The 53,368-nt window shown below is 69.5% G+C and carries 59 protein-coding genes, 2 pseudogenes and 1 riboswitch (1 of these 62 cut by a window edge); of the genes and pseudogenes, 33 read left to right on the top strand and 28 right to left on the bottom strand.

Going from position 1 to position 53,368, the window contains the following annotated elements; all coding sequences use genetic code 11:
• Positions 1–198, bottom strand: the start of a protein-coding gene (locus tag VPH43_RS19290) for a LysR family transcriptional regulator (protein ID WP_328579375.1). 726 nt of this gene lie to the left of the window's left edge; only the first 198 of its 924 coding nucleotides appear in the window; it begins with the start codon at positions 196–198; its stop codon lies off the left edge, out of view.
• A 100-nt stretch (positions 199–298) separates the two neighbouring features.
• Here VPH43_RS19290 and VPH43_RS19285 point away from each other — a divergent pair, with 100 nt between their 5' ends.
• Positions 299–1,315 carry a zinc-binding alcohol dehydrogenase family protein gene (locus tag VPH43_RS19285; RefSeq protein WP_328579374.1) on the top strand — a complete coding sequence of 339 codons (1,017 nt, stop codon included), beginning with the start codon at positions 299–301 and terminating at the stop codon, positions 1,313–1,315.
• 91 nt (positions 1,316–1,406) lie between these two features.
• Positions 1,407–2,489, top strand: coding sequence for a hypothetical protein (locus tag VPH43_RS19280; RefSeq protein WP_328579373.1), 1,083 nt, complete (start codon positions 1,407–1,409; stop codon positions 2,487–2,489).
• A gap of 71 nt (positions 2,490–2,560) precedes the next feature.
• On the opposite strand, the gene VPH43_RS19275 is transcribed toward VPH43_RS19280, so the two are convergent.
• Positions 2,561–3,199 (bottom strand): NepR family anti-sigma factor, encoded by a 639-nt coding sequence (locus VPH43_RS19275; RefSeq protein WP_328579372.1) that lies wholly within the window; start codon positions 3,197–3,199, stop codon positions 2,561–2,563.
• An 11-nt stretch (positions 3,200–3,210) separates the two neighbouring features.
• Positions 3,211–3,705 carry an RNA polymerase sigma factor gene (locus VPH43_RS19270; protein WP_328579371.1) on the bottom strand — a complete coding sequence of 165 codons (495 nt, stop codon included), beginning with the start codon at positions 3,703–3,705 and terminating at the stop codon, positions 3,211–3,213.
• A gap of 104 nt (positions 3,706–3,809) precedes the next feature.
• Here VPH43_RS19270 and VPH43_RS19265 point away from each other — a divergent pair, with 104 nt between their 5' ends.
• Entirely contained in the window at positions 3,810–5,117 is a 1,308-nt protein-coding gene (locus VPH43_RS19265; protein ID WP_328579370.1) for a S8 family serine peptidase, read from the top strand.
• Positions 5,118–5,247: 130 nt separating this feature from the next.
• The gene (locus VPH43_RS19260; protein ID WP_328579369.1) at positions 5,248–5,979 is read left to right on the top strand and encodes a hypothetical protein; all 732 of its coding nucleotides are present in this window, start codon (positions 5,248–5,250) and stop codon (positions 5,977–5,979) included.
• A gap of 73 nt (positions 5,980–6,052) precedes the next feature.
• Here the strand turns inward: VPH43_RS19260 and aceB are convergent, their stop codons facing one another.
• Positions 6,053–7,633, bottom strand: a complete 1,581-nt coding sequence (aceB, locus tag VPH43_RS19255; RefSeq protein WP_328579368.1) for a malate synthase A — start codon at positions 7,631–7,633, stop codon at positions 6,053–6,055.
• Positions 7,634–7,800: 167 nt separating this feature from the next.
• Between aceB and VPH43_RS19250 the strand changes: the two genes are divergently transcribed.
• From VPH43_RS19250 to VPH43_RS19240, 3 genes are read left to right on the top strand one after another with little or no spacing between them, the layout of a single operon-like run.
• A complete protein-coding gene (locus tag VPH43_RS19250; protein WP_328579367.1) occupies positions 7,801–8,721 on the top strand; it encodes a LysR family transcriptional regulator in 921 nt (306 codons plus the stop codon).
• Between the two features lie 21 nt (positions 8,722–8,742).
• Positions 8,743–9,210 (top strand): DUF2214 family protein, encoded by a 468-nt coding sequence (locus VPH43_RS19245; protein WP_328579366.1) that lies wholly within the window; start codon positions 8,743–8,745, stop codon positions 9,208–9,210.
• A gap of 12 nt (positions 9,211–9,222) precedes the next feature.
• Positions 9,223–9,780 carry a DUF3617 domain-containing protein gene (locus VPH43_RS19240; protein WP_328579365.1) on the top strand — a complete coding sequence of 186 codons (558 nt, stop codon included), beginning with the start codon at positions 9,223–9,225 and terminating at the stop codon, positions 9,778–9,780.
• A 61-nt stretch (positions 9,781–9,841) separates the two neighbouring features.
• Here VPH43_RS19240 and VPH43_RS19235 read toward each other — a convergent pair whose 3' ends face one another.
• Entirely contained in the window at positions 9,842–10,177 is a 336-nt protein-coding gene (locus VPH43_RS19235; RefSeq protein WP_328579364.1) for a PsiF family protein, read from the bottom strand.
• 114 nt (positions 10,178–10,291) lie between these two features.
• Complete coding sequence (locus VPH43_RS19230; protein ID WP_328579363.1) at positions 10,292–11,665, bottom strand: serine/threonine-protein kinase; 1,374 nt, start codon at positions 11,663–11,665, stop codon at positions 10,292–10,294.
• 157 nt (positions 11,666–11,822) lie between these two features.
• Between VPH43_RS19230 and argS the strand changes: the two genes are divergently transcribed.
• From argS to VPH43_RS19190, 8 genes are all read left to right on the top strand, one after another.
• Entirely contained in the window at positions 11,823–13,553 is a 1,731-nt protein-coding gene (argS, locus tag VPH43_RS19225) for an arginine--tRNA ligase (RefSeq protein WP_328579362.1), read from the top strand.
• Positions 13,550–14,245 carry an SPOR domain-containing protein gene (locus VPH43_RS19220; protein ID WP_328579361.1) on the top strand — a complete coding sequence of 232 codons (696 nt, stop codon included), beginning with the start codon at positions 13,550–13,552 and terminating at the stop codon, positions 14,243–14,245. Before argS ends, VPH43_RS19220 begins: the two co-directional genes overlap by 4 nt.
• Positions 14,246–14,268: 23 nt before the next feature.
• Positions 14,269–14,907: a thiol:disulfide interchange protein DsbA/DsbL gene (locus VPH43_RS19215; protein ID WP_328579360.1), complete on the top strand. Its 639-nt coding sequence runs from the start codon at positions 14,269–14,271 to the stop codon at positions 14,905–14,907.
• A gap of 128 nt (positions 14,908–15,035) precedes the next feature.
• A complete protein-coding gene (gene lptA, locus VPH43_RS19210; RefSeq protein WP_328579359.1) occupies positions 15,036–15,665 on the top strand; it encodes a lipopolysaccharide transport periplasmic protein LptA in 630 nt (209 codons plus the stop codon).
• Between the two features lie 90 nt (positions 15,666–15,755).
• Positions 15,756–16,547 carry an LPS export ABC transporter ATP-binding protein gene (lptB, locus tag VPH43_RS19205; RefSeq protein WP_328579358.1) on the top strand — a complete coding sequence of 264 codons (792 nt, stop codon included), beginning with the start codon at positions 15,756–15,758 and terminating at the stop codon, positions 16,545–16,547.
• Between the two features lie 28 nt (positions 16,548–16,575).
• Complete coding sequence (locus VPH43_RS19200) at positions 16,576–18,105, top strand: RNA polymerase factor sigma-54 (RefSeq protein ID WP_328579357.1); 1,530 nt, start codon at positions 16,576–16,578, stop codon at positions 18,103–18,105.
• 31 nt (positions 18,106–18,136) lie between these two features.
• A complete protein-coding gene (locus VPH43_RS19195) occupies positions 18,137–19,402 on the top strand; it encodes a THUMP domain-containing class I SAM-dependent RNA methyltransferase (protein ID WP_328579356.1) in 1,266 nt (421 codons plus the stop codon).
• Entirely contained in the window at positions 19,386–21,215 is a 1,830-nt protein-coding gene (locus VPH43_RS19190) for an ATP-binding response regulator (RefSeq protein WP_328579355.1), read from the top strand. The genes VPH43_RS19195 and VPH43_RS19190 overlap by 17 nt, the downstream gene beginning before the upstream one ends.
• On the opposite strand, the gene VPH43_RS19185 is transcribed toward VPH43_RS19190, so the two are convergent.
• Positions 21,179–21,898, bottom strand: coding sequence for a response regulator transcription factor (locus VPH43_RS19185; protein WP_328579354.1), 720 nt, complete (start codon positions 21,896–21,898; stop codon positions 21,179–21,181). The two genes, VPH43_RS19190 and VPH43_RS19185, sit on opposite strands and share 37 nt — an antisense overlap.
• A gap of 169 nt (positions 21,899–22,067) precedes the next feature.
• Here VPH43_RS19185 and VPH43_RS19180 point away from each other — a divergent pair, with 169 nt between their 5' ends.
• On the top strand, positions 22,068–23,105 hold the full coding sequence (locus VPH43_RS19180) for a hypothetical protein (RefSeq protein ID WP_328579353.1): 1,038 nt from the start codon (positions 22,068–22,070) through the stop codon (positions 23,103–23,105).
• On the opposite strand, the gene VPH43_RS19175 is transcribed toward VPH43_RS19180, so the two are convergent.
• The 9 genes from VPH43_RS19175 to VPH43_RS19135 all read right to left on the bottom strand — a co-directional run bounded on the left by VPH43_RS19175 (position 23,102) and on the right by VPH43_RS19135 (position 31,470).
• Positions 23,102–24,289: an MFS transporter gene (locus VPH43_RS19175; RefSeq protein ID WP_328579352.1), complete on the bottom strand. Its 1,188-nt coding sequence runs from the start codon at positions 24,287–24,289 to the stop codon at positions 23,102–23,104. The genes VPH43_RS19180 and VPH43_RS19175 overlap by 4 nt on opposite strands.
• Positions 24,286–25,017: a 16S rRNA (uracil(1498)-N(3))-methyltransferase gene (locus VPH43_RS19170; protein ID WP_328579351.1), complete on the bottom strand. Its 732-nt coding sequence runs from the start codon at positions 25,015–25,017 to the stop codon at positions 24,286–24,288. The genes VPH43_RS19175 and VPH43_RS19170 overlap by 4 nt, the downstream gene beginning before the upstream one ends.
• Before the next feature lie 70 nt (positions 25,018–25,087).
• Complete coding sequence (locus tag VPH43_RS19165) at positions 25,088–25,579, bottom strand: hypothetical protein (protein ID WP_328579350.1); 492 nt, start codon at positions 25,577–25,579, stop codon at positions 25,088–25,090.
• Between the two features lie 174 nt (positions 25,580–25,753).
• The gene (locus tag VPH43_RS19160; protein WP_328579349.1) at positions 25,754–27,436 is read right to left on the bottom strand and encodes a long-chain-fatty-acid--CoA ligase; all 1,683 of its coding nucleotides are present in this window, start codon (positions 27,434–27,436) and stop codon (positions 25,754–25,756) included.
• A 112-nt stretch (positions 27,437–27,548) separates the two neighbouring features.
• A complete protein-coding gene (locus VPH43_RS19155; RefSeq protein WP_328579348.1) occupies positions 27,549–28,976 on the bottom strand; it encodes an NAD(P)(+) transhydrogenase (Re/Si-specific) subunit beta in 1,428 nt (475 codons plus the stop codon).
• Positions 28,973–29,293: an NAD(P) transhydrogenase subunit alpha gene (locus VPH43_RS19150; RefSeq protein ID WP_328579347.1), complete on the bottom strand. Its 321-nt coding sequence runs from the start codon at positions 29,291–29,293 to the stop codon at positions 28,973–28,975. Before VPH43_RS19150 ends, VPH43_RS19155 begins: the two co-directional genes overlap by 4 nt.
• A 3-nt stretch (positions 29,294–29,296) precedes the next feature.
• Positions 29,297–29,983, bottom strand: coding sequence for a hypothetical protein (locus VPH43_RS19145; protein WP_328579346.1), 687 nt, complete (start codon positions 29,981–29,983; stop codon positions 29,297–29,299).
• 3 nt (positions 29,984–29,986) lie between these two features.
• Complete coding sequence (panD, locus tag VPH43_RS19140; RefSeq protein WP_328579583.1) at positions 29,987–30,349, bottom strand: aspartate 1-decarboxylase; 363 nt, start codon at positions 30,347–30,349, stop codon at positions 29,987–29,989.
• Positions 30,350–30,354: 5 nt separating this feature from the next.
• A complete protein-coding gene (locus tag VPH43_RS19135) occupies positions 30,355–31,470 on the bottom strand; it encodes a Re/Si-specific NAD(P)(+) transhydrogenase subunit alpha (RefSeq protein WP_328579345.1) in 1,116 nt (371 codons plus the stop codon).
• Between the two features lie 123 nt (positions 31,471–31,593).
• Here VPH43_RS19135 and VPH43_RS19130 point away from each other — a divergent pair, with 123 nt between their 5' ends.
• Positions 31,594–32,088 carry an NUDIX hydrolase gene (locus VPH43_RS19130; RefSeq protein WP_328579344.1) on the top strand — a complete coding sequence of 165 codons (495 nt, stop codon included), beginning with the start codon at positions 31,594–31,596 and terminating at the stop codon, positions 32,086–32,088.
• Here VPH43_RS19130 and VPH43_RS19125 read toward each other — a convergent pair.
• Positions 32,037–32,702 (bottom strand): riboflavin synthase subunit alpha, encoded by a 666-nt coding sequence (locus tag VPH43_RS19125; protein ID WP_328579343.1) that lies wholly within the window; start codon positions 32,700–32,702, stop codon positions 32,037–32,039. The genes VPH43_RS19130 and VPH43_RS19125 overlap by 52 nt on opposite strands.
• Positions 32,703–32,714: 12 nt before the next feature.
• Positions 32,715–33,362 carry a 3,4-dihydroxy-2-butanone-4-phosphate synthase gene (ribB, locus tag VPH43_RS19120; RefSeq protein WP_328579342.1) on the bottom strand — a complete coding sequence of 216 codons (648 nt, stop codon included), beginning with the start codon at positions 33,360–33,362 and terminating at the stop codon, positions 32,715–32,717.
• Positions 33,363–33,468: 106 nt separating this feature from the next.
• Positions 33,469–33,626, bottom strand: a riboswitch (FMN riboswitch).
• 68 nt (positions 33,627–33,694) lie between these two features.
• Here ribB and VPH43_RS19115 point away from each other — a divergent pair.
• Both VPH43_RS19115 and VPH43_RS19110 read left to right on the top strand, forming a co-directional pair.
• Positions 33,695–34,111 carry a MerR family DNA-binding transcriptional regulator gene (locus tag VPH43_RS19115; RefSeq protein ID WP_328579341.1) on the top strand — a complete coding sequence of 139 codons (417 nt, stop codon included), beginning with the start codon at positions 33,695–33,697 and terminating at the stop codon, positions 34,109–34,111.
• Positions 34,112–34,125: 14 nt separating this feature from the next.
• Positions 34,126–34,578 (top strand): PaaI family thioesterase, encoded by a 453-nt coding sequence (locus tag VPH43_RS19110; RefSeq protein ID WP_328579340.1) that lies wholly within the window; start codon positions 34,126–34,128, stop codon positions 34,576–34,578.
• On the opposite strand, the gene VPH43_RS19105 is transcribed toward VPH43_RS19110, so the two are convergent.
• Positions 34,572–35,474, bottom strand: a complete 903-nt coding sequence (locus VPH43_RS19105; RefSeq protein ID WP_328579339.1) for a D-alanyl-D-alanine carboxypeptidase family protein — start codon at positions 35,472–35,474, stop codon at positions 34,572–34,574. The two genes, VPH43_RS19110 and VPH43_RS19105, sit on opposite strands and share 7 nt — an antisense overlap.
• A 268-nt stretch (positions 35,475–35,742) precedes the next feature.
• Here VPH43_RS19105 and VPH43_RS19100 point away from each other — a divergent pair, with 268 nt between their 5' ends.
• From VPH43_RS19100 to VPH43_RS24665, 7 genes and pseudogenes are all read left to right on the top strand, one after another.
• Positions 35,743–35,955, top strand: a complete 213-nt coding sequence (locus tag VPH43_RS19100) for a hypothetical protein (protein ID WP_328579338.1) — start codon at positions 35,743–35,745, stop codon at positions 35,953–35,955.
• 2 nt (positions 35,956–35,957) lie between these two features.
• On the top strand, positions 35,958–36,176 hold the full coding sequence (locus VPH43_RS19095; protein WP_328579337.1) for a hypothetical protein: 219 nt from the start codon (positions 35,958–35,960) through the stop codon (positions 36,174–36,176).
• Positions 36,177–36,297: 121 nt separating this feature from the next.
• Positions 36,298–38,232 (top strand): beta-propeller domain-containing protein, encoded by a 1,935-nt coding sequence (locus VPH43_RS19090; protein WP_328579336.1) that lies wholly within the window; start codon positions 36,298–36,300, stop codon positions 38,230–38,232.
• 140 nt (positions 38,233–38,372) lie between these two features.
• Positions 38,373–39,305, top strand: a complete 933-nt coding sequence (locus VPH43_RS19085; protein ID WP_328579335.1) for a 4-hydroxyproline epimerase — start codon at positions 38,373–38,375, stop codon at positions 39,303–39,305.
• A 34-nt stretch (positions 39,306–39,339) separates the two neighbouring features.
• On the top strand, positions 39,340–40,245 hold the full coding sequence (locus VPH43_RS19080; protein WP_328579334.1) for a dihydrodipicolinate synthase family protein: 906 nt from the start codon (positions 39,340–39,342) through the stop codon (positions 40,243–40,245).
• Between the two features lie 173 nt (positions 40,246–40,418).
• Positions 40,419–41,804: an aminopeptidase P family protein gene (locus VPH43_RS19075; protein ID WP_328579333.1), complete on the top strand. Its 1,386-nt coding sequence runs from the start codon at positions 40,419–40,421 to the stop codon at positions 41,802–41,804.
• Positions 41,804–42,031: pseudogene (locus VPH43_RS24665) on the top strand (cyclic nucleotide-binding domain-containing protein); the annotation flags it as partial. The gene VPH43_RS19075 and the pseudogene VPH43_RS24665, both read left to right, overlap by 1 nt.
• On the opposite strand, the gene VPH43_RS19070 reads toward VPH43_RS24665, so the two are convergent.
• Positions 42,016–42,273 carry a hypothetical protein gene (locus VPH43_RS19070; RefSeq protein ID WP_328579332.1) on the bottom strand — a complete coding sequence of 86 codons (258 nt, stop codon included), beginning with the start codon at positions 42,271–42,273 and terminating at the stop codon, positions 42,016–42,018. The pseudogene VPH43_RS24665 and the gene VPH43_RS19070 overlap by 16 nt on opposite strands.
• A gap of 86 nt (positions 42,274–42,359) precedes the next feature.
• Between VPH43_RS19070 and VPH43_RS19065 the strand changes: the two genes are divergently transcribed.
• A complete protein-coding gene (locus VPH43_RS19065) occupies positions 42,360–42,635 on the top strand; it encodes a hypothetical protein (protein ID WP_328579331.1) in 276 nt (91 codons plus the stop codon).
• A 26-nt stretch (positions 42,636–42,661) separates the two neighbouring features.
• A complete protein-coding gene (gene mnmA, locus VPH43_RS19060) occupies positions 42,662–43,834 on the top strand; it encodes a tRNA 2-thiouridine(34) synthase MnmA (RefSeq protein ID WP_328579330.1) in 1,173 nt (390 codons plus the stop codon).
• On the opposite strand, the gene VPH43_RS19055 is transcribed toward mnmA, so the two are convergent.
• From VPH43_RS19055 to VPH43_RS19045, 3 genes are read right to left on the bottom strand one after another with little or no spacing between them, the layout of a single operon-like run.
• Positions 43,777–44,148 (bottom strand): hypothetical protein, encoded by a 372-nt coding sequence (locus VPH43_RS19055; RefSeq protein ID WP_328579329.1) that lies wholly within the window; start codon positions 44,146–44,148, stop codon positions 43,777–43,779. The genes mnmA and VPH43_RS19055 overlap by 58 nt on opposite strands.
• Positions 44,149–44,153: 5 nt before the next feature.
• Positions 44,154–44,567, bottom strand: a complete 414-nt coding sequence (locus tag VPH43_RS19050; protein WP_328579328.1) for a PaaI family thioesterase — start codon at positions 44,565–44,567, stop codon at positions 44,154–44,156.
• Between the two features lie 10 nt (positions 44,568–44,577).
• Positions 44,578–45,153 carry a TetR/AcrR family transcriptional regulator gene (locus VPH43_RS19045; protein WP_328579327.1) on the bottom strand — a complete coding sequence of 192 codons (576 nt, stop codon included), beginning with the start codon at positions 45,151–45,153 and terminating at the stop codon, positions 44,578–44,580.
• A 94-nt stretch (positions 45,154–45,247) separates the two neighbouring features.
• Between VPH43_RS19045 and VPH43_RS19040 the strand changes: the two genes are divergently transcribed.
• From VPH43_RS19040 to VPH43_RS19030, 3 genes are all read left to right on the top strand, one after another.
• Positions 45,248–46,054 (top strand): DUF72 domain-containing protein, encoded by an 807-nt coding sequence (locus VPH43_RS19040; protein WP_328579326.1) that lies wholly within the window; start codon positions 45,248–45,250, stop codon positions 46,052–46,054.
• A 269-nt stretch (positions 46,055–46,323) separates the two neighbouring features.
• On the top strand, positions 46,324–47,502 hold the full coding sequence (gene glf / locus VPH43_RS19035; RefSeq protein ID WP_328579582.1) for a UDP-galactopyranose mutase: 1,179 nt from the start codon (positions 46,324–46,326) through the stop codon (positions 47,500–47,502).
• Positions 47,499–49,655, top strand: a complete 2,157-nt coding sequence (locus VPH43_RS19030) for a family 1 glycosylhydrolase (protein ID WP_328579325.1) — start codon at positions 47,499–47,501, stop codon at positions 49,653–49,655. The genes glf and VPH43_RS19030 overlap by 4 nt, the downstream gene beginning before the upstream one ends.
• A 24-nt stretch (positions 49,656–49,679) precedes the next feature.
• Here VPH43_RS19030 and VPH43_RS19025 read toward each other — a convergent pair whose 3' ends face one another.
• Positions 49,680–50,234, bottom strand: coding sequence for a DUF4142 domain-containing protein (locus VPH43_RS19025; RefSeq protein ID WP_328579324.1), 555 nt, complete (start codon positions 50,232–50,234; stop codon positions 49,680–49,682).
• A gap of 197 nt (positions 50,235–50,431) precedes the next feature.
• On the opposite strand from VPH43_RS19025, the gene VPH43_RS19020 reads away from it, so the two are divergent.
• The gene (locus VPH43_RS19020) at positions 50,432–51,076 is read left to right on the top strand and encodes a peroxiredoxin (protein ID WP_328579323.1); all 645 of its coding nucleotides are present in this window, start codon (positions 50,432–50,434) and stop codon (positions 51,074–51,076) included.
• 52 nt (positions 51,077–51,128) lie between these two features.
• Here VPH43_RS19020 and VPH43_RS19015 read toward each other — a convergent pair whose 3' ends face one another.
• Positions 51,129–51,491 carry a thioredoxin family protein gene (locus tag VPH43_RS19015; protein ID WP_328579322.1) on the bottom strand — a complete coding sequence of 121 codons (363 nt, stop codon included), beginning with the start codon at positions 51,489–51,491 and terminating at the stop codon, positions 51,129–51,131.
• Positions 51,492–51,578: 87 nt separating this feature from the next.
• Between VPH43_RS19015 and VPH43_RS19010 the strand changes: the two genes are divergently transcribed.
• On the top strand, positions 51,579–52,340 hold the full coding sequence (locus VPH43_RS19010; protein WP_328579321.1) for a response regulator transcription factor: 762 nt from the start codon (positions 51,579–51,581) through the stop codon (positions 52,338–52,340).
• Here the strand turns inward: VPH43_RS19010 and VPH43_RS19005 are convergent.
• The 3 genes and pseudogenes from VPH43_RS19005 to VPH43_RS18995 form a co-directional block, all read right to left on the bottom strand.
• The gene (locus VPH43_RS19005) at positions 52,330–52,752 is read right to left on the bottom strand and encodes an ExbD/TolR family protein (RefSeq protein ID WP_328579320.1); all 423 of its coding nucleotides are present in this window, start codon (positions 52,750–52,752) and stop codon (positions 52,330–52,332) included. The genes VPH43_RS19010 and VPH43_RS19005 overlap by 11 nt on opposite strands.
• 13 nt (positions 52,753–52,765) lie before the next feature.
• Positions 52,766–53,197, bottom strand: coding sequence for an ExbD/TolR family protein (locus tag VPH43_RS19000; protein WP_328579319.1), 432 nt, complete (start codon positions 53,195–53,197; stop codon positions 52,766–52,768).
• A gap of 11 nt (positions 53,198–53,208) precedes the next feature.
• A pseudogene (locus VPH43_RS18995) lies at positions 53,209–53,368 on the bottom strand (MotA/TolQ/ExbB proton channel family protein); the annotation flags it as partial.

Raw genomic sequence — 53,368 nt, 5'->3', positions numbered from 1 at the left:
GAGAAAGGCCTCGCCCTCGGCCGTGAGCCGCAGGCTGCGGGTGGAGCGCACGAACAGCGGCGCCTGCAGCTCGGCCTCCAGCCGCTTCAGCGCGGCGCTGGCGGCTGCGGGGGTGAGGCCCAGCTGGCGTGCGGCGGCCGACAGGCTGCCGGCGGCGGCGATGCGCACAAACAACTGCAGGTCTTGGAGCGCTTTCATTTTCAACAGTCTATTGAAAGAGAGTCGCGCGACAGCCGCTTTTTCAAACGGCGCATAGCACGATGACGCATCCCTTATTCGCACCGAGAGGACCTTCACCATGAAAGCCGTCGCCTACCAGCAAGCCCAGCCCACCCAGCACGCCGAGGCGCTGCTGGACATCGACCTGCCCGATCCGGTCGCCACCGGCCACGACCTGCTGGTCGAAGTGAAGGCGGTGTCGGTCAACCCGGTGGACACCAAGGTCCGGCGCAGCACCAACCCGCCGCCCGGCCAGTGGAAGGTGCTGGGCTGGGACGCGGCCGGCGTGGTGCGCGCCGTGGGCGACCAGGTCACCGGCTTCCAGCCGGGCGACCGCGTCTGGTACGCCGGCGCGATCGACCGGCCCGGCAGCAACAGCGAGCTGCAGCGGGTGGACGCCCGCATCGCCGCGCCCATGCCGGCCAGCCTGGGCTTTGCCGAAGCGGCCGCCTTGCCGCTGACCGCGATCACCGCCTGGGAACTGCTGTTCGACCGGCTCGGCGTGGCGCCCGGCAAGGCGGGCAGCGGCGGTGCGCTGCTGGTGGTGGGCGCGGCCGGGGGCGTGGGCTCCATCCTCGTGCAGCTGGCGCGCCGGTTGACCACGCTCACCGTCATCGGCACTGCGGCGCGGCCGGAAAGCCAGGCATGGGTGCGCTCGCTGGGTGCGCACCACGTGATCGACCACCGCCAGCCGATCGCGGCGGAGCTCACCCGGCTGGGCCTGGCGCCGGTGCAGTACGTGGCCTCGCTCACCCACACCGCACAGCACTGGCCGCAGCTGATCGAGGCGCTGGCGCCGCAGGGCCGGCTGGCGCTGATCGACGATCCCGAAACCCCGCTGGACGTGACCGCGCTCAAGCGCAAAAGCCTGTCGCTGCACTGGGAAATGATGTTCACCCGCTCGCTGTTCCAGACACCCGACATGGCCGCGCAAGGCCGGCTGCTCGGCGAACTGGCGCGCCTGGTGGACGACGGCCTGGTCAGGAGCACGCTGGCCCAGCATGGCGGCCGCATCAACGCCGCCAACCTCAGGCAGGCACACGCGCTGATCGAGAGCGGGCAGTCGCGCGGCAAGGTGGTGCTGGAAGGGTTCTGAACCCGGCCGCCGCTTTACGTTGCTTGACACTTCAGCAGGCGGGCAGCCACACGCGGTGGGCAGAGTCGGCGGATCACAACGATCCGAGGGAATGCCGATGCTGCCCAAGCACCGCCCCGCAGGCTGGACCACCCTGGCCGCTGCCGCGCTCACCGGCCTGCTGCTCAGCGCAGGCGCCCTGGCCGCCGCTGAAAGCAGCGCCCCCGGTGCCGCGGCGCCAGCCGCTGTGCCCAGCCCATCCCCCAGCGCCAACCGCTGGTGGGCGGCCTTTGAAGAGCCCGAGCTGGACCGGCTGGTGCAGCGCACAGCGGCCACCAGCCCGGCTGCCGCCCGCAGCACCCCGGCAGTGCACAACCCACAGGCCACCCTGCCCCCAAGCGCCCAGGTGGTGCTCGCTTTCATCGGCATGCGCGCCTATGGCGCGCGGGCCGCGCTGGCGGCTGACCTGGCCGACACACTGGCGCAGGAGCGCAGTGCCTTGGCCGCCTCCGCCCCCACCCGGGACACCGGCGCGCTGCTGGAGGAGATCACGCGCCGCCAGCAGGCCACCGCCGCGATCGGGCAGCACTACCTGGCCCAGCGCGAACGGTATGCCGAGCTGCTGGCCCAGCTGACCGAAGCGCCCGGGGGGCAGGCCCATGCCAGCTTGCGCCTGGCGCTTACCGAACCCCGGCTGCCCCAGTTCCATGCCCGGGTGCCGGCGCGCCTGCCGATGGCGCTGCTGCTGGGGCGCGCGGACGTGCGCCTGGCGCAGCTGGAGGCCGCGCAGTGGCAACGACTGTCGGGCGACGGTGCGGGGGCGCGCGAAGCGGCGCAGCTGCTGAGCGGCTGGATCACCCCGATGGCGCCGGCCTGGCCGGCCGGGCAGCCCACGGCCGAGCAGCCACCCAGCCCGCTGGCCGCCACGCTGACCAGCGCCGCGGAGGATGTGGCGCAGCGCTTGCAGCTGCTGCAGGCGGCGGAGCGCCGCTGCGCTGCGTTGGCCGCCACCGTGCACGCCGGCGAGCTGGAGCTTCAGGCCGCGCGCGAACGCAGCGCCGCCGGCACCGCGGGCGACATCGCGGTGGCCGAACGCACCGCCCGCCTGCTGGCCGAGGTGGACGCGCTGGTGGCCGTGCGCACCGAGCTGGCGGTGGCCTGGGTGGGGCTGCAGCTCAGCCTGGGTGGCGCCTGAGGCAAGGGCGCAGACCGCGCGCAGCGCGGATGCGCGGCGCGCCAGGGGCTTGTGCGGCGCCGTGCAAGGGTTCAGCGCACTGGCGCCCAGCGCCGCTGCATCGCCTGCTGTTCGCCGGCCGCGTCCAGCGGCGTGGCCACACGCTGATCAATCGCCTGCAGCACGGCGGGCGGCATGGCGCTGCCGGCCTGGCGGAAGGTGCCGCCTGCCGCTTCCGCCCTGGCCAGCACCTGCAGCTCCCACTGGGCGCCGCGCCGGCACGCCAGCCCGGCCATGGCGTCGGCGGGCAGGCTGAAGCTGCGGCAGTAACCCCCATCCTTGGCGAGGAAGCTCACGCCCAGTTGCACCGGTGCACCGGCCGCCTGCTGCGCCGTCCGCGTGTCCAGCGACTCGGCGAGCTGCGCGGTGGCGACCCAGCGCCCGCCTTCGGCGGCGACCATTGCGGGCTGGGCCGCGGCCGGCAGCAGCCGCTGGCCGACGAACACACCCAGCGCCACGCTGGCCGCCATGCCCATCCATGTCGGCCAGCCGCCCAAGCGGCGAGGCGCGCGCTGCTCACGGGCGGCCGCCAGGTCCACCACCTTGGGCGTGGCCGGGCGCTGCAGCGCGGCCAGCAACCGGTCGGGCACGGGCTCGTCCAGCACCGGGTCATAAGCGGCACGCAGGCGGCGGGTGAGCTCGTCGTCGGCCGGGGTGGGATGGTCGTTCATGGCTTCGTCCTTCACAACGCACCGCCCAGCTGGGCCTGCAGCGCCTCGCGCGCCCGCGCAATGCGGCTGGTGAGCGTGCCGATCGGAATGTCCAGCACTTCGGCCGCCTCCTTGTAGGGCAGGCCTTCCACCAGCACCAGCGCCACGGCGACACGCTGGTCCTCGTTCAGCCGGGCCATGGCCTGCTGGACCGCCAGCGCGTCGGCATGCGCGTCCATCGCGTTCACGCCCACGTGTTCGCCGGCCTCTTCAGGCAGCAGCAGGTCGTCGCGCCGGGTGCGCGCCCTGATTTCATCGATCCAAGCGTTCTTCATGATGCGAAACAGCCAGCTGTCGAGTCGGGTGCCCGCCTGCCACTGGTCGGCGCGGTTGAGCGCGCGTTCGATGGCCACCTGCACCAGGTCGTCGGCATCGTCACGATGGCGCGTGAGGGCGCGCCCGAAGCGGCGCAGGCGCGGCAGCAGGCTCACCAGTTCGTCGCGCAGGCGGTCGGCCTCGGGCGTCATCGTGTCGTTGTCTTGAAGGAAAGAACGCTGGAGCGAGGGATTTTCTTCCATGGCTGCAACGTTCTTTGTCTGACGCGTTCGATGCGCACGCTAACCTGACCGCCATGCCCTCTGCCTTCTCCTTGCTCCTGCGCTGTGGCGCTGCCCTGGCCGCCGGCCTGCTGCTGGTCATGCCGGCCCGGGCCCAACTGCGCGGGCTGCCCGTACCCAACCTGCCGCAGCTGCCGACTGCGGTGCAGGCGCCGGTGCAACGGGTGCTGCCGGCACTCGCACCCACCAACCTGCTGGACCTGCGCCGCAACCTGGTGGACGAGCTGCTGCAGCGCGAGCCGCGGCGGCTGGAGCGCGACCCGCAGGGCCACCCGATCGTGCGCGGCGAGGTGGTGCTGAGTTCACCCTCGGTGGCGCTGCTGGAAGCGGCCCAGGCGGCGGGCTTCCAGGTGGCGCGCGAGGAGCGGCTGGCGGCGCTGGACACCTTCGTGGTGGTGCTGCGGGCGCCTGCGGGCGTGGGTACCGCGGCCGCGCTGGCCATGCTGCGTGCGCTGGATCCGCAGGCGGCGGAGGACTTCAATCACCTGTACCTGCCGGCTGGCAGCGTGGCGGGCGGCTCTGCACCGACGAGCCCGTCGGCCATATCTTCCAGCGGCCCCGCGGCCGGCCCACGCGTCGGGCTGGTCGATGGCGGTGTGGACACCCGCCACGTCGCACTGCGCGACGCCCGCATCGTGAGCGCCGGCTGCGAGCGCGCTGCACCGGCTGATGCACATGGCACCGCGGTGGCCTCGCTGCTGGTGGGCCATGCCCGTGGCTTCGGCGGCGCCGTACCCGGGGCCACCTTGTATGCCGCCGATATCTACTGCGGCTCGCCCGCCAACGGCAGCCTGCAGTCGGTGTTGCGTGCGCTCGCCTGGCTGGCGCAGGAGCAGGTGCCGGTCATCAACCTCAGCCTGGTCGGCCCGCCGAACCGGCTGCTGGAACAGGCGGTGCGCACCCTGCAGGCGCGTGGCCATGTGCTGGTGGCCGCCGTAGGCAATGACGGCCCGGCGGCGCCGCCGCTGTACCCCGCTGCGTATGCCGGCGTGTTGGGCGTGACTGGCGTGGACGCACACCAGCGTGTGCTGCCCGAAGCGGCGCAAGGGCCGCAGGTGGCGCTGGCCGCACCGGGTTCCGAGATGGCCGTGGCGGGCGCGGACCGGCCCTTCGGCACCGCCCGCGGCACCTCGTTCGCCGCGCCGCTGGTGGCCGGCCTGCTGGCGCGCCGGCTGCGCACGCTGGACCCGGCCGCCGCGGAACGGGCGGTTGCCGCACTCAGCGCCGAGGCGCTGGACCTGGGCGCGCCGGGCCGCGACAGCGTGTATGGCCAGGGCCTGGTGGCCCAGGACCTGCGCATCGATCCCGCACGGCTGCGTTAGCGGCGACGGGGCAGCCGACCGTGTTGCACTTCGTTGCAACCACCCGGGAAGAAGCCCGCAGCGGCCGTCGTTGTACCTGTTGAGAGCGCTGCGGAGAGGCTGCAGCGACCACCCGACAGGAGATCACACCATGCATCGCACTTCTTCCCGCACCACCCTTCGCCTGGCCGCCCTGGCCGCTGCACTCACCCTCGCCGGCACCGCGCATGCGGGCCTGCTCGGTGGCGGTGCCGGCGGTGGCGGCGTGTTGACAGGCGGTCTGGGTGTCGGCGGCCCGGGCGCTGCCGGCGGCCTGCAAGGCGGCATCGGCGGCTCGGTGAACGGCACGCTGCAACGCCCCGCCGTGATCGACCGTGCAAAGGAGCGCACCCAGGAAGTCGCCAACCAGGCGGGCGACAAGGCGCGTGACACCGCCGCATCGGCCCAAGGCATGGGCCAGGGCGCCGCACAAGCCGCAGCGGCCGGCGCCGGGCGTGCCAACGGCCAAGCGGCGGGCAGCGCCGAAGGTGCGTTGCAGGGCGGCGCGAGCGGCACGTTGGGCAACGCCTCCACCGCCGTCAACGGCGCAGGCCATGCGGCAGGAAGCACGGCGGTGCAACGCCCGGCCCTGCCCGCCACGCCCGCCGTGCCGGCTGCCACCAGCAACGGCAGCAGCGGCAAGGGCGTGAGCGCGGCCGCCACCGGTGGGGCCACCGGCGCGTTGCAAGGCAGCGCCCAGAAGGACGGCAGCACCAGCCAGGCCAACGCCGGCGGCAGCGCCAATGCCAATGGCAACGCCGCTGCACAAGCCGGCCGCCACAACGTGCAGGGCTCGGCCTCGGTGGGCGGCTCGGCACAAGGCGACGCCTCGGTCAGCCGCTGAACCCTCTTCGCATGGAAAAGGGGCCCGCGTGAGGGCCCCTTCTTGCTTTGGCGCGCAGCGTCGCGCGGCGGGATCAGATCTCCTCGTACAGCGGCAAGGTGAGGAACTCCGCAAATTCGTCCTGCGTGCTCATCTGCTCGAAGATCTGGGCAGCGCGATCGAACTTGCCCTCGAAGCCGCCGGCCTTGATCTTGGCCAGCTCTTCCGGCACGAAGCCGCGCACCATCTCGGCGGTGACCTTGCGGCCATCTTCCAGCACGCCCTTGGGCGAGCGGATCCATTGCCACACCTGGCTGCGGCTGATCTCGGCGGTGGCCGCGTCCTCCATCAGGTTGTGGATGGGCACGCAGCCGTTGCCACCCAGCCAGGCGCCCAGGTAGTGGATGCCCACGTTGATGTTCATGCGCAGGCCGGCTTCGGTGATCGGCTGCTCGGGCTGGAAATTCAACAGGTCGGCGGCCTTCACGTTCACGTCGGGGCGCTGCTTCTCGAACTGGTTGGGCTTGTCGCCCAGCACCGCCATGAATTCCTTCATCGCCGGCTCCACCAGGCCCGGGTGCGCCACCCAGCCGCCGTCGTAGCCGTCGGTGGCGTCGCGCTTCTTGTCGTTGATGATGCCCTGCATCGCCACCGCGTTCTTTTCCGGATCGTTCTTGATCGGGATCAGCGCGCTCATGCCGCCAATGGCCGGCGCGCCGCGTTTGTGGCAGGTCTTGAGCAGCAGCAGCGCATAGGCGCGCATGAAGGGCGCGGTCATGGTGACCTTGGCGCGGTCGGCCAGGCAGAAGTCCTCGTCGTTCTTGAACTTCTTGATGCAGCTGAAGATGTAGTCCCAGCGGCCGGCGTTCAGGCCCGCGCTGTGCTCGCGCAGCTCGTACAGGATCTCGTCCATCTCGAAGGCGGCGAGGATGGTCTCGATCAGCACCGTGGCCTTGATGGTGCCCTGCGGCAGGCCGAGCTCTGCTTGGGCCATCACGAAGATGTCGTTCCACAGGCGCGCCTCCAGATGGCTTTCCATCTTGGGCAGGTAGAAGAAGGGGCCGGCGCCGCGCGCGATCTGCTCACGCGCGTTGTGGAAGAAGAACAGGCCGAAGTCGAAGATGCCGCCGCTCACGCGCTGGCCGTCGATCAGCACATGCTTTTCTTCCAGGTGCCAGCCGCGCGGGCGCACTTGCAGGGTGGCGATCCGGTCGTTGAGCTGGTAGGTCTTGCCCTTCTGCTCCAGCTTGAGCTCGCGACGGATGGCCTTGGCCAGGTTGATCTGGCCCTGGATCTGGTTGGACCACGAGGGCGCATTGCTGTCCTCGAAGTCGGTCATGTAGCTGTCGGCGCCCGAGTTGAAGGCGTTGATCACCATCTTGGCTTCGACCGGGCCGGTGATCTCCACGCGGCGGCAGTGCAGCGCCGGCGGAATCGGCGCCACCTTCCAGTCGCCGGCGCGCACGTGGGCGGTTTCGGGCAGGAAGTCGGGGCGCTCGCCGGCGTCCAGCCGTTTCGCCCGCTCCACGCGCAAGGCCAGCAGCTCCTGGCGGCGCGGGTTGAAGGCACGGTGGAGCTTGGCGACGAAGGCCAGCGCCTCGGGCGTGAGCACGGTCTCGAAGCCGGGCTGGATGGGCGCGTTGATCTGCATGCCTTGGGGCAGCTGGATGGTCATGGCAATCTCCTCAGGATGGAAAGTCGAGCACGTCGGCCGGAGCAGCAGGCGTGGCAGGCTGCAGCCACTGTATTGCGAACCTGGGTGCATATTGCGCGCGCCAGAAGCGATTGATCTTTGCCTCCAGGCAGTGGAATCGGCCGGCCGGCGATCTAATATCCGGCGCCATGGACCGGTTGAAGCAGATCGAATCCTTTGTCGCGGTGGCCACCAAGGGCAGCCTCACGGCGGCCGCCCACGCCGAAGGGGTGGCGCCGGCGGTGATCGGCCGGCGCATCGATGGCCTGGAGGAGCGCCTGGGCGTGAAGCTGCTGGTGCGCACCACCCGGCGCATCACCCTCACCCATGAAGGCAGCGCCTTCCTGGAAGACTGCCAGCGCCTGCTGACCGACCTGGCCAATGCCGAAGCCAGCGTTACCGCCGGCGGCGTGAAGGCCAGCGGCGCCCTGCGCATCACCGCGCCGGCCGGCTTCGGCCGCCGCCACGTGGCGCCGCTAGTGCCGCGCTTCCTGCAGCAGCACCCGGACGTGCACCTGTCGCTCAACCTGAGCGACCGGGTGGTGGACATCGTCAACGAGGGCTACGACTGCGCGGTGCGCGTGGGCGACCTGCCCGATTCCAGCCTGATCAGCGTGCGCCTGGCCGACAACCGGCGCCTGTGCGTCGCGGCGCCCGGCTACCTGCAGCGCGCCGGCGTGCCGCAGCATCCGTCGGAGCTGGCGCGCCATGAATGCCTGACCCTGAGCTCCGATGCCAGCCAGACGCGCGGCTGGGCCTTCACGGTGGACGGCGAACTGATGCACCTGCGCCCCAGCGGCCGCATCGACTGCAGCGACGGCCAGGTGCTGCACGACTGGTGCCTGGCCGGGCTGGGCATCGCCTGGCGCAGCACCTGGGAAGTGGAGCACGAGGTGGCCAGCGGCGCGCTGGTGAGTGTGCTGGACGACTTTGCCGCGCCGCCCAATGGCATCTTTGCGCTGTTTCCGCATGCCAAGCACCTGCCGCTGCGGGTGCGCTTGTGGATCGACTTCCTCAAGCACAGCTACGGGGATCCGGACTACTGGAAAGCGGCTGGGCAAGGCGCCTGAGTTTCAGCAGAATCGCTCGCCATGCTCAACCCTGCCCTCAGCGAAGCCCTGCTCGCCTACTTGCACATCACCGCCATCCTCGGCGTGGTGGTCTTCCTCACCAGCGAAGCGGCCCTGTGCCGGCCCGAGTGGATGAACGCCGCGGTGGTGCGGCGCCTGGCGCGGGTGGACTTCCTCTACATGATCTTCGCGATCGTGCTGCTGGCCACCGGCCTGGCCCGCACCTGGTGGGGCATGAAAGGCACGGCCTGGTACTGGCACCAGCCGCTGCTGCACCTGAAGCTCACCTTGTTCATCGCGATCGGCCTGATGTCGATCAAACCCACGATCCTGTTCACCCGCTGGCGCAAGCAGCTGGACGCCAACGGCAGCCTGCCGGCGGAAGCTGAAATCCGCCAGGCCCGGCGCTGGGTGATGATCGAGGCCCACCTGCTGGTGCTGGTGCCGCTGGCTGCAACCCTGCTGGCGCGTGGCGTCGGCACCCGATGAAGGAGTTGGTCCATGACCTTCCGCCTGATCGTGCTGACCGCCGCCCTGGCCAGCGCCACGTTGGCCTCCCACGCCGCCGACCCCGCCAAGCGCAAGCCCGGTTTGTGGGAGGTGCAGAGCAAGACCCAGGGCGGAGGCATGCCGGCGGGCGGCATGCCCGACATGAACGAAGCGATGAAGCAGATGTCGCCGCAGCAGCGCGCCATGGTGGAGCAGATGATGAAGGACCGCGGCGTGGGCACCGGCGCCAAGCCGAACAGCTTCCGCTACTGCCTGAGCAAGGAGAAGGCGGAAAAGGACTTCGTGCCCCAGACCGACCCGGACACCGACTGCACCCACAAGATGGACAGCACCTCGGCCACTGAAGCGAAGTTCAGCTTCAGCTGCAAGCGCAAGGACGGCAGCTCGGTGCAAGGCGAAGGCCGCGCCTACAACCTGACCCCCGAGAGTTATGCCATGGACATGCGCATGAAGATGCAGCACGACGGCAAGCCGATGGAGATGCAGATGGAGCAGAAGGGCAAGTGGCTGGGTGCCGACTGCAAGGGCTTGAAGCCGCTGGGCGGCTGAAGGCGCGCCACACCAAAGGAAAAGGGCCCGCGCGGGCCCTTTTTGTTTTGCCGTGAGCGGCTTACTTGCTGAGGCATTCCTTCATGAAGGCCTTGCGCTCGTCGCCGGTCTTGCCCTTGGCGTCGGCATTGCAGGTCTTCATCTTGTTCTGCTGCTCGGTCTTGGCGGTGCCGGAGGCGGCCGTGTCGGCGCTCTTGGCGGACAGGCATTCCTTCATGAAGGCCTGGCGCTCGGCGCTGGGCTTGCCGGTGGCCTTGAAGTCGGCGCTGCAGGTTTTCATCTTGTTGTTCTGGGCGCTCTTGCCTTTTTCGGGGGCGGAGGCCGCCGCATCGGCGGCTTGGGCGGAAACGGCAAAGCCGGCCAGGGCCAGCGACACAACAGCGATCAGGTGTTTCATGGTTCCTCTTCCTTCCAGGGTTGTTCCGCGGTCAGTGCGCGGTGAGGGCACAACGCGGCCCGCAGGCGCCGAGCCGACAGGTGGAACCCCCAAACCCGTGGGAGAGACGCGCGCTTACAAAATCCGCCGGGGATGCGCCAGCGCCTCGTGCGCTGCGTGCAGCCGACGCACCAGCACCCGGATGAAGGCCGCGTCGAAGAGGTGGCGGGTGCTGGGGCTCACCTGCGCCAGGGTGTCGGGCGTGAAGCAGATGGTGGTGCAGGGCAGCGACACCAGCACGTCGGTGCTGTGCCGGCGCAATTCAGGGCTGGGCGCCAGGTAGGCCATCTCGCCCACCGAGGTGCCGGCGCCCAGCTGGGCCACTTTGGTGCCGTCGCGGAAGACCTCCACCTCGCCCTGGGCAATGATGTGGAAGCTGTTCCCCTCCTGCCCGCGCTTGAACAGCGCATGGCCGAACTTGAAGCGCTGCCACTTGGCCCGGTGCACCACCTCCCACAGCTCCACGTCGCCGAAGCCGGAAAAGAAGTCCAGCGTGCGGAGCAGGTTGAAGCGCTCGGAGTCCAGCACGCCCTGGATGCGGCCACGCGGCACCTCCCGGTTGGCCACCAGGGAGGACAACGCCTGGGCAAATTCGTCCCAGGACGTGTGGCGTTCGGCCGGGTCCTTGGCCAGGGCACGGCGGATCACCTCGTCCAGCCGCGGCGGCACACCGTCACGCAGGTTCACCAGCGGCGGCGGCTCGGCGTTGTAGATCTGGTTCATCAGCGCGGTCTGCGACTGCGCGTCGAAGGGCGGGCGCCCGGCCACCAGGTGGTAGATCACCGCGGCCAGCGAATAGATGTCGGCGCGCGCGTCCAGCGTGCTGCCGTCCAGCTGCTCGGGCGACATGTAGGCCAGCGAGCCCACGCGGAAGATCTGGGTGCGGTCGGACGTGAGGTTGAGCACGCTGCCGAAGTCGGTGACCTTGACGTCGATCACCTGGTCGTTTTCCACCACCGCCAGGATGTTGGCCGGCTTGACGTCGCGGTGGATCAGGCCTTGGCGGTACACATACCCCAGCGCCATCGCGCACTTGAAGCCGATCTCCACGATCTGCTCCAGGGACAGCAGTGCGTCCGCCCGGCAGAAGCGGCGCAGGGTGATGCCCTGCACATACTCCATCACCAGGTAAGGCGACACCGGGTCGGCCACGGCGTCGAAGATCTGCACCACGTTCGGGTGCTGCAGCCGGCCCACCAGCGCGGCCTCGGCGGCAAAGAAGCGCTCGTAGTAGTGCCCTTCCGGCATGTCGCCGATCTCGCCGCCCAGCATGGCGGCGCGCACCCGCTTGATGGCCACCACCCGGCCGTGGAAGTTGTCGCGCGCGAGGAAGACCTCGCTGGTGGCGCCCTCGCCCAGCTTGCGTAGCACCTCGTACTTGCCGATATGGCCGGGCAGCGCGGCGTCGAACGGCAGCGAGTCGGTGAGCATCGGTGGGGCTTGGGACATGAAGGCAAGGCGCCGGCACAGGCGAGCCTGCAGCATCGCGGCTTGTGCATGATGCGCCCGTCCGCGGGCCGGCGGTACACCGAACAAGCGCATAAACATCCGGCAATCCGGCCCGCCGGACGGCGTCCGCACCAGGCCCCACCCCTAAAATCGCCCGATGATCCAAGCCAAGCAGGACCTGCTGCACGCCTTGCGTGACGCGGTCGCCGAACTGGGGCCCGTGCTGGGCCCCGCCTCCTCCGGCTTCACGCCCGCCTTCGAATCGCCCAAGCAGGCCTCGCATGGCGACCTGGCCGTCACCGCCGCCATGCAGCTGGCCCGGCCGGCGAAGAAAAACCCGCGCGAGCTGGCCCAGGCGCTGGTGGCCGCGCTGGAGCGCCAACCTGCGGTGCAGCGCTGGGTGCAGGCCCTGGAGATCGCCGGCCCCGGCTTCATCAACCTGCGCCTGAAGGACGCCGCCAAGCAGGCGGTGGTGGCCGAAGTGCTGCGCGCCGGCGATGCGTTCGGCCACCAGCAGTCCAACCACCAGCGCGTGATGGTGGAGTTCGTGTCGGCCAACCCCACCGGCCCGCTGCACGTGGGCCACGGCCGCCAGGGCGCGCTTGGGGATTCGATCTGCAACCTGTTCCAGACCCAGGGCTGGAACGTGACGCGGGAGTTCTATTACAACGACGCCGGTGTGCAGATCGGCACGCTGGCGCTGAGCACCCAGTGCCGCATCAAGGGCCTGAAGCCCGGCGATCCGGGCTGGCCGGAAAGCGCCTACAACGGCGAGTACATCGCCGACATCGCGGCCGACTTCCTGGCGAAGAAGACGGTCAAGGCCGACGACCGCGTGTTCACCGCCTCGGGCGACCCCGACGACCTGGATGGCATCCGGCAGTTCGCGGTGGCCTATCTGCGCCACGAGCAGGACCTGGACCTGCAGGCCTTCGGCGTGCGCTTCGACAACTACTTCCTCGAGTCCAGCCTCTACGGCGACCAGCTGGTGGACAAGACCGTGCAGCGCCTAGTGGCCGCCGGCAAGACCTTCGAGCAGGACGGCGCGCTGTGGCTGAAGACCACCGACTACGGCGACGACAAGGACCGCGTGATGCGCAAGTCCGACGGCACCTACACCTACTTCGTGCCGGACGTGGCCTACCACATCAACAAGTGGGAGCGCGGTTTCACCAAGGTGGTCAACGTGCAGGGCACCGACCACCACGGCACCATCGCCCGGGTGCGCGGCGGGCTGCAGGCGGCCAACGTGGGCATCCCGCCCGGCTACCCGGACTACGTGCTGCACAAGATGGTCACCGTGATGAAGGGTGGCCAGGAGGTCAAGCTGGGCAAGCGCCAGGGCGGCTACGTCACCCTGCGCGACCTGATCGACTGGACCAGCCGCGACGCCGTGCGCTTCTTCCTGGTCAGCCGCAAGGCGGACACGGAATTCGTGTTCGACATCGACCTGGCGCTGAAGCAGAACGACGAGAACCCGGTGTTCTACGTGCAGTACGCCCATGCGCGCATCTGCTCGGTGCTGGCCCAGGCCAAGCAGAAGATCGGTCAGGACGAGGACCAGCTGCACACCGCCGACCTGAGCCGCCTGAGCGCGCCCACCGAGACCGCGCTCATGCTCAAGCTGGCCGCCTTCCCGGAGATGCTGGGCCGGGCGGCGGCCGAGCTGGCGCCGCATGACGTGGCCTTCTACCTGCGCGACCTGGCGGCGGCTTTCCACAGCTACTACGCGGCCGAGCGTTTTCTGGTCGATGATGCCGAGCTCGCCAAGGCCCGCCTCGCGCTGCTGGCCGCCACCCGCCAAGTGCTGCGCAATGCCCTGGCGCTGCTGGGCGTGAGCGCGCCGCGTTCCATGACCCGGGAAGAAAGCGAAGAGATCACTGCATGAAATCCGCAAAGAGCGAAAAGGGCGGCTTTGTCCTCGGCCTGATCGTCGGCCTGTTGATCGGGCTGGCGCTGGCGCTGGGTGTGGCGCTGTACGTCACCAAGGTGCCGGTGCCCTTTGTCAACAAGGTGCCGCAGCGCACGCCCGAGCAGGACGCCGCCGAGGTGGAGCGCAACAAGAACTGGGATCCGAACGCGCCGCTGGCCGGCAAGCAGGTCAAGCCCATCATCCACAGCGCATCGGCTCCCGCCTCCGGGGCGGCGCCCGCACCGGGCGCGATGCCGCCGGCCCCCGCCGTGGTGGGCCGCCCGGCCGAGGCGCCGGACAACCGGGCGGCCGCCTCGCGGCCCGTGGCGCGTGACCCGGGCGCCATCCTCTCGGGCCAGCCGGTGTCGCCGGCCGCCGCACCGATGGTGGGAGGGGCCAAGTCGGCCAAACCGGAGGCCGGCGCGTTCACTTACTTCGTGCAGGCCGGCGCCTTTGCCCGCCCCGAGGACGCGGAACAACAACGGGCCAAGCTGGCGATGATGGGCATGGGCGCGCGCGTCACCGAGCGGGAACAGTCCGGCCGCACCGTGTATCGGGTGCGCCTGGGGCCCTTCGACCGCAAGGAAGACGCCGACGCCGCGCAGGAACGGTTGCAGGCGGCCAGTGTCGAATCGGCGCTGGTGCGGGTGGAAGCCGCGGCGCATTGAACTTCACAACGAAAGGACATGGGATGAAACGGCGCGACTTTTCGGCGCAACTGGCGGCAGCGGCTTTGGGCCTGCCGTTCCTCGGCAGCAGCGCCTTCGCCCAGGGCGGCCCGGTCGAGGGCACCCACTACATCAAGCTGAACCAGCCGGTGCCGGTGCCGGCCAACGGCAAGATCAACATCGTCGAGTTCTTCTGGTACGGCTGCCCGCACTGCAATGCGTTCGAGCCCTCGCTGGACGCCTGGAGCAAGAAGCTGCCGGCGGATGTGAACTTCCAGCGCGCGCACGTGGCCTTCAGCGCCCTGCACGAAACCCACTCCAAGATCTTCTACTCGCTGGAGACCATGGGGCTGGTGGAGCAGATGCACCGCAAGGTGTTCAACGCCATCCACCTGCAGCACAAGCGCCTGGACAAGGACAACGACATCGAAGCGTTCATGACCGAGAACGGCGTGGACGGCAAGAAGTTCATCGAGATCTTCAAGTCCTTCGCGGTGCAGACCAAGGTGCGCCAGGCCAAGCAGCTGTCCGACGGCTACAAGATCGACGGCGTGCCGGCGATCGGCGTGCAGGGCCGCTACTGGACCTCCGTCGGCCTGGCCGGCGGCCATGAGCAGGCGCTGCAAGTGGTGAACTTCCTGGCTCGCAAGAGCAAGGCCTGACACCGGCGGCGACGGCGGCTTCGGCGGCCGCCGTCAAGTTGTTCCGAAAACGGCCCCAGATATTTGCGGGTGCCCGTCCGGCATGGACAGCGACCGTCGTTAGAATGGTCTGCAAGTTCCATGCCGCAATGAAACACCTGCTGACCCCTTCCCTTCTCCGCGCTGCCGCGCTGCTGGCCGGCGCCGCCGTCTCGGCCCCTGCGGCCTGGGCCGACAAGGCCGACCGCAACCAGCCGATGACGATCGCCGCCGACCAGCAAAGCACCGTGGACCTGCTCAAGCAGGTGGTGGTGTTCAACGGCAACGTGGTCATCACCCAGGGTTCGCTGGCCATCCATGCCGACCGGGTGGAAGTGCGCGAGAGCCCCGAAGGCTTCCGCAGCGCGCTGGCCCAGGGCGCGCCCAATCGCCCGGCCACCTTCCGCCAGAAGCGCGACGGCACCGACGAATACATCGAAGGCACGGCCGACCGCGTGGAATACGACGGCCAGGCCGACACGGTGCACTTCATCGGCCATGCCAAGGTCAAGCGCCTGCGCGGCGCCACCGTAGCCGACGAGATCAACGGCAACGAGATCACCTACAACAACGTGGCGGAGCTGTTCAGCGTGCAGGGCGGCCCGAGCAACGTGACGCCCGCCAACCCCACCGGCCGGGTGCGCGCGGTGCTCACACCGCGCGGCACCGCGGCCTCCGCGCCCGCGCCCAAGCCGGCCGCACCGCTGGCACCGTCCGGCACGCTGGGGGAGCGCCGATGAGCCCACGGGCCGTTTCCAAGGCGCTTGCCGCATGAGCCGCCGGGCCGTTCCCCCGGAGAAGAGCGCAGCCCCCTGGGCGGAGCCTTCCCGATGAGCGCGGTGCTGGACACGCAGGCTGCCGGGGCCGGCGCCACCACGGCCACCAGCCGGCTGGAAGCGGTGGGCCTGCAGAAGGCCTACGGTTCGCGCAAGGTGGTGAAGGACGTGCGCCTCGCGGTGGGCGCTGGCGAGGTGGTGGGCCTGCTGGGCCCCAACGGCGCCGGCAAGACCACCAGCTTCTACATGATCGTCGGCCTGGTGCGGGCCGACGCGGGCGAGATCCTGATCGACGGCCAGCCGGTGCAGCACAAGCCCATCCACCAGCGTTCGCGCCTGGGGCTGTCCTACCTGCCGCAGGAAGCGTCCATCTTCCGCAAGCTCACCGTGGAGGAGAACATCCGCGCGGTGCTGGAGCTGCAGCAGGGCGAGGACGGCAAGCCGCTGAAGAAGGACGTCATCGAGCAGTTGCTCAACGGCCTGCTGGAAGACCTGAGCATCGAGAAGCTGCGCTCCAGCCCGGCACCGGCGCTGTCCGGCGGCGAGCGCCGGCGGGTGGAGATCGCCCGCGCACTGGCCACGCAGCCGCGTTTCATCCTGCTGGACGAGCCCTTCGCTGGCGTGGACCCGATCGCGGTGATCGAGATCCAGCGCATCATCAGCTTCCTCAAGGCGCGCGGCATCGGCGTGCTGATCACCGACCACAACGTGCGCGAGACGCTGGGCATCTGCGACCGCGCGTACATCATCAGCGAGGGCCGCGTGCTCGCCGAAGGCGTGCCGCAGGACATCGTCGAGAACCCGGACGTGCGCAAGGTGTACCTCGGCGAACACTTCCGGATGTAGTCATGCGAGCCATGAGCAGTAAAGCAGCATGAAACCCTCCCTGCAGATCCGCCTGTCGCAGCATCTGGCGCTCACGCCCCAGCTGCAGCAGTCCATCCGCCTGTTGCAGCTGTCCACACTGGAGCTGCACCAGGAGGTCGAGCAGATGCTCGAGCAGAACCCTTTCCTCGAAGTGGACGAAGAAGCCCCCACGCCGTTCGAGACCTCCATCGAGCGCGCGACGGTGGAGCGCACCAGCTCCAGCGAACGCGAGGAGTCGGAGTCGCACACCAGCGAGGCCGGTGGCGACGACTCAGGCGCCGGCGTGGACGGCGCCGAGTTCGGCACCACCGAACGCGAGGACTGGGAAAACGGCACCGAGCGCGACGACTTCGATGGCATCCGCGAAACGCCGTCCGCGAGCAGCGGCACCAACAACGCCGACGACGACTTCGAGCCGCAGGAGCGCGGCGCGCAAGGCCCGTCGCTGCAGGACCACCTGCGCAACCAGATGTGCGGCATGCGGCTGTCGGCGGAGGACGCCGCGGCCCTGCACATCCTGATCGAATCGCTGGACGAGGACGGCTACCTGGCCGACCCGCTGGAAGAGATCGCCCAGCGCCTGCTGGACGACGACGACGATGGAGATGCGCGCGAGGAGCTGCTGGACCGGCTGCAGTGCGCGCTCAAGTGGCTGCAGAGCCTGGAGCCGCTGGGCGTGGGCGCGCGCAACCTGGGCGAGTGCCTGAGCCTGCAGCTGCGCGCCCTGCCGCGCAGCGAGGCGCAGATGGTCGCCATCATCGTCTGCAAGCAGCACCTGGACCTGCTGGCGCGGCGCGACCTGAAGAAGCTGATGGCCGCCACCGGCGCCGACGAGGACCTGCTCAAGGCCGCGCAGGCGCTGATCGTCAGCTGCGAGCCCAAACCCGGCCGCCCGTTTGCGCGTGCCGAGTCGCACATCGTGGTGCCGGACGTGATCGTGCAGAAGTCCGGCCGCAACTGGAAGGTGGTGCTCAATCCGGACGTGATGCCCAAGCTGCGCATCAACGACCTGTACGCGCAGGCCATCCGGGGCGCCCGTGGTGCGGGCGGCGCGTCCAACCTGGGCGCGCGGCTGCAGGAGGCGCGCTGGTTCATGAAGAACATCCAGCAGCGCTTCGACACCATCCTGCGCGTGAGCCAGGCGATCGTCGAGCGGCAGAAGAACTTCTTCACCCATGGCGAGATCGCGATGAAGCCGCTGGTGCTGCGCGAGATCGCCGACGAACTCGGCCTGCACGAAAGCACCATCTCGCGCGTGACGACGGCCAAGTACATGGCCACCACCTACGGCACCTTCGAGCTGAAGTACTTCTTCGGCTCCTCGCTCAACACCGAAGCCGGCGGCAATGCCTCCAGCACCGCAGTGCGTGCGCTCATCAAGCAGCTGGTGGCGGCCGAAGATGCGGCCAAGCCGCTGTCGGACAGTCAGCTCAGCCAGATGCTCGAGGAGCAAGGCATCCAGGTGGCCCGCCGCACGGTGGCCAAGTACCGGGAGGCGCTGAAGATCGCGCCGGCCAACCTGCGCAAGGCCATGTGATGGAGCCACCCACCGTCAGGCGCCCGCAGCGATGATCCCTGCCCTCTTTCTTCCCTGCGCCCAAGGCGTCGAGCCACTGCTGGTGGACGAGCTGCAGCGCCTGCCCGGCCTGGGCGCAGCCCGCATCGAGCCCTGGCGCGGCGGCGCGGTGGTGCATGCCAACAGCGTGGACGAGGTGCCGGTGCTGGCGATGCACTGCAACCTGGAAAGCCGGCTGGCGCAGCGGGTGCTCTGGCCGCTGGCCTTCGGCGAATACCGCAACGAACACGATCTCTACGACCTGGCGCGCTCGGTGGACTGGCTGCAGTGGATCACCCCGCGCGAGACGCTCAAGGTCGACATCACCGCCACGCGATCGCCGCTGCAGAGCCTGAACTTCGCGCTGCTGCGCATCAAGGATGCGGTGTGCGACGTGCTGCGTGACGCCACCGGCGAACGCCCCAGCGTCGACACGCACCGGCCGCACCTGCCACTGCTGCTGCACCTCACCGCCCAGGACGCCACGCTCTATGTGGACACCTCCGGCGAGGCACTGTTCAAGCGCGGCTGGCGCGACGACAAGGGCGAGGCCCCGCTGAAGGAAACCCTGGCCGCCGCGATGCTGGCCGCGGCCGGCTGGCAAGGCCGCGCCCAGGACGGGCCGCTGCTGGACCCGTGCTGCGGCGCCGGCACCATCGCGATCGAAGCGGCCCAGCTGGCCTGCGGCATCGCGCCCGGATCGCAGCGGCGTTTTGCCTTCGAACGGCTGGCACCCTTTCGTGCCGCCTTGCCGCAATGGCAGCAGATCAAGCAGGCGGCCCAGGCGCGGGTGCACGCGCCGGCGGTGGCGGTGTATGCCGGCGATGTGTCCTTCCGCATGACGGACTTCGCCACCCGCAATGCCGAACGCGCAGGCGTGCTGGAGGCGATCGAGTTCAAGACCGCCGACGCGCTGCAGCGGCCCGCGCCGGGTGCCGCCGGCACGCTGATGCTGAACCCGCCCTACGGCGAGCGCATTGACCCCAAGGGCCGGGGCTCGGCCGGGCACGCGGCGCGCCAGGGCTTCGAAGACGGCGCCGGTCCGGCCGAGTTCTTTGCGCAGCTGGCCAGCCACTGGAAGAAGCAGTACAGCGGCTGGACCGCCTGGGTGCTGAGCCCGGACGCCAAGCTGCCGTCGTGGATGCGGCTGAAGGAAAGTCGGCGCGTGCCGCTGTGGAACGGCCCGATCGAATGCCGGCTGTTCCGCTTCGACCTGGTGGCCGGCTCGCTGCGGCGGCCCGCTTCGGCGCCTGCCAGCGGCGATGGCGGCGCGGCCTGAGCCGGCGCACGGCCGCGCGCCAACGCCCAGGCCCCTGGCCGACCCGGCCGCCGACGCACCGCTGCCGCTGAGCCCGCCGGACACCCGGCGCCAGCTTCTCTCCATGGTGGGCTCGCGCGCTTCCGCCGAGCTTGCCGGCCTGGTGATTCCGCCGGTGCTGCTGTGGACCTTCCCCGCCGGCCGGGACAGCCGCGCGGTGTGGGCTTGGGCGTGTGCCTACTGGCTGATGTCGCTGCTCGTGGTCGGCGCGCGGCGCGCCTTCCGGCGCGACCTGGCCACCCTGGCGCCTGAGCCTCTGCATGCACGCTGGCTGCCGCGCTTTCACTGGGCCGGCGTCGGCTATGGGCTGTGCTGGGGTGGGCTGGCCGTGGCTGCGCTGGACGCTCGCTCGTTCGAATACGGCGTGCTGGTGTACCTGGTGCTGGCGGCTTCCACCGCATCGGCGGCCGCTTTCGCCACCGGCGTGATGGGCGTGTTCCGGCGCTACTTTTTCGCCTGCTGGAGCATCGCGCTGCCAGCCGTGCCGTGGGTGTTCCCTTTGCACTGGCACGCGGTGCTTCCGTTGGCGCTGCTGTATTGCGCGATGGTGTGGCGCCACGCCCGCCATTCGCATGCCTTCCTGGTGGAACAGGCCGGCCTGAAGGAGCAGAGCGCGCACCTCGCCGAGCAGCATCGCGCGGCCAGCGAGGAGGCGCGCCGCGCACTGGCCGCCAAAAGCTACTTTCTCGCCACCGCCAGCCACGACCTGCGCCAGCCGCTCTATGCCCTGGCATTGACGGTGCAGACGGCCCGCGAGCGCAATGCCGACCCGGCCCTGGCGCCGGTGCTCGACGAGCTGCGCCATGCGGCCAGCAACATCAACGAGATGTTCGATTCGCTGCTGGACCTGTCGCGCATCGAGGCCGGTGTCTACACGCCGCAGCTGCAGCCCTGCGACCTGGGCACCCTGCTGGCCGGGCTGCATGCCCAGTGTGCGGCCGAAGCCGCCGCCCGCGGCCTGGCCTGGCGGCTGCGCCTGCCGGCGTGCACGGTGCTTGTGCACGCCGATCCGCTGCTGCTGCGGCGCGCCGTGTCCAACCTGCTGCACAACGCCTTGCGCTACACACCCGCCGGCGGCGTGCTGCTGGCGTGCAGGCGCCGCGGCGCGCACTGGCAGGTGCAGGTGTGGGACACGGGCGTCGGTGTGGCCGATGCGTCACACGAGCGCATCTTTTCGCCGTTCTACCGCGAGGGCAACGCCTGGTCGGTGAGCAGCGAAGGCCATGGCTTGGGGCTGTCGGTGGTGGCCGAATGCGCGCGCCTGATGGACGCCCGCATCGGTGTGTCGTCGCGGCTGGGCAAGGGCTCCTGCTTCTGGCTGGCCCTGCCCCTCGCAGCACGCGATGCAGTGGCCGCCATACCCATGCCGGGCGCCTCTGCCGCCTTGCCACCGCTGGGCGGGCGCTGCCTGGTGATCGACGACGACCCGGGTGTGACGGCCGCCTGGCGCGGCCTGCTGGCCGCCTGGCAGGTGGACGCGCGCTTCGCCGCGCATGGCAAGCAGGCGCTGGCCCACCTGGAGGCCGGCTTCCGGCCCCAGGTGCTGCTGTGCGACCAGCGCCTGCGTTCGGCCGAAAGCGGCTTCCAGCTGATGCAGGCGCTGCTGGAGCGCCTGCCCGATGCGCGCGGCGCCATGGTGAGCGGCGAGCTGCAGTCCCCCGAGCTGGCCGCCGCGGACGCCGAGGGCTACGTGGTGCTGCGCAAGCCGGTGGCGCCGGAGGCGCTGCATGCGCTGCTTCAGCGCTGGCTGCGCGAGGACGGTGCCGCGGGCTGATCGCCGGCGGCCAGCACCAGGCGGCGCCCACGCAGCAGCGCGATCGCCTCCATGCGGGTGGCCACGTCCAGCCGCCGCAGCACCGCGGTGACGTGCTCCTTGATGGTGGAGTCGGCCACGCCCAGGGCCTGGGCGATGCGCTTGTTGGGCTGCCCGTCGAGCAGCAACGCGAGCACCCGGCCCTGCTGCTGCGTGAGCCCCAGGTCGGCGGGCCGCACGTCGATCTCCCGCTGCGGGCCCGCCGCCGCGCGTGCGGGCGAGAACCAGCAGCCGCCTTCGAGCACGCAGACCACGGCATGGCGCACCGTCTCGGGCGGCTCGGCCTTGCTGACGAAACCCCGCGCCCCGGCGCGGCGCGCCTGCGCCACCACCTCGGGCCGGTCGTCGCCGCTGACCACCAGCACCGCGGTGTCGGGCGCCTGGCGCATCAGGTGGCGCAGCAGCGACTCCGTGTCGCCCGACGACAGCCAGAAGTCCACGATGGCCAGCCGTGGCGGCCCGCGTTGCGCGAGCGCGCGGTCCACGCCGTCGGCGTCCGCCACCGCCACCACCTCCTGCACGCCGGGGATGCCGGCGAGGAACTGCTGCAGCCCGGCGCGCGCCATCGGATGGTCGTCGACCACCAGCACATGGCTGGCGGGTTCGGCAGGCTGGCGCGGCGGCGGGAAGGGGGTGTCGAACATCCGGTTACGTCAACCCGATCGAAGCAGGGTTGTGGCGGTGGAGCTGCCATTTTGACAATCGCGGCACTGCGCGTCGTCGTAACGGCACCACCATCCGCGCTGCTCGCGTGCCCTTCTCAACACCCTGCGTCATTTCATGCCCCGCACCACTCCCCTGCTTCGATGGCTCATGGCCAGTACCTGTGCCGCCGCACTCAGCGCCTGCGGCGGTGGCGGCGACGGACCGGCCACCGACAGCCCCATCGCACAAGCGCCCCAGCCGGCGCCGGGACCGGCCCCATCGCCGTCACCCGCACCCACGCCCACGCCCGCGCCCGCACCAACACCTGCGCCGGCCCCGGCCACGGCCAGCGGCGACTTCCGGACCGAAGCCGCCACCGACACCGGCGCGCAGACCGAAGCGCAGGCCAACAGCCTGGCCGCCGCCGGCTATGCGTTCATCGGCCCCTTCTCAAGCCATGCCAGCCCGTCGGCGATGGCGCAGCTGTACCTGCGCTTCAGCGGCCGCAGCGCCACCAGCCTGCAATACGCGTTGAAGGCGGCGCCCGACGACGCAGCGGCCTTCGAGGCGCTGCTGGACAGCCAAGGCGCGCAGGGCTTCGTCTACAAGGGCAGCGCAAGCGCCTCCGAGGGCATGGTGGCCATGCTGGTACGCGACACCACCCGGCCGGGCAGCGTGGCGTACTCGCTGGCGCCGGCCTCGCTGACCGACAGCATCGACAGCCTGCTGGCCACGCTGAACGCCCGCGGCGCGCAAGGCGAACGCTGGCGCGGCCCGCTGGGCTTCGGCACACAGGTGCTCGACATGCGCCATCTCTTCGAGCGCGTGGGTGCGACCCCACCGACCTTCGTGTACGAAGCGGTGAAGCTGGGCAGCGCCTCCGGCCCGGCCGACGCCCAGGCGCTGCTGAGCCAGCTCAACGCGCATGGCGCCAACGGCGGCCGCTTCCTCGGCACCTACTTCACCGGTGGCGAGACCGCGATGCTGTTCGAAAGACGCAGCGGCGACACCGCGGCGGTGGTTTACGAGGTGGAACCCGTGGACCGCAACGAGACCCTGGCGGCGATGGTGCAGCGCCTGAACACGCAGGCGGCACTCGGGCGCTTCTTCTGGAGCGACTTCGCCACCGCAGACGGCGCCATCGTGCGGGTGTATGTGCGCGACAGGGTGCTGGACCACCCGCTGTACGGCGCGGTGTTCCCCTAGACCAGGGCCCTGGGCGCTGCTGCCGCGGCACGACGCCGCAGCAGCGCCAGCCACACCAGCGCAGCGCCCACCAGGGCGATCGGCAACAGCGTACCGACGTTCATGCCGGTCCAGCCGCTGGTGGTGACCAATGCGCCGGAGCTGAACGAGGTGATGGTCATCGTGCTGTAGATGGCGGTGTCCATCGCGGCCTGGGCACGGGTGCGCTCGTCCGGGCGGTAGGCCTCGGTGAACAGCGCCGTGCCGCCGATGAAGAGGAAGTTCCAGCCCAGGCCCAGCGCGATCAGCGCGGCCAGGAAGTGCATCAGGTCCACACCCGACAGCGCGATGCCGACGCACACCGCGTTGAGCAGCAGGCCCAGTGCCATGACGGGCAGCGCGCCCACGCGCTTGATCAATGCGCCGGTGAAGAAGCTGGGCACGAACATGCCGAGCACATGCCACTCCAGCACCAGCGCCGCGCTGCTGAAAGGGTGCGAACACTGTGCCATCGCGATCGGCGTGGCGGCCATCAGCAGGTTCATCACGCCGTAACCGAGCGCGCTGGCGGTGACCGCGACGATGAACACCGGCTGCCGCGCCAGTTCGGCCAGCGGCCGGCCGCCACGCGCTTCGGCGGCGGTGGGCATGGCCGGAAAGTGAATCCGGCTCATCACCCCCAGCGACAGCAGCGCCACCCCGATCAGCGCGAGGTAGGCGCCGGCAAATGGCTGGGGCAGCAGGTCGCGCGTGCTGCTCGCCAGCTGCGGCCCGGCCACGGCACCGAGGATGCCGCCGGCCAGCACCCAGGAGATCGCACGCTCCTTGGCAGGCACCGGCACGAGCTCCACCGCGGCAAAGCGGTACAGCGAGCCGTTGGCGTTGTAGTAACCCGCCGTGGCGGTGGCGAACACCAGCAGCCAGAACTGATGCGTGAGCGCCGCGGCTGCACACAGCGCCGCACTGCACATGGCCACCACCAGGCCCAGCTGGAAGCTGCGCCGGCGGCCGAAGCGGCGCTGGTGCGAGGCCACCAGCGGCGCGCTCAGCGCGGCGCCGGCCACATAGGCCATCACCGGCAAGGTGGCCATCCAGGGTCGCGGCGCGAGTGCCAGCCCGACCAGGCCGTTGATCGCGATGAAGGTGACGTTGTTGGTGAGGTACAGGCCCTGGCACAGGGTGAGCAGCAGCAGCGGACGGTTCATCGCCCGCAGCCTACGCCAAGCCAGGCCAGCACGGCCAAGGGCGCGGTGTCCGCACGCAGCACGCGCGGGCCCAGGCTCACGGGCTGGAAGCCGGCGGTGTGCGCCAGCGCTTCCTCGCGCGGCGTCAAGCCGCCCTCCGGGCCGCTGAGCACGCACACGGCCGCCGGTGCAACCGCCATCGTGGCCAGCGCGGGCAGCGGCTCGCCCAGGCTGAGCAACCAGCGCATGCCGCCGGCCGCCGGCCCGCCGGCCAGCCAGCGTGCGATGTCCTGCACCGGCTCGATCACCGGCACCCGCGTGCGGCCGCACTGCTCGGCCGCGGCGACGGCGATGCCTTGCCAGTGCTCACGCCGCTTGTCGGCCCGCTCACCGGCCAGGCGCAACACCGAACGCTCGCACAGCAGCGGCTGGATCGCTGCCACGCCGAGCTCGGTGGCTTTTTCGACCAGCGCGTCCATGCGGTCGTTGGCCGGCATGCCGAGCGCCAGCGTCACCGCCAACGGCAGCTCGCGCTCCACCGCCTCGCCGGCGCCCACGAGCACCGCCACGTCGCTGCGCCCCATGCGCACCACCGTGGCGTCAAACTCGATGCCCTCACCGTTGAACAGGCGCAGCGGCGCCCCCGGCTGCAGGCGCAGCACCTGCACATGGCGGGCGGCACCGGCCGGCAGGTCGAGGGGTTGGCCCTCAGCGAGGGGATGCGGAACGTACAGGCGCGGAACAGGCATGGGCTGGCAGTGTGCCAAAGCGGACGCCTCGCGGGGTGGCCGCGGTCCCCCGCGGCCGGGCCGACACTCTTCAGCCTTGGATACCGAGCGCCACGCGCAGGTGGCGCATGCCGGCTTCGCCGTGCTCTTCCTTCACCTGGTTCAGGAACCGCTGGGCCACCCCCTGCATCTCCTGGAGGTTGGCGCACTTCTCCACATCCAGGATCACGCGGTAGCCCTTGATGAGGCCGAAGCGTTCCTTGGCCTGGCTGGTGAGCAGGGTGTAGAGCTGGTCGTAGCTCAGCGCGTTCATGGCGGCCGTCAGCTGCTCGACACTCGGTTCGCGCTTGCCCTGCGACGCGGCCGGCGCACCGGCGGGTGCGGCCGCTGCCTCCACCAGGCCCTGGGCCAGCAGCCCTTCGAGGTCCGCCTCGGTGGCGCCATGGACCAGCCCGAGCCACTCGTTGGCGGGGCGGGACCCGTCGATGATGAGCAACAGGTTGCGCGCCGTGCGCGACAACGGCAGAGCGCGCGCCTTGATCTCGGCGCGGCCAGCTTCGGTCTTGCTGCAGCGTGGGTTCATGATCGACTCCTTGACAGCTTCACACTCTATGCCCAGGGCCGCGCCCAGGCAGTGAAAAGCGAACGCCAACTCACGTTACAAAAATCGTAACGCGTGAACTCTCCCACAGCAACGGCAAAAAACTGCGAGTTCCGCGTCTTGGGTGATAGACGCGCAAACACGGGCTGATGCGGATCAGGCCGCCTTTTTCTGGTCGCGCAGCTCGCGGCGCAGGATCTTGCCCACGGGTGTCTTGGGCAGGTCGGTGCGGAATTCGATCACCTTCGGCCGCTTGTAGCCGGTGAGGTTGGCTTCGCAATACGCGCGCACGTCGGCCTCGGTGATGGCGGGGTTCTTCTTGACGATCACCACCTTCACCGCCTCGCCGGCCTTGGCGTCGGGGATGCCGACCGCGGCACACTCCAGCACGCCGTCCATCTGGGTGAGCACGTCTTCCACCTCGTTGGGGTACACGTTGAAACCCGACACCAGGATCATGTCCTTCTTGCGGTCCACGATCTTGAAGTAGCCGCGCTCGTCCACCACGCCCACATCGCCGGTGCGGAAGAAGCCATCGGCCGTCATCACCTTGGCGGTCTCGTCCGGGCGCTGCCAGTACCCGGCCATCACCTGCGGGCCGCGGATGGCGATCTCGCCGGGCTGGCCCACCGGCACCTCGTTGCCGTCATCGTCCAGCAGCTTGAATTCGGTGTTGGGCAGCGGCAGGCCGATGTTGCCGCTGTAGGCGGTGCTGTCCACCGGGTTGCAGCTGGCCGAGGGGCTGGTTTCGGACAGGCCGTAACCCTCGCAGATCGGGCAGCCGGTTTTTTCGAGCCAGAGCTTGGCGGTGGCCTGCTGCACCGCCATGCCGCCGCCCACCGAGATCTTGAGGTGGCTCCAGTCCACCGTGTTGAAGCTCGCGTGGTTGGCCAGGGCGTTGAACAAGGTGTTCACCGCCGGGAAGCTGTGGAAGCGCTCCTTGGCCAGCGCCTTCAGCGTGCCGTCCAGGTCACGGGGATTCGGGATCAGGATGTTGCAGCCGCCCATGCGCATGCTGAGCATCATGTTCGCCGTGAAGCCGAAGATGTGATACAGCGGCAGCGCGCACACGGTGACGATCTGCTCGCCCGACGGAATCTTCTTCAGCGCCGGCTGGTACCAGGCTTCGGACTGCAGCAGGTTGGCCACCAGGTTGCGATGCAGCAGCACCGCGCCCTTGCTCACGCCGGTGGTGCCGCCGGTGTACTGCAGCACCGCGATGTCCTCCGGGCCCACCTTGGCCGCCGTGAACGGCTTGCCCCGGCCCTGCGACACCGCGTCGTTGAAGCGCACGGCGCCCGGGATCTCGAACGCCGGGACCATCTTCTTCACGTTGCGCACGACGTAGTTGATGATCATCCCCTTGGGGAAGCCCATCAGGTCGCCCATGGCAGCCAGCACCACCTTCTTGGTGGGCACCGCCGCCATCACCTGCTGCAAGGTGTTGGCGAAGTTCTCGATGATGACGATGGCCTTGGAGCCGGAATCCTTGAGCTGGTGCTCCAGCTCACGCGGCGTGTACAGCGGGTTGACGTTCACCACCACGTAACCCGCGCGCAGGATGCCCGCCACCGCCACCGCGTACTGCGGCACGTTGGGCATCATGATGGCGACGCGGTCGCCGCGCTCCAGGCCCTGGGCCTGCAGCCAGGCCGCGAAGGCGCGCGAGAGCTCGTCCACCTGGCCGAAGGTGAAGGACTTGCCCATGAACCGGTAGGCGGGCAGGTCGCGGTACTTCCTGAAGCTCTCCTCGATCAGCGCCACCAGCGACGGATACACGTCCGTCTTGATCTCGGCGGGCACGCCTTCGGGATACTGCTTCAGCCAGGTCTTCTCCATGTCTGTCTCGCTCCGGTGGATGGGCGATTCTGAACGCCGCCCCTGTTGCCCACATTGGGTGTTTCGCTATGCAACTCTAGGGGCGGCCCTCCAAGACCGCCCCGGATGCGACTTATTCGATGGCCTTGACCATGTCCTCGACCACCTTCTTCGCGTCGCCGAACACCATCATGGTCTTGTCCATGTAGAACAACTCGTTGTCCAGGCCCGCGTATCCCGCGGCCATGGAGCGCTTGTTCACGATCACCGTCTTGGCCTTGTAGGCCTCGAGGATCGGCATGCCGAAGATCGGGCTGCCCTTTTGCAGCGCGGCGGGGTTCACCACGTCGTTGGCGCCCAGGATGATGGCCACGTCGGCCTGGCCGAACTCGCCGTTGATGTCCTCCATCTCGAACACCTGGTCGTAGGGCACCTCGGCTTCGGCCAACAGCACGTTCATGTGGCCCGGCATGCGCCCCGCCACCGGATGGATGGCGTACTTGACGGTAATGCCCTTCTCGGTGAGCTTGGCCGCCAGCTCCTTCACCGCATGCTGGGCGCGCGCCACCGCCAGGCCATAACCCGGCACGATGACCACGGTTTCCGCATTGCCCAGGATGAAGGCCGCGTCGTCGGCGCTGCCGCTCTTGACGCTGCGCTGGGCCTGCTGGCCTTGCGCAGCGGCGCCGGCCTCCCCGCCAAAGCCGCCCAGGATCACGTTGAAGAACGAGCGGTTCATCGCCTTGCACATGATGTAGCTCAGGATCGCGCCCGAGCTGCCCACCAGCGAGCCGGCAATGATCAGCATGCTGTTGTTGAGCGAAAAGCCGATGCCCGCCGCCGCCCAGCCCGAATAGCTGTTGAGCATGGACACCACCACCGGCATGTCGGCCCCGCCGATCGGGATGATGATCAGCACGCCCAGCACGAAGCTCAGGGCCAGCATCAGGAAGAACGCGCTCCAGTTCCCGGTGAACATGAAGGCAAGGCCCAGCGCCACGGTCGCGATGCCGAGGAACAGGTTCAGCAGGTGCTGGCCGCCGAAAGTGACCGGCGCGCCCTGGAACAGGCGGAACTTGTACTTGCCGCTGAGCTTGCCGAACGCGATGACCGAACCGCTGAAGGTGATGGCGCCGATGGCCGCACCCAGGAACAACTCCAGCCGGTTGCCGGTGGGGATGGGATCGCCCTTGTTCAGGCCGTGCAGCAGCGCCGATGGCTCCGCCACTGCGGCCACTGCGATGAACACCGCCGCCAGGCCGATCATGCTGTGCATGAAGGCCACCAGCTCCGGCATCTTGGTCATCTCGACCCGGTTGGCCATGATGGCGCCGGCGCTGCCACCGATCAGCAGGCCGAACAGCACATAACCCAGCCCACCCACGTTGCCACCGGCCAGCTTGACGATGAGCGCCGCGGTGGTGACCACCGCGATCGTCATGCCGGCCATGCCGAACAGGTTGCCGCGGATGGACGTGGTGGGATGCGACAGGCCCTTCAAGGCCTGGATGAAGCAGATGCTCGCGACGAGGTACAGCAGCGTGACGAGGTTGACGCTCATTTGTGCGCTCCCGCGGCCGGCGCCTTCTTTTCCTTCTTCTTGAACATCTCCAGCATGCGGCGCGTGACCAGGAAGCCGCCGAAGACGTTCACCGCCGCCAGCGCCACCGCCAGCACGCCCATGGTCTTGCCGAGCGTGGTTTCGGTGAGGGCCGCCGCCAGCATGGCGCCCACGATCACGATCGCCGAGATGGCGTTGGTCACCGCCATCAGCGGTGTGTGCAGCGCCGGCGTGACGTTCCACACCACGTGGTAGCCGACGTAGATCGCCAGCACGAAGATGATCAGGTTGATGACGGTCGGACTGATGGCTTCCATGGCTTACCTCTTTTCGAATTCGATCGCGGGCAGCTGCAGCGCTCCGCGGAGGGACCGCATCGCGCTGCGCACGGCCCAGTGGAGTTCCTCGCCCCACGCCACCAGCGCCGGCGCCACCTCGTGGGCGTCGTCGGTGTAGAGCGTGGTGCCGGGCAGGCCGACAAAGTCCTTGCCGGCCATCAGGTTCACATGCAGGTAGGTGCCGGCCTGGGACGTGACCGTGCTGCGCAGGGACACCGCGGATTTCGGCAGCTCCACGCCCTTGTCGGCCAGGGCCTGCAGCACCTTGGCGTTGTTCTTGAAGTACGCCGGCGGCGAGAACACCGGATTCACCACCAGGCACTCGATGTGGCTGGTGACCTTGTTGGTATGAAAGTCCTCGGCAAAGAACCTGGGCCGCGCGGGCGGGCACTTCTCGCTGACCCACCGCACCTTGCCGGCGTGGGAGCCGCTGGTGGCGGTAACGAGCAGCAGCGCCTTCGGTTGCCGCCCGGCGCCAGGCAGCTGGTACAGCTTGGTGAACAGCGGAATCGAGTGCTCGCCCCCGTTGAAGGTCAGCGGGTGCTCATAGTCGGCCACCAGTTGCCATTCAGCGCTCGGCAGCGGGAAGTCGACCCGGCCCACCGTCTCCGCACCCGCGAGCCCGGGCACCAGGGTGACCAGCAGCAGCAGCAGCAGGGTGCGGATCACGGCCTACAGTTCCTTGATCTGCTGGATGCGGTTGCCCTCGCCCAGCAGCACCACGCGCGGCTTGTGCGTGGCCGCCTGGCTTTCGCTCATGGGGGCGTAGGTGCAGATGATGAGCAGGTCGCCCACATGCGCCTTGCGCGCCGCGGCGCCATTGAGCGAGATCGCGCCCGAGCCGGCCGGCGCCTGGATGATGTAGGTGGAAAAGCGCTCGCCGTTGTTGACGTTGTAGAGCTCGATCTTCTCGTACTCGCGCATGCCGGCCGCGTCCAGCAAGGCAGCGTCGATGCCGCAGCTGCCCTCGTAGTGCAGGTCGGCTTCGGTCACGGTGGCGCGGTGCAGCTTGGCCCGCAGCATCACCCGGTTCAGCTCATTCATGCCTTCAGCACCTGCCCGTCGCGTGCCACCAGGCAGGCGGCCACGATGTCGTCGTCCATCGGCACCTGCAGCGTGCCTTCCTTGGTGAGCACCAGCTTGAGGAAGTCCAACACGTTGCGAGCGTAGAGCGCGCTGGCATCGGCGCCCACCAGGGCGGGGAGGTTTGTTTCGCCGATCAGCGTGACGCCGTGGCGCTGCACCGTCTGGCCCGGCACCGTGAGCGGGCAGTTGCCGCCGGCCGGTGCGGCGATGTCCACGATCACCGAACCGGGCTTCATGCTTTTCACCATCTCCTCGGTGATGAGCACCGGCGCGGCGCGGCCGGGGATCAGCGCGGTGGAGATCACCACGTCGGCCTGGGCCACGCGCTTGGCTACTTCCACCTTCTGGCGCTCCAGCCACGAGGGCGGCATGGGGCGGGCATAACCACCCACGCCTTCGGCCGCTTCCTTCTCTTCCTGGGTCTCGTAGGGCACGTCGATGAACTTGCCGCCCAGCGACTCCACCTGCTCCTTCACGCTGGGGCGCACGTCGCTGGCCTCGATCACCGCGCCCAGGCGCTTGGCCGTTGCAATCGCCTGCAAGCCCGCCACGCCCACGCCGAGGATCACCACCCGCGCCGCCTTCACCGTGCCGGCGGCGGTCATCAGCATGGGAAAGAAGCGCTGGTACACATTGGCGGCCAGCATCACCGCCTTGTAGCCGGCAATGTTGGCCTGCGAGGAGAGCACGTCCATGCTCTGCGCGCGCGTGGTGCGCGGCGCGGCCTCGAGGGCAAAGGCGGTGAGCTGTGCGCCGGCCAGCGCGGCCAGGCCCGGCTTGTCGAAGGGGTTGAGCATGCCCACCAATGCGGCGCCAGGCTTCATCAGCGGCAGCTCATCGGCCAGCGGCGAACGCACCTTCAGCACCAGGTCGCAGCCGAAGGCCCCCGCGCGATCGGTGATCTCCACCCCCACCGCCTCATAGGCGGCGTCGGGCGCGCTGGCGGCCACACCGGCGCCGGACTGCAGCTTCAGCGTGTGGCCCTGCGCCTTGAGTTTTTTTGCCGTCTCCGGGGTGACAGCCACACGGGTTTCGCCCGCCGTCGTTTCCAGCGGGATGCCGATCAGCATGGTGTTCGCTCCTTGTCCGCCCTCGCGCGGGTGGTTGGGTGTTGGCGGCGAAGCTTACACAAAGCCAACAAGCCTTCTTGTCGCTTGCGCGTCTTTAGGGCTCATCCACTACCATCGCGCCCCATGTCGAACCCGCAACGATGGAAACCCAGCGTCACGGTGGCCGCCATCGTGGAACGCGACGGCCGCTTCCTGATGGTGGAGGAGCAGACCCGCGAAGGCCTGCGCCTGAACAACCCGGCCGGCCACCTCGACCCGGAAGAATCGCTGCAGCAGGGGGTGGAGCGCGAGGTGCTGGAAGAGACGGCCTGCCGCTTCACGCCGGATGCGCTGGTGGGCGTGTACCTCTCGCGCTTTCGGCGCGCGGACGGTGAAGACGTCACCTACTTGCGCTTCGCCTTCACCGGCACCGTGAGCGAGCCCGACCCGGCCCTGAAGCTGGACGAGGGCATCGTGCGCACCCTGTGGATGACGCCCGACGAAGTGCGCGCCTCCCAGGCCCTGCACCGCAGCCCGCTGGTGCTGCAGTGCCTGGAAGACCACCTCGCCGGGCGCCGTTTTCCGCTTCAGGTGCTGAGCACGCACCCCTCGCTGTACGACCCCTGGATTCCCGGCTGAGCGGCGCCGCCCGCCAACACGCGCTCCACCACATCCACCAGCACCTGGGTGTGGTGCTCCACCTCCACGTTGACGCGTGAGCCCGGCCGGTGCCGCCGCAGCGCGGTGCGCCTTAACGTATCGGGGATCAGCTGCACCCGGCATTCACCGCGCGCCGGGTCCACCGCGGACACCGTGAGGCTGGCCCCATCCACCGCGACAAAGCCGCGCTCGAACAGATAACGCGACCAGCGCGGCGCCACGGTGAAGGCCAGGTGCGCGTCCGCGCCCTCGAACACCGCCGAGGTGACAGTGCCAGTGGTGGACACATGGCCGGACAGCGGATGGCCGCCGATCTCTGCGCCCTGGCGCGCCGAGCGCTCCAGGTTCAGCTCATCGCCGGCCCGACGGTCGGCCAGGTTGGTGTGCGTCAGGGTGGCCTGCACCACGTCGAAGGCGATCTCGCGGCCGCTCATCGCCACCACCGACAGGCAGACCCCATCGACGGCGACGCTGGCGCCCAGCTGCAGGCCGCGCATCAGCGCGGGCGGGAACTGCACCCACAGGCGGCCGCCATGCGGCGCCGTCTCCAGGCGCAGCACCCGGCCGCGGGCTTGCACGATGCCGGTGTACATGCGGCGCCTCCATCACGCCAGCACGGCCGCCAGGCCATGCACCGCGTCCACCAGCTCGGCGATGGTCAGGATGGGGAAACGGTGGAGCCTGGAGAAGCGCTCCACCGCCTCGCCACGGGCCATGGTGCCGTCGGGGTTCATCAGCTCGCACAGCACCGCGGCGGGCGTCAGGCCCGCCAGGCGGGCCAGCTCCACCGCGCCTTCGGTGTGGCCGCGCCGCGCCAGCACGCCGCCCGGATGGGCCCGGAGCGGGAACACATGGCCGGGGCTCACCAGGTTGGCCGGAGTGGCGCCCACGGCGGTTGCGGCCCGGATGGTGGCCACGCGGTCGGCCGCGCTCACGCCGGTGGTCACGCCCTCGCGCGCCTCGATGGAGACGGTGAAGGCGGTGCCGTAGCGGCTGCCGTTGTGCGCCACCATCGGCGGCAGCGCGAGCCGGCGCAGTGCCTCATCGGGCAGGCACAGGCAGACGATGCCACTGCACTCCCGGATCAACAGCGCCATCATCTCCACGCTCAGCGTGTCGGTGGCCACGATGAGGTCCGCTTCGTTCTCGCGGTCGTGGTCGTCGAGCAGGAGCACGGCGCGGCCCTCGCGCAGCGCAGCAAGCGCCGTTTGCAGGCGCGGGGAAAGGTCATGGGGAAAGGAAAGGTCGGACATGTGAAACGCTCCTCGTCAGAACAAAGTGGCGAAAAACGTTTCAGGGGCGCGCGGAGGCGCATGCTCGCGCCCAGCCCGCGGGCTTGAAGGCGCGGCAAGCGCATCAGCACATCTTCTTTCATCCGGACTGTGACCGTCGGCCCTGGCATCTGACCAGGTCTGCTGACCCTGCGCTCCATGGCGGAGTGCAGGCGCTCGCGGGCTCATGGCCTTTGCAGGCCACCTACCGCCGGTGGGGAATTCCACCCCGCCCTGAAGACGTGTGCCGGGAACACCCCGGCGCAGCCATCTTATAACCTTCGTGCAGCACCAAGGTTGCTAAGGTCGGGGTCATGAGGATCTCCCAACTCGCCGAACGCACTGGTGTGTCGGCCCATGCCCTGCGCCACTACGAGCGCCTGGGGCTGCTGAAGCCGCGCCGCCTGCCCAGCGGCTACCGCGACTACGACGAGCGCGTGGTGCGCGAGGTGGTGTTCATCGTGATGGGCCGGCAGATGGGCCTGCCGCTGCAGCGGATTGCGGAGAACCTGCCGGCCTATCGCGCCGGCCGGCTCAGCCACGCCCAGGTGATCGACGCGCTGCAGCAGCGCGTGGCGGAGCTGGACCAGGAGATCAGCACACGACAGCAGCAGCGCCAGGCCCTGCTGGACCACGTGCAGTGGCTGGTGCAGCAGCAGAAGCAGGCGCGCGAACGTTCCCCTTCAGGCGCAACGCCCTGGCCCAAGGTGCGCCACACCCGTTCACCGTGACCCAAGGAGAGACGATGACATCCCTGCCGATGACCGAACAGGTGCAGCGCATGGTGCTGGCGATGCCGGTGGCGCAGACGCTCCAGCTGCGGTTCGTGAACGTGGCGCCCGGCGAGGTGACGCTGGAGCTGCCGGTCACCGATGCCTTCAGCTTCCGCCCCGGCCAGCTGCAGGCCACGGCGGTGTTCGCGGCGGCCGACTTCGCCGCCGTGGCCGCCGCCGGCACCCTGCTGCCGCCCGGCTGGGTGAATGCCACCATCGACACCAGCCTGAAGATCGTCGCGCCGGCGGCGGGCGCGCTGCTGCGCTCGCGCGGGCGGGTGCTCAGCGCCGCCCGGCTGCTCACCGTCTGTGCGGCCGATGTGTTCGCGGTGGACGAACAAGGCCGCGAGACGCTGTGCGCGACCTTGCTGGCCACGGCCCGCAACGTGGACACCGCCGCCCGCGCGCCGGCCGCCGTTCAGTAGCTGACCGACACCGTGCGGCGCACCGGCTTGCGGCTGCCGCTGCGGCGCGCCGCGGTGCGGGCACGCGGCTCCGCGGCACGGCCGTTGGACGCAACGGTGGTGTCCTGCTCGCCGCCCAGCCAGCGGCGGATGTCCAGCGCGTCCAGCGTGCGCTTGGAGCTGTCCACCGCGCCCATCAGCACCACCAGGATGCTGCGGCCGGCGGATTCCAGCCGCATGGAGACGCAGCGCCCCGCCTCGTTGGTGAAGCCGGTCTTGGACGCGGTGATTTCCCAACCCGGCGCACCGACCAGGCCGTTGGTGTTGTGGAAGTTGCGGCGCCGGCCGTTCACCGCAATGGTGTCGCCGCGCTGGCTGGTGGCCACCGCGATCTCCGGGTAGGCGGAAGCGGCCTTGAGGATCTTGGCCATGTCGTGCGCGGTGGCGTGGTTGTTCGGCGACAGCCCGGTCGGTTCCTCGATCACCGTGTTCTCCAGGTGCAGGGCCGCGATCTTGAGCTTCACCGCGTCCAGGAACGCCGTGCGCCCGCCCGGGTAGGTGCGCGCCAGCGCGGCAGCAGCATGGTTGTCCGAGGACATCAGCGCCAGGGTCAGCGCGTCTTCGCGGCTGAGGATGGAGCCGGCCGGCACGCCCGACTTGGTGAACTTCAGGGTGTCGTAGTCCTCCTTGTCGATGCGCACCACTTCATCGGGCGGCAGGTGCGCGTCCAGCACCACCATGGCGGTCATCAGCTTGGTCATGGACGCGATCGGCGCGGGCGTGGTGGCGTCCTTTTCCAGCAGCACCTGGCCGGTGGCGGCGTCCAGCACCAACGCATGGGCCGAGCGCAGCGGCACGGCGCTCCAGGCTGCGCTGGCGCAGGACAAAAGTAGGGCAACGAAGGCGTTCTTCAACATGGGCAGGCGGTGGGGGTGACAGCAGACAGCGCGGTGCGCCAGGAGAGCCCGTTTGATTTGCAGCAAATCTCACAGGGCTTCATCCGAGCACATATCGCTACAGAGGTTCCCGCGGCGGGGCCTGCTGTTACACAAAACCTGTTTATCCGCTTCGTGTGCCGTTCGTCACGGCGCCTCCGCAGTTCGTCGCGCGAAGGTTTGCGCTGGTCCCGCAGAAGCCTAGAGTTGATCTCAACGCAATGAGCGTTGTCCCCCGAAGGAGCCCACCATGTTGAACCGCCTCACCCCGCAAGCCACGGCGATGAGCCTGGCCGCACTGGTCACCCTGGCCACGCTGGGCGGTCTGGACGCCCTGGCCGACGGCCAATACAACAGCGCCGCGACCGAATACGCCGAAGCCAACGCGCCCATCATCCAGCAGGTGGAAATCGTTGGAAACGCGGTGCAACAGGTGGTCGTCACGGGCCGCAAGCGCGGCTGAACATGACAGCCCTGCTGCTGTTCGTCGGCTGGTGCGTGCTGCTGGTGTTGAGCTGGCCGCTGGCCTTGCTCGCCCTGGTGCTCGCACCGGTCGTCTGGCTGCTGGCCCTGCCCTTCCGCCTGCTCGGCGTCGCCGTCGACGGCGTCTTCGCCCTGCTGCGCACGGTGTTCATGCTGCCCGCGCGCCTGCTCGGCAACCGCGCCAGCCCCGGCGGCCGCTGAGCCCGCAGCGGTTCTCGCCGCTGCGGCCGTTTGCGCTCAGTGCGGCGCTGATTCCCTTGCCTTCACCCCGTTCTGCGGCCTTGGCCGTGTCACTCCTGTCACCACTGAGAGGAGTGCCCCCATGCCGACCCGCCGCTGGCTGCTGTGCAGCCTGTTGTTCACCTTGGGCGCCTGGGCCGCCGCGCCGGCCGCCCGCGCCGACACCACCCTGACGGCGTACCGCAGCGAAGCCGAGCTTCGGCAGGCGCTGGAACGCTGGCGCGACGCGGCCCGGAAGCTCCAGCCGCGCCTGCGCCGGGCCGAAGGCACGACAGCCGGCCTGCCGGAGCTGGCCATGCAGGCCGCGCCACCCGCGCCCGCCAACGTGGCGGCCGCACCGGCCGCGAAGGCGGCCGCCGACTCGGCCGCGGAATCCATCACCAATGTGCAGACGGCCGGCGTGGACGAAGGCGGCATCGTCAAGCGCGCAGGCGACCACCTGGTGATCCTGCGGCGCGGCCGCCTGTTCAGCGTGCGGGTGGGCGGCGACAGCCTGCAGCCGGTGGGCATGGTGGACGCCTATGCCCCCGGCAGCAGCCCGCAGGGCGCCTGGTACGACGAGCTGCTCATCTCCGGCCGTACCGTGGTCGTCATCGGCTACAGCTATGCACGCGGCGGCACCGAGATCGGCCTGTTCGACCTGGCGCACGACGGCCACCTCAGCTACCGCGCCACCTACCACCTGCGCAGCTTCGACTACTACTCGTCGCGCAACTACGCCAGCCGGCTGATCGGCAGCCAGCTGGTGTTCTACACACCGGTGCTGCTGCAGCCCTGGGGCCCGGCGCCCTGGGACACCTGGCCCGGCATGAAACGCTGGCAGGGTGACGCGGTGCCTGCCGCCTGGCAGCGCCTGCTGCCCGCCACCCGGGTGTATCGCAGCGACGACGAGTTCGATCCCGCCGAGCCGCTGGCCCTGCACACCGTGACCGCCTGCAACCTCGCGAGCGCGCCGCTGCAGTGCGAATCCAGCGCGGTGCTGGGGCCGGCGGGGCGGGTGTTCTATGTATCGGCCGGCTCGGTGTATGTGTGGACCAACCGGGGATACCGTGGCGCCCGGCGCCCGCTGCCGGGCAGCCGCACGCTGTCGGCGGTGTTCCGCCTGCCACTGGACGGCGGCGCGCCCAGTGGCCTGAAGACCGCCGGCGTGCCGGTGGACCAGATGTCCTTCCTGGAAGACGGCGGCCACCTCAACGTGCTGCTGCGCGAGGCCGGCGGCGGAGAAGGCATGTGGAGCAGCGAGGACAGCTCAGCCGGCGCGATGGCGCTGCTGCGTGTGCCGCTGTCGGAGTTTGGTGATGGCCGCGCGGCGGCCGGTCCGCGCCACTACCGCCGCGTGCCAGCACCGGCCGGCGGCGCACTGCAGAACCGATACGTCGGCGACTGGCTGCTGTGGGGCGGTGGCCAGGCCGGCTGGGCACTGCGTTTTGCCGACGACCAGCCGGCGCAGCCGCTCAGCCCCGGCCACACGATAGAGCGCATCGACGCCATGGGGCCGCATGCGGTGCTGGTGGGCAGCAACGGCCAGGACCTGCACTTCAGCAGCGTGCGGCTGGACCGCCGCGCCGAGCTGGCGGGGCGCCATGTGCAGTCGGGCGCCAGCCAGGGCGAAACCCGCTCGCACGGCTTCTTCTTCCGGCCCATGGGGACGGACGGCGGCCTGCTCGGGCTGCCGGTGCTGGACTCGGCTGCCGGTGGCCGCGGCGCCGTGTACTCGGGCGGCGCGGGCGCTGCGGCCGTGCTCTTCCTGCGCCAGCGTGACCTTGCATTCCAGCCGCTCGGGCGCCTGCAGGCCCTGTCGGGCGATGCACAGAACGACGCCTGCGAAGCCTCCTGCGTGGACTGGTATGGCAATGCCCGCCCGCTGTTCCTCGGCGATCGGGTGTTTGCCCTCCTGGGTTACGAGCTGGTGGAAGGCACCCTGTCGGGCGGCCGCTGGCGCGAGCGCATCGACGAGCGCCGGCGCATCAGCTTCGCACCCGGCGCCCGCGCGGGGGCCCGCTACTCGCCGTTCTGAAGGCACGGCTGTGGGTGCACACCCCGGCGGGTGGCCGGGTGCACCCGCCGCCCTGCATCCGCCGATTGGGCCCAAATCCGCGCCTCGGCCGTGCGGGCGGTGCAAGACGGGGCGGCGCGCTTTGGCGCAACATACGCCGCATGCAGCGCATCCGCTTCGTCGATTCCCACACCGGGGGCGAGCCCACCCGGGTGGTGCTGGAGGGTTTTCCGTCCCTGGCCGCCGCCGCCTCGCTGCCCGCCAAACGTGACCTGCTGCGCAGCCAGCATGACCGCTGGCGCGCGGCCGTGGCGCGCGAACCGCGGGCGTCCGACGTGATGGTGGGCGCCTGGCTGGGTGAGCCCATGCAGCCGGGCTCGGCGGCCTCGGTGATCTTCTTCAACAACGTCGGTTACCTCGGCATGTGCGGCCACGGCACCATCGGGCTGGTCGCCACCTTGCGCCACCTGGGGCGCATCACGCCGGGCGAGCACCGCATCGACACTGTCGTGGGCACCGTCGCCTGCATCCTGCATCCGGACGGCCGGGTCACGGTGCAGAACGTGCCGGCCTACCGCTGGCGCGCCGGCGTGCGCGTCGAGGTGGCCGGCCTCGGCACGGTGCAGGGCGACGTGGCCTGGGGCGGCAACTGGTTCTTCCTCACCGACTGGCCGCACACGCCGATCGCACCCGACCAGGTCGAGCCGCTCACCGACGCCGCCTGGCGCATCCGCCAGGCGCTGGCGGCCGCCGGCATCACCGGCCGCGACGGCGCCGAGATCGATCACATCGAACTCTTTGCTCACTCCGATACAGCGGACAGCCGCAGCTTCGTGCTCTGCCCCGGCAAGGCCTACGATCGCTCGCCCTGCGGCACCGGCACGAGCGCCAAGCTGGCCTGCCTGGGCGCCGACGGCAAGCTCGCCGAAGGCCAGGTGTGGCGCCAGCAAAGCGTGGTGGGCAGCCTGTTCGAAGCCAGCTACCGCCGCGCCGGCGACCAGGTGATCCCCTCGATCACCGGCCGGGCCCATGTGTGTGCCGAAGGCCAGCTGCTGCTGGACCCGGACGACCCCTTCTGCTGGGGCATCCACTGATGCCCGCTTCTTGTCCTTCCCTCAGGAGCCCTTGATGTCGCTTGTTTTCCTGGACGGCGTGCTGCCGGCCATCACCACGCCCTTCACTGCCGACGACCGCATCGACCACGAGGCGGTGGATCGCCAGGTGCGCAGCTGCATCGAGGCCGGCTGCACCGGCATCGTGGCGCTGGGCTCGCTGGGCGAGGTGGCCACCTTGAGCGCCGACGAAAAACGCGCGCTGCTGCGCACTGTCGTGCGCGCCACCTCACCGCAGCGCAATGTGGTGGCCGGCATCGCGGCGCTCGCCACCGCCGACGCGGTGGCGATGGCCCGCATGGCGGCCGATGAAGGCGCGAGCGCGCTGATGGTGCTGCCGCCTTATGTGTACTCCACCGACGCGCGCGAGATGCAGGCGCATGTGAGCGCCGTGATGGACGCCACGCCGCTGCCCTGCATCCTCTACAACAACCCGATCGCCTACCGCACCGACTTCCTGCCGGCGCAGGTGGCCGAGTTGTGCGCCCAGCATGCCAACCTGGTGGCGATCAAGGAGTCCAGCGCGGACGTGCGGCGCCTCACCGCGCTGCGTGCGCTGCTGGGCGGCCGGCTGCGCCTGCTGATGGGGGTGGACGACCTCATCGTCGAAGGTATCGGCGCCGGCGCCACCGGCTGGATCGCCGGGCTGGTGGATGCGCTGCCGCAGGAGTCGGTGCGCCTGTTCGACCTGGCGCGTGCGGGGCGGTGGGAAGAAGCGCGCCGGCTCTACGAATGGTTCCTGCCGCTGCTGCGCCTGGACACCGTGCCCAAGTTCGTGCAGCTGATCAAGCTCACGCAGGAGATGGTGGGCGTGTGCAGCGCCCGGGTGCGCGCACCGCGGCTGCAGCTGCAAGGCGAGGAGCTGGCCCAGGCGCAGGCGGTGATCCGCCATGCACTGGCGAACCGCCCCACGCTCGATTGAGAAGGTTCGAACGAACCGGACATGTCCGCTCATCCCGCCAGACCACACCCACTCGGCGTTGCGAATGCTCGCCGTAGCCCGAGCTACGGCTGGGCTTTGCGCCTTGATTGGGCGCGCCCTGGCGGCCTGCTCGGCCACGCCGAGTCCATTCAAACCTTCTGATACTTCGCCGCATGTTTGCACCTTCGATCTACCGCCAGCGCCGGCGTGAACTGATGCAGCGGCTGGGCACCGGCCTGGTGCTGCTGCTCGGGCATGTCGACAGCCCGATGAACTACCGCGACAACGCCTACCCGTTCCGGCAGGATTCCAGCGTGCTGTATTACGGCGGCCTGCCCCAGCCCGGCATCGCACTGCTGCTGGACCTGGACGCCGGCACCACCACGCTGTTTGCCGACGATGCCGACGTGGACCACGAGGTCTGGACCGGCCCGTTGCCCAAAGCGGCCGAAAGGGCGGCCAGCGCGGGCATTGAGCAGCACGCGCCACGCGCTGCGCTCGCCGAGCGGCTGGCCACGGCCAAGGCGCAGGGCCGGCGGGTCCACTGGCTGCCGGCCTACCGCGGCGAAGCGCGGCTGGAGCTCGCTGCGCTGCTGGCGCTGTCACCCGCCGAACTGGACGCGCAGGTGAGCCGGCCGCTGGTGCAGGCGGTGATCACCCAGCGCGCGGTGAAGGCGCCGGAGGAGATCGCCGAGATGGAAGCCGCGCTCGCCGTCACCCACGACATGCACCTGCTGGCGATGCACCGCGCCCGCCCGGGCGTGGTCGAGCAGGAAGTGGTGGGCGCGATGGAGGGCCTGGCGCTGGCGCGCGGTTGCCGCATGGCCTATGCGCCCATCTTCTCCAGCCGCGGCGAGATCCTGCACAACCACGACCACAGCGTGCGCCTGCGCGGCGGCGAGATGATCGTCAACGACTCGGGCGCCGAGTCACCACGCGGTTATGCGTCCGACATCACCCGCACCATTCCCGTGGGCGGGCGCTTCCAGGGCCTGCAGACGGACCTGTACGACCTGGTGCTATCGGCGCAAGAGCAGGCGATTGGCGCGGTGAAACCCGGCATGCCCTACCGCGACATCCACAACCTGGCCTGCCAGGTGATGGTGCAAGGCCTGATCGACCTGGGCTTCATGCGTGGCGATGCGCACGAGGCCGTGCAGGCCGGAGCCCATGCGATCTTCTTCCCCTGCGGCACCGGCCACATGATCGGCCTGGACGTGCACGACATGGAAGGCCTGGGCGAAGACCTGGTGGGGTATGGCGACGGCTTCGAGCGCGACCTGCGCTTCGGCTACAAGTCGCTGCGCCTGGCGCGCCCGCTGCAGGCCGGCTGGGTGGTGACCATCGAGCCGGGTGTGTACATCAACCCTCTGCTCACCCACCGCTGGCGTGCCGAAGGCCGGCACACCGGTTTCATCGACTACGCGATGTTCGAGCGCCATGCCGGACTGGGCGGCATCCGCATCGAGGACGATGTGCTGGTCACGCCGGAAGGCCAACGGGTGCTGGGCCCGGCGATCCCGAAGGCCAGGGCCGACGTCGAAGCCCTGGCGTCCTGATGAACCCGCTGCTCGACGGCCTGCCGCGCACGTTGCGCGAGCTGCCGGCCGGCGCCGTGGTGTTTCGGCGCGGCGACCGGGTGAGTGCGATGTACTTTGTCGACGCGGGCCAGGTGGCGCTGAGCCGCACGCTCGACAACGGCACCACCTTGCCATTGGCCTCGTATGACGCCGGCCAGTTGCTTGCCGAGGCGTCCCTGTTTTCTACCACCTACCACTGCGATGCGGTCGCGTCGCTGCCCACCCGGCTGTGGCGCGTTTCCAAGCCGGGGTTGCTGCAGGTGCTGTGCGCCGCGCCGCAGGCGATGCTGGCGCTGCTGGCCCAGCAGGCGCAGGCGATCCAGGCCTTGCGCACGGCGGCCGAGCTGCGCAACCTTCGCCCGCTGTCGGCCCGCGTGCTGGCCTGGCTGGAGCTGCAGCCCAGCGACCGTGCCGGCTGGGTGGCGCCGGCGCACAGCTGGAAAACCACGTCACAGATGCTCGGTGCCTCGCACGAGGCGCTGTACCGTTGCCTCGCCACGCTGGAAAACGAAGGCGTGATCTCTGCAGCGCATCGTGGCCGAGATGAAAGCCCAGGCGCGCGAGCTCGGCCGCCGGCTGATCGAGGTGGAACAGGAGCTGGACACTGCCTTTCGCACCGGCGCCGCCGACGAGACCACCGTGGCACGCCTGAGCGCCGCGGCCGGCCAGCTGAGCGGCCAGCTGCGCAACGTGCACCTGCAAGCCCACCTGCGCACGCAGCGCCTGTTGAAGCCGGCGCAGATCGCGGCGTATGCCCGCGCCCGGGGTTATGCCGCGGAACAAGGGCTTGAAGGCGGCCACGCTCACTGAAGCGGCCGCCTCCCTAAAATTCGGGGATGAGCTCCCCCAAGCACCGCGTCGTTGTCGGCCTGTCCGGCGGTGTCGACTCCGCCGTCACCGCCCACCTGCTCAAGCAGGCCGGCCACGAGGTGATCGGCATCTTCATGAAGAACTGGGAAGACGATGACGACGACGAGTACTGCTCGTCGCGCCAGGACTTCCTCGACGCCGCCAGCGTGGCCGACGTGCTGGGCATCGAGATCGAGCACGTCAACTTCGCGGCCGACTACAAGGACCGCGTGTTCGCCGAATTCCTGCGGGAATACGGCGCCGGCCGCACGCCCAACCCCGACGTGCTGTGCAACGCCGAGATCAAGTTCAAGGCCTTCCTGGACCATGCGATGCGCCTGGGTGCGGAGAAGATCGCCACCGGCCACTATGCGCGGGTGCGTCAGCGCACGGGCCGCTTCGAGCTGCTCAAGGGCCTGGACCCGGCCAAGGACCAGAGCTACTTCCTGCACCGCCTGAACCAGGCGCAGCTGAGCAAGACGCTGTTCCCGGTGGGCGAACTGCGCAAGACGGAAGTGCGCCGCATCGCCGAGGAGATTGGCCTGCCGAACGCGAAGAAGAAGGACTCCACCGGCATCTGCTTCATCGGCGAACGGCCCTTCCGCGAGTTCCTCAACAAGTACCTGTCCAACACGCCCGGCCTGATCAAGGACGACCGCGGCCGCACCCTTGGCGAACACGTGGGCCTGAGCTTCTACACCCTGGGCCAGCGCAAGGGCATCGGCATCGGCGGCATCAAGGACAAGGGCGCTCCGCGCGGCGGTGGCGAGCATGAGCCCTGGTTCGTGGCCCGCAAGGACGTGGAGCGCAACATCCTCTACGTGGTGCAGGGGCACGACCACCCCTGGCTGCTGTCGCCCACGCTGCAGGCGGACGATGTGAGCTGGGTGGCCGGCCACGCACCCGCCGAAGGCGCCATCGCGGCCAAGACACGCTATCGCCAGGCCGATGCTGCCTGCGTCCTGCATCTCGGCGCACCGGGTTTCGAGCTGCGATTCGAGGAGCCGCAGTGGGCCGTGACACCCGGGCAGTCCGCGGTGCTGTACGACGGCGAGGTCTGCCTGGGCGGCGGCGTGATCACCGCGGCCGAAGGTGCCACGCTTCAGCGCGTGGCCCAGGTGGCCAGCACACCGATCACCAGGAAAGCCACCCAGGAATAGTGGCGGCCGCGCGAGCCGAACAGCGCGATGGCGAAGTGCAGCAGGAACACCGCGCCGATCACCATGCCCACGGCCTGCGCGCTCACCGGCGGATGCGCCAGCAGCACCAGCAGCGCGCCAAATCCCCACCAGGCCACGGTGGTCACATGCCAGGCGAAGCGCAAGGTGCGGCGGGTGTAGTCGGTGCTGCCAAAGAGCTTGGGCAGGTCCTCCCGGCGGAACAGGCGCATCAGCAGGTAGCGCTCGCCCATGTAGGAGTGCGCGATGCCGATGGCCAGGGTGGCTGCCGCGGCCAGGTAGAGGGCCAGTTCCATGGTGTTCACCCTGCCGTGCGGATGGTGCCCTGGGCCGCGGCGCACAGCCGCCGCTGCGCACCTTCGACCATGAACACGTCGCAGCGGCACACCGCCTGGGTCTTGCCACTGCCCAGCACGCTGGCCACGGCCAGCAGGCGCTCACCTCCTACGGCAGGACGCAGGTAGTTGATCTTGTACTCGGCGGTCACCACCTCGGTGCCCAGCACCGAACCACCGGCGTAGGTGAGCGCGTTGTCGGCCAGGTAGGACAGCACGCCGCCGTGCACGAAGCCGTTCTGCTGCAGCAGCTGCGGCCCCACCGCGAGCGCAAGCTCCGCGCGGCCGGGCTCGAAGACCTCCAGTTCAGCACCCAGCAGGCGGCTGAAGCCCTGGGCGGCAAGCACCTCGCGGCCGCGTTGCAATAGATCGACGGTCATCGTTTCTCCTTCAAGGGGCAACGGCGCGCCAGGCCGCTTCAGCGAGCACGGCGCGCAATTTCGGTGGCACGGACGGGCGCGGCTGGCGTGCCCACTGCGGCGTGAGCTGCAGCACCGGCGCGAACACCAGCGCCAGCCACACGCCAAACTGCAGGGCCTGCATGCGGCCGGCGGCCGCTTCGCCATCGCACCAGCGGCGCAAGGTGTCGAAGGCCTCGGCATTCAGGCCACCCCAGTCGGGCTCGGCACCGGCGATCGCGGTAGTGCGGCGCAGCTCGTGCAGCACGCGCGCCTGCTGTGGCTGCTTGAGCACCCAGGCGATGTGCGCGGCGATGAGGCCGCGCACGCCCTCCTCGGCTGAAGCACCGCCGGCCAGCACCTTCAGCAGCGCGGCGTGGTAGTCGCGCAGCGCGGCTTCGTACAGCGCGCGGGCGAGGTGGTTCTTGGTCGGGCAGTGGTGGTACAGGCTGCCGTTGCTCACCTCCGCCCGCTGGCGCACCTGCTCCATCGAGGTCGCTTCGAAGCCCTGCGCCAGGAACAGGTCGGCAGCGGCCTGGAGGATGCGGTCGTGTGCGGAAGGCGCCATGACTGGAGTGTCACTCCAGAGTATTACTCCGGTCAAGCGGCGTGCGGACAGCTGCGGTACAACACGCGCTCGATATCAATGGGGAGCATCGGCCATGAGCAGCAGCATTCGCGTGGGCATCGGCGGCTGGACCTTCGAGCCCTGGCGCGAGACCTTCTACCCGGCCGACCTGCCGGCGCGGCGCGAGCTGGAATACGCGAGCCGCCAGGTGACCGCGATCGAGGTTAACGGCACCTTCTACAGCACCATGAGCCCGAGCAGCTTTGCCAAGTGGCACGACGAGACGCCGGAGGACTTCATGTTCTCGCTCAAGGCGGTGCGCTACGCCACCAACCGGCGCGTGCTGGCCGAAGCCGGCGAATCCATCGATCGTTTCCTCGCCAGCGGCCCGGCCCGGCTGGGCCACAAGCTCGGGCCCATCCTGTGGCAGTTCGCGCCCACCAAGAAGTTCGATGCCGAGGACTTCGAGGCCTTCCTGAAGCTGCTGCCGCCGCAGCTGGAGGGACGGCCGCTGCGCCATGTGCTGGACGTGCGGCACGACAGCTTCATGACGCCGCAGTTCCTGGACCTGGCACGCCGCTACCGCATGGGCACCGTGATCACCGATTCGCCCAAGTTTCCTTCCTTCGCCAACCTGACCACCGACTTCGTCTACCTGCGGCTGATGCAGTGCCAGTCCGATTGCCCCACCGGCTACGCACCCGAGGTGCTGGACGCCTGGGCCGCCTGCGCGCGCAAGTGGGCCGAAGGTGGCGAGCCCGACGGCGTGCCGCGCGTGGCGGGCGACACCGGCTCCACCGCGGCCCAGCCGCGCGACGTGTTCATGTTCATGATCAACGGCGCCAAGGAGCGCGCGCCCGCGGCCGCCCGGGAAGTGCTGCAGCGCCTGCGGGCCGGGTGAACCCCGGGCCGGTGCTGTAACAAACCGGCAGCAACGGGAAGCAAACTGCAAACCCTACCGGGCTGGCCCGGACTCCGGGCGCTTGTCGCCGGGGGGTGAGGGAGGGTACAGGGATTGCCGAAAGGTAAAGCCCCTGCCGCCGGCTCCACCGGCGAGCCTCACACCCATAAGGAGTCATCTTGAGCCTGCTGCATGCCAACAGCCGCGTCACCAATGGTCACGCGAAAAGCCGTAACGAGCGTTCGGACACGGACTTCAGTTTCGACTACCTGATCGTGGGCGCCGGCTTTGCCGGCAGCGTGCTCGCCGAGCGACTGGCCAGCCAGCTCGACGCCCGCGTGCTCGTGGTCGAGAAGCGGCCCCACATCGGCGGCAACGCCTATGACCGCTATGACGACGCCGGCCTGCTGATCCACCCCTACGGTCCGCACATCTTCCACACCAACTCGGCCGACGTCTTCGACTACCTCAGCCAGTTCAGCCAGTGGCGCCCCTACCAGCACCGGGTGCTGGCCAGCGTGGACGGCCAGCTGGTGCCCATCCCGATCAACCTGGACACGGTCAACAAGCTCTACGGCCTTCAACTGACCGCGATGGAGCTCGAAGGCTTCTTCGAGAAGATGGCCGAAAAGCGAGAGCGCATCGCCACATCCGAGGACGTGGTGGTGGGCAAGGTGGGCCGCGACCTTTACAACAAGCTGTTCCGCGGCTACACCCGCAAGCAGTGGGGCCTGGACCCGAGCGAACTGGACGCCAGCGTGACCGCCCGCGTGCCCACGCGCACCAACCGCGACGACCGCTACTTCACCGACACCTACCAGGCGATGCCGATGCACGGCTACACCCGCATGTTCGAGAAGATGCTCGCGCATCCGAACATCAAGGTCATGCTCAACACCGACTACCGCGAGATCGCGCGCCTGGTGCCCTGGAAGCACATGATCTACACCGGCCCGGTGGACCTGTTCTTCGACTGCAAGTACGGCAAGCTGCCTTACCGCAGCCTGGAGTTCCAGCACGTCACGCTGCCGCAGGAGCGTTTCCAGCCGGTGGGCACGGTGAACTACCCGAATGACTACGCCTACACCCGCATCAGCGAGTTCAAGACCATCACCGGCCAGCAGCATCCGTCGCTCACCTCGGTGGTGTACGAATTCCCGCGTGCCGAAGGCGACCCGTACTACCCGGTGCCGCGGCCGGAGAACACCGCGCTGTACAAGAAGTACGAAGCCGAAGCCGATGCGCTGGAGAACGTCACCTTCGTCGGCCGGCTGGCAACCTACAAGTACTACAACATGGACCAGGTGGTGGCGCAGGCCCTCACCGCCTTCAAGCGGCTGCGCGAGCGTTATGAAACCGTGGGCGCGGAGGTCGCCCTGAACTCCGGCTCGGCCGCGCTGGCCCTGCCCGTGCACAGCCGAGCGCCGGCACCGGTCCGCACCCAATGACCGAACCGCGCCTGGCTTTGTGGGCCGGCCCGGAGTGCACGGTCAACCGGGTCGGCGACGAGTACATCGACCAGCTCGAGTGCACCGGCTTCGCCGGCCGGCTCGACGACATCGACCGGCTGGCCTCGCTGGGCATTGAGCGCATGCGCTTCCCGCTGCTGTGGGAGCGCACTGCCCCTGGCGCGCTGGAGGAGGCCGACTGGTCCTGGCCGGACGAGCGCCTGGCCCGCCTGCGTGCGCTGGGCGTGGCGCCCATCGTCGGCCTGCTGCACCACGGCAGCGGGCCCCGACACACCGACCTGCTGGACCCGGAGTTTCCCGACAAGCTGGCCGCCTATGCAGCCGCGGTGGCGCAGCGCTACCCCTGGGTGGACGCCTACACCCCGGTCAACGAGCCGCTCACCACCGCCCGTTTCGCCGGCCTGTACGGCCTGTGGTACCCGCATGGCCGCGACGACAAGAGCTTTGTGCGCGCCCTGCTGAACCAGGTGCGCGGCACCGTGCTGGCGATGCAGGCCATCCGCCGCGTGAACCCTGCGGCCCAGCTGGTGCAGACCGACGACCTCGGTTTCACCAGCAGCACCGGCCCACTGGCCTACCAGGCGCGCTTCGACAACACCCGGCGCTGGTTGGGCTTCGATTTGCTGTTCGGCCGGGTCACGCGCAGCCACCCGCTGTGGCGCTACCTGCGCGCCAACGGCGCCACGGCAGCGGAGCTGCAGGCGCTGGTGGACCGCCCCTGCCCGCCCGACATCGTGGGCATCAACAGCTATGTGACCAGCGAACGTTTCCTGGACCACCGGCTCGCCCACTACCCGCCCGAGCTGCATGGCGGCAACCGGCGCCACCGCTATGCCGACACCGAGGCCGCGCGCGTGTGCGGCACGCCGATCGGCGGCTTCGCGGCACGGCTGCGCGAGGCCCATGAACGTTATCGCTGTGCGTTGGCCATCACCGAGGTGCACATGGGTTGCACCCGGGAGGAGCAGCTGCGCTGGCTGCGCGACGCCTGGGACGCGGCCAACACGGTGCGGGCCGAAGGGGTGGACCTGCGCGGCCTCACCGTGTGGGCGGCGTTCGGCGCGTGCGACTGGGACAGCCTGCTCACCCGCCGCCAGGGCCACTACGAACCGGGCCTGTGGGACGTGCGTTCGCCCGAACCGCGGCTCACCGCCTTGGGCGAGCTGGCGCGCCAGCTCGGCCGCGGCGAAGCCTTCGACCATCCGGCGCTGGACAGCCCCGGCTGGTGGCAGCGCGAGGTGCGCCTGGTCTACCCGGTGCATGGCGAGGCCGAACACAAGCCGGTGCAGGGCCGGCCGCTGCTGATCACCGGCGCCACCGGCACGCTGGGCCGCGCGTTCGCCCGCATGTGCGAGCTGCGCGGCCTGCCGCACCACCTGCTGCGGCGCGAGGAGATGGACATTGCCGACCCGGCCTCGGTGGCCGCGGCATTGGCACGCTGGCAGCCCTGGGCGCTGGTCAACACCGCCGGTTATGTGCGGGTGGACGATGCCGAGGCCGACGAGCGGCAATGGCGCGAGAACGCGCTGGGCCCGGCGGTGCTGGCCGCCGAATGTGCGCGCGCCGGCGTGCGCCTGCTCACCTTCTCGTCCGACCTGGTGTTCGGCGGGGACCAGTCCAGCCCCTACGAGGAGCACGATGCGGCGCGCCCGCTCAACGCCTATGGCCGCGCCAAGCTCGCCGGCGAGCGCGATGCGCTGGCGCGCTGGCCGCAGGCCCTGGTGGTGCGCACTGCTGCCTTCTTCGGGCCCTGGGATGTGCACAACTTCGTCAGCCAGGGACTGGCGCGGCTGCAGCGTGACGAACCGTGGATCGCGGCCCACGACCAGGTGGTGTCGCCCACCTATGTGCCGGACCTGGTGCAGGCGGCGCTGGACCTGCTGGTCGACGGCGAACGCGGCGTCTGGCACCTGGCCAACGACGGCGCGGTGAGCTGGGCCGAATTTGCCTGCCGAGCGGCCGAGGCGGCCGGCATGCGTACCGCCGGCGTGCGGCCCGAGCCGGCGGCGGCGCTGCGCCAGCGTGCGCCGCGCCCGTCCTTCAGTGCGCTGGGCAGCGCGCGCGGCCAGCTGATGCCCACGCTGGATGCGGCGCTGGAACGGTATGTGGAGGCCTGGCGCGCCACCGGTTGAGGCGCGCCGGGGCCGGTGGCGCCGTCAGGACTTCTTGTCGGTCTTGGCGGCGGCCTTCTCGCCCTTGACCGCGTTGTTCAGGTCCTTGGCCATCTCCAGGTGGTGCTGCAGCGCGGGCAGGGTCTTCGTTGCCCAGGCCTTCACGTCGGCGTCCTTGGCCTTCTTGGACTCCTTCTGGAACAGGCTCACCGTGTCCTCGTGCGCCTTCACGCCAAAGCTCTCGGCATAACGCTTGTCGAAGTTGGCGCCGTCCGCGCCCTGCAAGGCCTTGAGCTTGGCGCGCTGCATCATCGATGGCTCGGTGGGCAGTTCCACGCCCTTGGACGCGGCCAGCGCCTTCAGCTCGTCGTTGGCCTTGGTGTGGTCGTCCACCATCTGCTGCGCGAAGCTCTTCACCTGGGTGTTGGTGGCCTTGGTGGCGGCCAGCTTGCTGGCTTCCACTTCCGCCAGGCCGGCTTCGGCAGCATTCTTCATGAAGGCGGCGTCCACGTGCGCGACGTTGTCCTTGGCCATGGCGGCGCTGCCGGCCAGCAGCAGCACGGCCAGCCCGGTGGTGGTTTTGCGGATCAGGGGGTTCATGCGGTTCCTCCGGCAGAAAAGTACAAAAGGCAATGCACAGGGCGGCCTGCGGGCCCCCTGCTCCCTTCATCTGCGGCAAGCGCCATTCCCAGCGAATGCGGGCCAGGCATGTCGATACAACGAAAGGGTTGTTGGCAGCCGGCGTCGCACCCGCTACCGTCGCTGCCTTTCCCTCCAGCCCGTGAAAGGACCATGCCATGGCAACGCTTCGCCTGGGCGACACCGCGCCCGACTTCGAACAGGACTCCACCGAGGGCCGCATCCGCTTCCACCAGTGGCTGGGTGACAGCTGGGGCGTGCTGTTCTCGCACCCGGCCGACTTCACGCCGGTGTGCACCACCGAGCTGGGCCTGACCGCCAAGCTCGGCGAGCAGTTCAAGAAGCGCAACGTGAAGGTGATCGCGCTATCGGTGGACCCGGTGGACAGCCACCAGAAGTGGGTACGCGACATCAACGAGACGCAGGCCTGCACGGTGAACTTCCCGATCATCGCGGACGCCGACCGCAAGGTGGCGGAGCTCTACGACATGATCCATCCGAACGCCAACGCCACCCTCACCGTGCGCTCGCTGTTCGTGATCGACCCGAACAAGAAGATCCGCCTGGTGATCACCTACCCCGCCAGCACCGGGCGCAACTTCGACGAGGTGCTGCGGGTCATCGACTCGCTGCAGCTCACCGACCACCACAGCGTGGCCACGCCGGGCAACTGGAAACAGGGCGATGACGTGGTGATCGTGCCCTCGCTGCAGGACCCGGAGCTGATCAAGCAGAAGTTCCCCAAGGGCTACAAGGCGGTGACGCCCTACCTGCGGCTGACGCCGCAGCCGGACCGCAAGTAGCCGTCAGTCCCTGGCGGCAGTGCGCCGGCAGCGCCCCGGCCGCGCCCGCCGCTCAGGCCAGCTGGCGCAAGCCCAGCAGCAGCTCACCCAGCTCCGCCTCGTCGAGCGCATGCGCGGCCGGTGGCAGGTTGCGGTCTTCGGCCGCACGCAGCAGGCGCTCCAGCGTGTCCGGCTGCGGCGTGATCACCCCCAGGAACTGCAGCCGTTCACCCTGCGCCACCAGCAGCGTGGGGAAGTTGTCCACGTCGATCGCATGCATCAGGTCGGCCTCGTCCTCGATGTCGACGTACACAAAGCGATGGCCGGGGTGGCGTGCCGCAGCGGCTTCGAAGGTGGCGCGGTAGCTGTTGCACAGCTGGCACCAGCGTGCGCACAGGCAGGCGACCAGCAGTTCGGAGGTGGCGGCAGCGCTCATGAGGAGCGAATCATCCACCATCCGCGCCGCAACTTTTGAAACGCTGATTGAAATCCGGCGCGCGGGGCCGGTTGATATGGTTTGCGCGTGGACAGCCTGGCGGCCGGCAAGCCGAACATCCTCGTCGTCGATGACGAACCCGACATGGTGGCGCTGCTGCAGGACCTGCTGCAGCAGGCGGGCTTCGATGCGGACGGTGCATTCACCGGCGCGCAGGCGCTGCAGGCCATCGGCCAGCGTGCCTATGCGCTGGTGCTGATGGACCTTCGCCTGAAGGGCGAGGACGGGCTGACGCTGGCGCGGCGCATGCGCCAGGCCTCGCGGGTGCCGATCGTGATGCTGTCGGGCCGCAGCGACGAAACCGACCGCGTGCTCACGCTGGAGCTGGCGGCCGACGACTTCCTCACCAAGCCGTTCAGCCCGCGCGAGCTGATCGCCCGGCTGCGGGCGGTGCTGCGCCGCACCGGCGCGGCGGATGGAACGGCGGGCGCACGAGAGCCGATGCCGGCCAGCGGTGCACCCGGTGAACAGCTGCGTTTCGACCAGTGGGTGCTGGACCTGCGGCTACGTGAGCTGCGCAGCACCGACGGCCGGCCCTGCGGCCTGACGCAGGCCGAGTTCCGCCTGCTGGAGGCCTTTGTGCGCCACCCGCAGCGGGTGTGGAGCCGCGACGAGCTGCTGCTGCACACCCGCAGCATCGACACCGAGGTGTTCGACCGCACCATCGACGTGCTGATCCTGCGCCTGCGCCGCAAGATCGAACCCGACCCGCGGCACCCGCGCTACATCCGCACCGAGCGCGGGCTCGGCTATCTGTTTGCAGCCAAGGTCGACAAACTCACCGCATGAATTGTTCGTTGCCGACCAGGCCGATCTTGGTGACACCCAGGCGCTGGGCCGAAGCCATCACGTGGGCCACGTGCTTGTAGGTCACCAGCTTGTTGGGGCGCAGGTGCACCTCGGGCTGGTCGGCCTGCGCAGCCACGCCGGCCAGCTTGCCCTGCAGCTCGGCATCGGTGCCGACGATGATGCCGTTCCAGCCGACGGTGCCGTCGAAGTCCACGTCGATGCGGATGATCTCCGGGGCTTTCAGCGGCGGTGCGCTCGGGCCCACCGGCATGTTCATCTTCACCGCATGGGTCTGGATCGGGATGGTGATGATCAGCATGATCAGTAGCACCAGCATCACGTCGATCAGCGGCGTGGTGTTGATGTCGACCATCACGCCGTCGTCGCTGCCCGTGCCTACATTCATTGCCATGGTGTGGGCTCGCTCATTGCACGTTGGGAGGGGGTTCGGTGATGAAGCCCACCTTCAGGATGCCGGCACGCTGGCAGGCCACGACCAGGCGGCCCACGCTTTCGTAGCGGGTGTCCTGGTCGCCGCGGATGTGCACCTCCGGCTGCGGCTCCTTCACCGACTCGGTCTTCAGCTGTTCCACCAAGGCATCGATCGTGGGAATCTGGCGCACGCCCCAGAAGATGTCGCCGTCCTTGCTCACCGCCAGCAGGATGTTCTCCGGCTTGGTCTGCGTGGGCAGGTTGCGCTCCTTGGGCAGCGCCAGCGGGATGGACTGCGTGACCACCGGAATGGTGATCAGGAAGATGATCAGCAGCACCAGCATCACGTCCACCAGCGGCGTGGTGTTGATGGTGGAGTTGACCTCTTCCTCGTCGCTGTCGGCCGGGCCGACGTTCATGGCCATCGCGCCGCTCCTCAGGCGGCCTTGCGCAAGGCCACCGTGGTGCTGCCCGCCAGCAGCACGTTGTGCAGGTCGCCGGCGAAGGCGCGCACACGCTCCAGCGCGCCCTTGTTGCGGCGAACCAGCCAGTTGTAGCCCATCACCGCAGGCACCGCGACGGCCAGGCCGAAGGCG

This window comes from Ideonella sp. BN130291 (assembly GCF_036231905.1).
GTDB lineage: Bacteria > Pseudomonadota > Gammaproteobacteria > Burkholderiales > Burkholderiaceae_C > CAMLIZ01.
This window is presented reverse-complemented; position numbering and strand designations above follow the sequence as displayed.

Excerpts from the sequence above, each read along its gene's own strand:
- VPH43_RS19020 (WP_328579323.1), top strand. The coding sequence starts at position 50,432 with ATGGCAACGCTTCGCCTGGGCGACACCGCGCCCGACTTCGAACAGGAC.
- VPH43_RS19190 (WP_328579355.1), top strand. The coding sequence starts at position 19,386 with ATGGCGGCGCGGCCTGAGCCGGCGCACGGCCGCGCGCCAACGCCCAGG.
- VPH43_RS19015 (WP_328579322.1), bottom strand. The coding sequence starts at position 51,491 with ATGAGCGCTGCCGCCACCTCCGAACTGCTGGTCGCCTGCCTGTGCGCA.
- VPH43_RS19125 (WP_328579343.1), bottom strand. The coding sequence starts at position 32,702 with ATGTACACCGGCATCGTGCAAGCCCGCGGCCGGGTGCTGCGCCTGGAG.
- VPH43_RS19155 (WP_328579348.1), bottom strand. The coding sequence starts at position 28,976 with ATGAGCGTCAACCTCGTCACGCTGCTGTACCTCGTCGCGAGCATCTGC.
- VPH43_RS19000 (WP_328579319.1), bottom strand. The coding sequence starts at position 53,197 with ATGGCCATGAACGTCGGCCCGGCCGACAGCGACGAGGAAGAGGTCAAC.
- VPH43_RS19150 (WP_328579347.1), bottom strand. The coding sequence starts at position 29,293 with ATGGAAGCCATCAGTCCGACCGTCATCAACCTGATCATCTTCGTGCTG.
- VPH43_RS19130 (WP_328579344.1), top strand. The coding sequence starts at position 31,594 with ATGTCGAACCCGCAACGATGGAAACCCAGCGTCACGGTGGCCGCCATC.
- VPH43_RS19260 (WP_328579369.1), top strand. The coding sequence starts at position 5,248 with ATGCATCGCACTTCTTCCCGCACCACCCTTCGCCTGGCCGCCCTGGCC.
- VPH43_RS19040 (WP_328579326.1), top strand. The coding sequence starts at position 45,248 with ATGAGCAGCAGCATTCGCGTGGGCATCGGCGGCTGGACCTTCGAGCCC.
- VPH43_RS19220 (WP_328579361.1), top strand. The coding sequence starts at position 13,550 with ATGAAATCCGCAAAGAGCGAAAAGGGCGGCTTTGTCCTCGGCCTGATC.
- VPH43_RS19025 (WP_328579324.1), bottom strand. The coding sequence starts at position 50,234 with ATGAACCCCCTGATCCGCAAAACCACCACCGGGCTGGCCGTGCTGCTG.
- VPH43_RS19170 (WP_328579351.1), bottom strand. The coding sequence starts at position 25,017 with ATGCCTGTTCCGCGCCTGTACGTTCCGCATCCCCTCGCTGAGGGCCAA.
- VPH43_RS19245 (WP_328579366.1), top strand. The coding sequence starts at position 8,743 with ATGCTCAACCCTGCCCTCAGCGAAGCCCTGCTCGCCTACTTGCACATC.
- VPH43_RS19005 (WP_328579320.1), bottom strand. The coding sequence starts at position 52,752 with ATGGCAATGAATGTAGGCACGGGCAGCGACGACGGCGTGATGGTCGAC.
- VPH43_RS19280 (WP_328579373.1), top strand. The coding sequence starts at position 1,407 with ATGCCGATGCTGCCCAAGCACCGCCCCGCAGGCTGGACCACCCTGGCC.
- VPH43_RS19195 (WP_328579356.1), top strand. The coding sequence starts at position 18,137 with ATGATCCCTGCCCTCTTTCTTCCCTGCGCCCAAGGCGTCGAGCCACTG.
- VPH43_RS19115 (WP_328579341.1), top strand. The coding sequence starts at position 33,695 with ATGAGGATCTCCCAACTCGCCGAACGCACTGGTGTGTCGGCCCATGCC.
- VPH43_RS19180 (WP_328579353.1), top strand. The coding sequence starts at position 22,068 with ATGGCCAGTACCTGTGCCGCCGCACTCAGCGCCTGCGGCGGTGGCGGC.
- VPH43_RS19165 (WP_328579350.1), bottom strand. The coding sequence starts at position 25,579 with ATGAACCCACGCTGCAGCAAGACCGAAGCTGGCCGCGCCGAGATCAAG.
- ribB (WP_328579342.1), bottom strand. The coding sequence starts at position 33,362 with ATGTCCGACCTTTCCTTTCCCCATGACCTTTCCCCGCGCCTGCAAACG.
- mnmA (WP_328579330.1), top strand. The coding sequence starts at position 42,662 with ATGAGCTCCCCCAAGCACCGCGTCGTTGTCGGCCTGTCCGGCGGTGTC.
- VPH43_RS19055 (WP_328579329.1), bottom strand. The coding sequence starts at position 44,148 with ATGGAACTGGCCCTCTACCTGGCCGCGGCAGCCACCCTGGCCATCGGC.
- VPH43_RS19095 (WP_328579337.1), top strand. The coding sequence starts at position 35,958 with ATGACAGCCCTGCTGCTGTTCGTCGGCTGGTGCGTGCTGCTGGTGTTG.
- lptB (WP_328579358.1), top strand. The coding sequence starts at position 15,756 with ATGAGCGCGGTGCTGGACACGCAGGCTGCCGGGGCCGGCGCCACCACG.
- VPH43_RS19135 (WP_328579345.1), bottom strand. The coding sequence starts at position 31,470 with ATGCTGATCGGCATCCCGCTGGAAACGACGGCGGGCGAAACCCGTGTG.
- VPH43_RS19105 (WP_328579339.1), bottom strand. The coding sequence starts at position 35,474 with ATGTTGAAGAACGCCTTCGTTGCCCTACTTTTGTCCTGCGCCAGCGCA.
- VPH43_RS19230 (WP_328579363.1), bottom strand. The coding sequence starts at position 11,665 with ATGTCCCAAGCCCCACCGATGCTCACCGACTCGCTGCCGTTCGACGCC.
- VPH43_RS19175 (WP_328579352.1), bottom strand. The coding sequence starts at position 24,289 with ATGAACCGTCCGCTGCTGCTGCTCACCCTGTGCCAGGGCCTGTACCTC.
- VPH43_RS19265 (WP_328579370.1), top strand. The coding sequence starts at position 3,810 with ATGCCCTCTGCCTTCTCCTTGCTCCTGCGCTGTGGCGCTGCCCTGGCC.
- VPH43_RS19090 (WP_328579336.1), top strand. The coding sequence starts at position 36,298 with ATGCCGACCCGCCGCTGGCTGCTGTGCAGCCTGTTGTTCACCTTGGGC.
- VPH43_RS19085 (WP_328579335.1), top strand. The coding sequence starts at position 38,373 with ATGCAGCGCATCCGCTTCGTCGATTCCCACACCGGGGGCGAGCCCACC.
- VPH43_RS19200 (WP_328579357.1), top strand. The coding sequence starts at position 16,576 with ATGAAACCCTCCCTGCAGATCCGCCTGTCGCAGCATCTGGCGCTCACG.
- VPH43_RS19045 (WP_328579327.1), bottom strand. The coding sequence starts at position 45,153 with ATGGCGCCTTCCGCACACGACCGCATCCTCCAGGCCGCTGCCGACCTG.
- VPH43_RS19275 (WP_328579372.1), bottom strand. The coding sequence starts at position 3,199 with ATGAACGACCATCCCACCCCGGCCGACGACGAGCTCACCCGCCGCCTG.
- VPH43_RS19240 (WP_328579365.1), top strand. The coding sequence starts at position 9,223 with ATGACCTTCCGCCTGATCGTGCTGACCGCCGCCCTGGCCAGCGCCACG.
- VPH43_RS19285 (WP_328579374.1), top strand. The coding sequence starts at position 299 with ATGAAAGCCGTCGCCTACCAGCAAGCCCAGCCCACCCAGCACGCCGAG.
- VPH43_RS19050 (WP_328579328.1), bottom strand. The coding sequence starts at position 44,567 with ATGACCGTCGATCTATTGCAACGCGGCCGCGAGGTGCTTGCCGCCCAG.
- VPH43_RS19075 (WP_328579333.1), top strand. The coding sequence starts at position 40,419 with ATGTTTGCACCTTCGATCTACCGCCAGCGCCGGCGTGAACTGATGCAG.
- VPH43_RS19250 (WP_328579367.1), top strand. The coding sequence starts at position 7,801 with ATGGACCGGTTGAAGCAGATCGAATCCTTTGTCGCGGTGGCCACCAAG.
- VPH43_RS19270 (WP_328579371.1), bottom strand. The coding sequence starts at position 3,705 with ATGACGCCCGAGGCCGACCGCCTGCGCGACGAACTGGTGAGCCTGCTG.
- VPH43_RS19030 (WP_328579325.1), top strand. The coding sequence starts at position 47,499 with ATGACCGAACCGCGCCTGGCTTTGTGGGCCGGCCCGGAGTGCACGGTC.
- VPH43_RS19235 (WP_328579364.1), bottom strand. The coding sequence starts at position 10,177 with ATGAAACACCTGATCGCTGTTGTGTCGCTGGCCCTGGCCGGCTTTGCC.
- argS (WP_328579362.1), top strand. The coding sequence starts at position 11,823 with ATGATCCAAGCCAAGCAGGACCTGCTGCACGCCTTGCGTGACGCGGTC.
- VPH43_RS19110 (WP_328579340.1), top strand. The coding sequence starts at position 34,126 with ATGACATCCCTGCCGATGACCGAACAGGTGCAGCGCATGGTGCTGGCG.
- lptA (WP_328579359.1), top strand. The coding sequence starts at position 15,036 with ATGAAACACCTGCTGACCCCTTCCCTTCTCCGCGCTGCCGCGCTGCTG.
- VPH43_RS19215 (WP_328579360.1), top strand. The coding sequence starts at position 14,269 with ATGAAACGGCGCGACTTTTCGGCGCAACTGGCGGCAGCGGCTTTGGGC.
- VPH43_RS19160 (WP_328579349.1), bottom strand. The coding sequence starts at position 27,436 with ATGGAGAAGACCTGGCTGAAGCAGTATCCCGAAGGCGTGCCCGCCGAG.
- VPH43_RS19185 (WP_328579354.1), bottom strand. The coding sequence starts at position 21,898 with ATGTTCGACACCCCCTTCCCGCCGCCGCGCCAGCCTGCCGAACCCGCC.
- aceB (WP_328579368.1), bottom strand. The coding sequence starts at position 7,633 with ATGACCATCCAGCTGCCCCAAGGCATGCAGATCAACGCGCCCATCCAG.
- VPH43_RS19080 (WP_328579334.1), top strand. The coding sequence starts at position 39,340 with ATGTCGCTTGTTTTCCTGGACGGCGTGCTGCCGGCCATCACCACGCCC.
- VPH43_RS19100 (WP_328579338.1), top strand. The coding sequence starts at position 35,743 with ATGTTGAACCGCCTCACCCCGCAAGCCACGGCGATGAGCCTGGCCGCA.